Raw genomic sequence first — 55671 nt, 5'->3', positions numbered from 1 at the left:
CAGCAAGCACGTTCTCGACCTCCGCCGGGTAGACGTTGTATCCGCCGCGCACGTACATCTCCTTCTGGCGACCGAGCAGGCTGACGTGCCCGTCCTCCGACATCGAAGCGACGTCGCCCGTAGCGAGCCAGCCGTCGGCGAGGAATGTCGCGGCCGACTCGTCGGGCAGCTGCCAGTAGCCCGCCGCTACGCACCCGCCGCGGACCTGCAGCTCACCGGCCTCCCCCGGGCCGAGCGGGGTGTTCCGGTCGTCGACGATGCGGCCCTCGAAGTCGCCGGTCATGGTTCCGATACTGCGGCCGACCGTCTCCAGAGAGTCACCCAGGGGCGAGATGACGCAGGCGCCGGACGTCTCGGACATACCGTAGAGATTCGCGATTCGGACGCCGTCGAATCTCGCCGCGACCTGCTCGGCAAGCGCCGGTTCCAGGTTGGATCCGCCGACCACGCACAAGCGCACGCTCGACATGTCCACGCCTGCAACGGAGTCCGCGCCGAGCACCATCTTGTACATGGTCGGGACGCCGACGAACATCGTCACCCCGGTGCCGGCCATCACGTCGACCACCAGATCCGGATGGAACCTCGGCAACAGCGCGATCGCACCCCCGGTGACGAGGGTCGAGCCCAACGTGCAGGTCAACCCCCCGACGTGGTTGAACGGCATGACGCCGAGAATCACGTCCGCAGCCGACTGCTCGAACCGCTCCACCTGCGCGGCAGCCGAGGCGAGCAGGCTGGAGTGAGTGATGGTGGCACCCTTGGGCGTCCCGGTCGTTCCGGAGGTGTAGAGGATGACCGCCGGATCCGTGGGCCGGACGGACTCGGCGGCGCGGGCGAGCAACGCCGGCTCGGGCTCGGTAGCTGCGAGGTCCGCCCACCGTCGTCGGCCCGGGGCCTCGTCGCCACCGAGGAACACAACGTGCTCGACCGTCGGAATGTCGGGCCGAAGCTGGTCGAGGAAGGGTCCGAACTCGAATCCGTTCGACTCCACGTCGCAGATCAGGGCACGGGCCCCCGCCTGCGTGAGCATGTAGGTGAATTCACGCTCGCGGTAGACGACGTTGAGGGTGACCAACACCGCCCCGATCTTCGCCGCCGCGAGGTGCGCGACGATCCATTCCGGCGAGTTCGTCGCCGCGATGGCGATGCGGTCGCCGTGGCCGAGGCCCAGACGCAACCAACCGGTGGCGACGCGGTCCGACCGCTCGTCGATCTCTGCATAGCTGATCGCCTCGCCGCCGAAGTGGACGAACGTCGACTCGGGTGCTGTCGCGACCCGAGCAGCGAGCGTCGCGGGAATCGTATGCTCGTTGCCAATTCCTTTGTCCATCAAGAAATCCGATCCGTCGTCGGGACCGCGCCGGACGACCACCCGAGACGGGCGCCGTGATGGCGGTCACATCCAGCAAGCTTTCGCCACTGTAAGCGGACCCACCCAACGAAGCAAGCATGCCTGCTTGTTTCTTGGCCGCCACGAAACCGGCCTCGCCGAGTGCGACGAGGTAAGCCAACGAGCACCCTCGCGGGACGGCTCCGTCGGGGCAGGCTTCGCCGTATCCCCGACGCGGCCAGGCGGGAACGGATCGAATTCGGAGCCGCCGAAGGATGGCGCGCATGGTCTTGCGTGGCGCCTGGCTCGCAACGGCGGCCAGGAAATCACACGGTGCGCAACAGGAACTCGATCGTGATGCGCTCGAAGGCCTCCTTGGCTTCGATCATCACCCAGTGCCCACACTTCGGGAAGATGTGCAGCTCGGCGTCGGGGATGAGTCTCATCGGGATCATCGCCATGTCGGGCGGACACTGCCGGTCCTCACGACCCCAGGTCAGCAGCGTCGGGCACTGCACCTTGTGCATAGTCGACCAGTACGGCGGTACGTCCGACTGGGCCAGCATCCGCTGTTGCATTGCAAACGATTCCGACCCGTACATGGCGGCGAGCGTCTTGTGTGACGCCGGGTCTCCGGCCGTCTCCCACCGTTCCTCGATGCGCTCCTCGGTGATCACGGCCGGGTCGTGCACCATGCACCGCAGCCACCGCACCAGCTTCTGCCGGCTGGGGGCGTCCGCGAAGTCCTGCAGCAGCCGCGTGCCCTCACTCGGGTTCTGGCTGAAGATGTTCGGGCCGACGCCACCGATGGCGACGAGTTTGCTCACCCGCTGGGGGTGGCGCATCGCCACGTTGACGCCGACGACACCACCCATGGAATTGCCGATCATCGCGGCCGATTCGATGCCCAGCGCATCCATGAAACGGATCACCGACGATGCGGCGGTGAGCACGGGATGCCCGTCGACCGGATCGCTCACCCCGAATCCGGGGAACTCGATGATGTAGCAGTGGAAGTGCTCGGCGAACACGTCCAGGTTTCCTCGATAGTTGCGCCAACCGCTCACGCCGATTCCGGAGCCGTGCAGGAGCAGCAGCGGCGGACCGTCGCCGGCCTCGTGGTAGCGCAGCACCCCCTTGTCGGTGACGACTTCCCTCTTCGTCCCCTCGTATGTCACGTCCATTCGACCGAGACTAGAACACGTTCCATTTCTCCCGTGCGGGATTCGGCATTGTCGTCAGCGGGCAGCGGACGGGCGGAATGCCAGCACGATGACCAGAGTCGCCGCGGTGACGGCGACGCCGGTCCAGGCCGCGACGGTGTATCCGGACTCGCTCGGGAAGACCTGACCGGTGTAGGCGGCGAGGATCAACCCGCCGAGCGCACTGCCGATGGAAAACCCGACGCTGCGCACGACCTGGTTGACGCCCATCGCGCCGGCGGTCTCGGACTGCGGCGTGGCCGCGAGGATGGCCGCGGGCATCGCGGCCGAGAACGCACCGACACCGAGGCCGAGGACGCTGATCGCGACGACGGACTCGGCGAGGTGGTCCCGGGCGAGCGCGAACGTCACGAAGGCGACGAGGATGCCGCCGACGCTCCCGGCCAGCACAGCACGGGCGCTGAGCCGTCGACGCAGTGCCGGCATGAATCTGCCGGCGACGAACCCGAGCAGGGAGAACGGCACCAACACCAACCCGGATTGGAAGGTGCTCAGGCCGAACCCGTAGCCCGCCGCGGACGGAGTCTGGACGTAGCGGGTGATGAGGCTCAGCAGGAGGTACATGGCGACGCCGCCGACCAGCATCGACAGATTCGCCGCCGCCACCGCCGGATGCCGCAGCGCCCGGACGTCGACGAGCAGGTGGTCGGTGCGCAGTTCCAGGACCGTCCAGCCGGCGAGGAGGAGCAGCGACACCACGAGGATTCCGGCGGCGACCGCGGTGTGCCGGCGCCACAGATCGGTCTGGCTGATCACCAGGAGAAGCGGCAGCAGCGCAGCGGTGAGCAGCACCGCACCACGCACGTCCACCCGACTCCGGGGCCGAGGCGGGGCGACCGGCAGGACCAGCGTCGCCGCGACCAACGCCGCCGCCGCGACGACGAGCCCCAGCGCGTAGGCGGCTCGGATGCCCGCCCAGTCGGTGAGCAGCCCGGCGAGCGGGTAGCCCACCCCGATACCGGCGGTGGACGCGACCGACAACAGCCCGATCGTCCCGGCCGATCGCTCCTCGGACAGGTGGTCGCGGGCCGTGGCCATCGTCAGCGCCGTGAGCCCCAGCCCGACCCCCTGGGCCGCGCGCCCGATCAACAGGACCGGGAACGGCACCGGCAACACCGTCAGCGCGCTACCCGCGGCGACGACCGCCAACGTGGTGATCACGACGGCGCGACGACGCGGTCCCGACCCGAGCCGGCTCAGCACCGGCGTGGTCACCGCGCCGGACAGCAGGGCGATGGTCAGTGTCCATTGCGCCGCAGCGAGCGAAACCCCGTAACCGGCGGCGACCGCGGTGATGAGCGGGGCGCCGAGGCTCCCGACGACGGCGACCACGAGACCGATGAACACCAGCGTCGCCACCAGAAACGGCGGCTCCCGCCTGGCCTGCGCGGACGCCGGCTCGCTCTCGCTCCGCGTCGACATCACCAGCGCAGCGTATCGGCCGTCGATCGGGCGACCGTTGCGCCGCATCGTCTGTCGGTAGCTGCCACTAGGTTTGTCGCATGACGACGCTGCGTGAGCTCGCCCTGCTACGGCTGGTCGCACAGAGGATCGCGGGCCCCGGGTTCGGTTCGGCGACGGAGACCGTGCGCTGGCTGACCGCGGCGCAGGCGCAGGACTATCCCGGCGCGGTGACCTCGATCGCGTTGCGGTCCGGGCCGCAGGGCCGCGCGTCGCTGATCGCGGCGTTGAACGCCGGTGAGGTCGTCCGATCGTGGCCGATGCGCGGAACCCTGCACTTCGTGGCGGCGGAGGATCTGTCGTGGATGCTTGCACTCACCGGACGGCGGATGCTGTCCGGGATGGGCGCCCGGCACCGCGGGCTGGGAATCGACGATGCTGCGGTGGGGCGAGCCCGGGAGACCGCGCACGCGGCGCTGCGGGACGGCGGCTTGGACCGCCGAGAACTGCTGCAGGAGTGGGAGCGGGCCGGCATCGAGACCGCCGACCAACGCGGCCAGCACCTCCTGTGGACGCTGGCCGTGACCGGGGTGGTGTGCCTGGGACCGGTCCGTGACGGGCGCCAGCTGGTGGTGCCGGCGGACACGTGGATCCGGGAGCGCCGCGAGCTCGACGGCGACGAGGCCCTCGGCGAGTGGGCGCTGCGCTACTTCCGCAGTCACGGCCCGGCCACACTCGACGACTTCGTGTGGTGGACGAAACTGACTGTCCGGCAGGCAAGAACGGGGCTGACGCTGGCGGCCGAGCACCTCGACCGAGTCCAGGTGGACGGCGTCGACTACCTCTTCGACCCTGCGACCCCGGACCTCCTCGCGGCACAGCGACGGAACGCGCGCGGGGTGTTCCTGCTCCCCGGATTCGACGAGTTCATCCTCGGCTACCGGGACCGTAGCGCGGCGGTGGATCCGGAATTCGAGAACCATCTTCACCCCGGCGGCAACGGAATGTTCACTCCCACCATCGTCGACGGCGGCCGGGTGGTCGGCACCTGGAAGCGAAAGGGGCGCGGCGCCGCCGCGGACATCCACGCGACGCCGTTCACCGAGTTCACTCAGCGCACGGAGAAGGCCATCCCGCGGGCCTTTGCGGCGCTCGTGTGACGTCGGCCCGACCGCTACAGGCGCTCGTCGACTTCCTCGACGGCCGGTGCGTCACTGCCGCGTTCGTCTTCCTCGCCACCGACCCCCAGGTCGTCGTGCGGGCTCAGCGCCACGAGCAGCATGTAGACGAGCGTCGCCGCGAGTGGCTGCACGATGAGGACCATCGGTGTCGACAGGCCCGGGGCCGCCGCGATGATCGATCCGACGGTCGGGTCATCGGCCTTCGGGAATCGCAGCCGCGCGACACCCATTCCCGCCAGCGCGGCCACACCCGCGCCCAGTGTGGAGCCCAGCACCAGCGCGGCGGCCGCACCGGGGCCGCGCGACCGCCGCATTCCCCACACGACGACCGCCGACAACACCCCCAGCACGAGGCCGATGCCGGCGAAGATCGCGATCGAGTCGAAGCGGTGCAGACTCTCGGTCGTGAGCACGACGCCCCGGTTCTGAGCGACGACGAGCATCCGCTCCGCCGGCGCGAGAAACGCCCAGACGACCCCGGCCGGTACACCGAGGATCGCCAGGAACACGACGATCCTCGGGACGGCTCGGGGCCGGGGGCGTTGGGGTGTCGTCACACCACCGGACGTTACCTGCGGCCCAGTTCGGCCGAGTCGAGGACACCGTGGCGAGAGCACTTGGCCCACCAACCGTCAGGGCTGACCTGCACGATCATCCGGCGTCCGCACTGTTCGCAGAAGCGCGACGGCTCGAGCCCCAGCTGCGCCGCCGTGGGCACCGCGTCGTCGACGCCGACGACGATCCGGTGCCCGGTAAACGGGTTGTAGCGCTCGTCGGCCCCGACGGCCTCGCTCACGGCGTCAGAGGGTCGCATTGAGCGCCTTGATCGGCATCTCGAGATCGACCAGCAGATCCAGGTCGCTCTCGGCGGGCCGCCCCAGCGTGGTCAGGTAGTTGCCGACGATGACGGCGTTGATGCCGCCGAGCATGCCCTGCTTGGCACCGAGGTCGCCGAGCGTGATCTCGCGTCCACCGGCGAAGCGCAGGATCGTGCGAGGCAGAGCGAGGCGGAAGGCCGCCACCGACTTGAGCGCCTCGCTGGCGGGCAGCACGTCGAGATCACCGAACGGCGTGCCGGGGCGCGGGTTGAAGAAGTTCAGCGGCACCTCGTCGGGTTCGAGGGCCGCGAGGTTGGCCGCAAACTCGGCGCGCTGCTCGACGCTTTCCCCCATGCCGAGGATGCCGCCGCAGCACACCTCCATGCCGGCCTCCCGGACCATCCGCAGCGTGTCCCACCGCTCCTCCCACGTGTGGGTGGTGACGACGTTCGGGAAGTACGACTCGGCGGTCTCGAGGTTGTGGTTGTAGCGGTGCACGCCCATCGCGGCGAGCTGGTCGACCTGTTCCTGGGTGAGCATGCCGAGCGAGCACGCGATCTGGATGTCGACCTCGTTGCGGATCGCCTCGATGCCGGCCGCGACCTGAGCGAGGAGCTTCTCGTCGGGGCCGCGCACGGCGGCGACGATGCAGAACTCGGTGGCACCGGTCTTGGCGGTCTGCTTGGCCGCCTCGACCAGGCTCGGGATGTCCAGCCAGGCCGCCCGGACCGGCGACTGGAACAGTCCCGACTGCGAGCAGAAGTGGCAGTCCTCGGGGCAGCCGCCGGTCTTGAGGCTGATGATGCCCTCGACCTCGACCTCCGGGCCGCACCACTTCATCCGGACGTCGTGCGCGAGGGCGAGCAGCTCCTCGAGCCGGTCGTCGCCGAGCCGCAGCACCTCGAGCACCTGCTCCTGCTTCAACGCCTCGCCGCGCTCGAGCACCTGGTCACGGGCGATCGCGAGAATGTCGGGGGCCTGGGTCACTGCAACTCCTCGGGTGCGAACAGTCCCGACACCCGGGACCGGACGGATACAGCAACGAGCTCGGTGCCGGACTTGAACACCGTACAAGTTGAACGGCGTTCACGTTAGAGCCGTGTTCGATTAGTGTCAAAGGAGGCGGCCGCCGCGCAAGCGCGGTGCCGGACTCGATCCCAACCGGAGGAGCAGGTCAGTGCAGCTACGACGCGGCGACGTCCTCGACGGCGCCATGGCGATCCTCGACGAGTACGGGCTCGCCGACCTCACGATGCGCCGTCTCGCGACCTCCCTCGGGGTCCAGCCGGGCGCCCTGTACTGGCACTTCCCGAACAAGCAGACCCTCCTCGGCGCGATGGCCGACCGCATCCTCGAGGGCGTCGACGCCCCGGTGTCCTCCGAACGGTGGGACGACGGCATCGCCGAACTCGCGCAACGGCTGCGGACGGCGCTGCTGTCGCATCGGGACGGCGCCGAGCTGGTCGCCGCGACCTACGCCTCGCGCATGACGTCGAATCTCGCCCGCGAGAGCTTCGTCGGCGCCGGGATCCGCGCGGGACTCCCCCGCCCCTACGCCGAGCTCGCGGCGTACACCCTGCTGTACTTCGTGCTCGGTCACACCGTCGACGAGCAGTCCCGCGCCCAGATGGAGGCGATGGGCGCGCTCACCCGGGCGCCCGCGTCGCCCGACACCGAGACCGCCGCCGACCTCGGCTCCGACGACGATCTCCTCGACGGCGACCCGCAGGTGCGGTTCGACTTCGGCCTGGCGCTGTTCATCGACGGCGTGCGCGCCCGGTTGGGCGAGCCCGCCACGCGGAGCTGATCCGCCGACCGAGCGGCCGCCATCGAGGATGACAGCAATGTCGATGACGTTGTCCCGCAACGTGTTCACGAGTCCTCGCCTGCGACCGGGGCGGCCGCGAAGAACATCGCGATCGCGCAGGCACCGGGGTCCACGACCCCGCGGGCGTGCTCGCCGACGTAGCTGGCCCTCCCACGCCTTGCGACCAGTTCGCGGGTCGACTCGGCGCCCTCGGCGGCGGCGACACGGGCCGCGGCGAGGGCGACGCAGACGTCATCCGATGTCGCCGCGGATGCGAGAAGCGCCCCGGCAGCGGGCACCATCGCATCCACCATCGTCTTGTCCCCCACATCCGCCTTCCCGAGGCGTCGAACGGCCTGAGTGGCGGTGTCGACCGCCGCCGCGAGATCACCCGCGGACACGCCCTCGCCCGGCACGGCGGCGATCCGCCCGAACCAGAGCCCGAGGAGCGGGCCGCTGGTTCCGCCCGTGCCGAGGAAGGCGTCCGAGACCCGGCTGAACACGGCGCCGGGTCGCTCGGGCGGCCGGGCTTCGAGCTCGGCCAGCGCGGCCCGCACCGCCGACCGCAGATTGAATCCGAAGTCGCCGTCGCCGACTTGTCGATCCAGTTCGGTGAGCGTGTCGACCTGCGCCTCGACGTCGGCGGCGAATCGCATGATCCAGGTCCGGGTCGGTTCGAGCTGCAGGGTGGTCATCTGCTCCTCCAAGTTTCGAGCCACTGCCGCGGTCACCACGTCAGTGCCGGTGTGCGTACGGGGTCGTCCCACAGCTCGACGAGGTCGTCCGACGCGCGCACGAGGGTGATCGACAGACCGTGCATGTCGAACGACGTCACGAGCGATCCCGACAGCAGTCGGACATGCGCGATTCCGCGCTTGTCCAGTGCCCGGGCGAGTTCGCGCGTGGCGATGGCGAGTTCGAGCGCATGCGTGGCGCCGAGGCCGTTGACGATCGCGATGACGTTGTCGCCCTTGCCGACCCGGCCACCGTCGACGAGCCCTTCGACGAGATCGTCGACGAGCACGGCCACCGGGACCAGGGGGCGGGTGCCGCGTCCACGTTCACCGTGGATGCCGACGCCGAACTCGATCTCGTTGTCCGCCAGATCGAACGACGGCCGGGTGTGTCCGGGGGGTGTGCCCGCACGCAGCGCGACACTGAGCGTGGACGACGACGCGACGACCCGCCGACCCAGCTCGGCGACAGCGCGCAGTGTCCAGCCGCGTTCGGCGGCGGCGCCGCAGATCTTCTCGACCGCGAGCACGGCCGCGGTGCCCCGGCGCCCGGGGCCGTCGTCCGCCACACCCTCGGTGGCGAGGTCGTCGTCGACCACGACAATCTCGGTGGCGCGCTCACCAGTGAGCAGTTCCGCCGCGATCGAGAAGTTGAGCATGTCGCCGGTGTAGTTCTTGACGATCAGCAGCGCCCCGTGGCCTGTCTCGACGGCCTCGACCGCCTCTCGGACCTGTAGCGCCGTGGGGCTGGAGAAGACCGCGCCCGGCACGGCGGCGTCGAGCATGCCGATGCCGACGAACTGTGTGTGCAACGGTTCGTGGCCGGCACCGCCGCCGGAGACCAGCGCCACCTTCTCCCGGCGTCGACCGGCCCGCACGACATAGGTGGGGTCGGTGTGACAGACGATCGTGTCCGGGTACAGCAACTGCATGCCCTCGAGCGCCTCCCGGGTGACGTCCTCGGGTTCGTTGACGAAGTGTCGGGTGGTCATGAGTGCTCCTCCGTGCTCATCACAGGTTTGCACGCGCTCCGGCGCGATGTGCGAGACGAATCCCCTGACTGCGGATCGGACACGGCGTAGCGATGCAGAGGAATCGGCTGCGGGATCGCGGCTTTCGCCGGGGTCCCGCGCCTCCACTTCGAGCCAGGTCAGGGTCGTCGGGTCGTCAACTCCACGACACCTCCCTTCGTCGCCGAGTACGCCGCTCTGTCCTGGCTGCCACGCAGACCCGAGACCGACGAGGTCGACTTCGAGCGTATGCCGGAAGACGTCCGGCGTCGTGGCGCGAAGCGGCGCCGATTCAGTCTCGTGGACGACCTCCCGGTTCCAGTGGGACCTGCGACGGTGGCGGTCATCCAGTCGAATCGTCTGCACCGCAGCGACTCCCCTGCAATACTCCCGGCGAACAGTCGCTCGTAGGCGGGCCCGTCCCGCGAAGGGAGACCCTCGATGGCCGATGCACTTCGCCCCGGACGCCGTGCCGTCCTGCGAGCCCTCGCCGCGAGCCCATTGCTGCTGCTGGTTCCCGCCCCGCTCGCCACGGCCCAGTCGACATCGAGCCTCGGTAGCGCCGACCTCGCGGCCGGCAGCTTCGGCCGTGGCGACCTCGACACCGCGTCCGCTCCCGATTGGATGCGGCGCATCCCCGACGCGACGTCCCTGGCCGCACTGTCCCTGCCGGGCACCCACGACACCATGGCGCACAATTCGTCGATCCCGACGCTCACGCAGGACTTCGACCTCGCCACCCAACTGCGGTCCGGAGTGCGGGCCCTCGACATCCGCACCCGGCACTTCCGGGACGTGTTCCCGATCCACCACGGCCCCGAGTACCTGCGCGCCAACTTCACCGACGTCGTCCGCATCGTCAGCGACTTCCTGCGCACCAGCCCGAGCGAGACCGTGCTGATGCGCCTGAAGAAGGAGCACACGGAAGAGGAGATCACCCGGTCGTACGAGGCCACCCTGAACTGGTACATCCGCGACAACCCCGACACCCGAGACCTGCTGGCCGAGCACCTGTGGACGCCGCCCACCGGCTACCAGGGACAGGTCCCCGCGCTCGGCGACACCCGCGGCAGGATCGTCGTGTTGCAGGACTTCACCGCCAGCGCCCTCTACGGCCCTCGGTGGGCCGGCCCGTACATGGACGTCCAGGACGACTTCGAGCTGCCCGGACTCGCAGCGGTCCCGATCAAGTGGGACAAGGCCCGAACGCAGTTCGAGCGGGCGGGCGTGGGAGATCCGCAGACGCTGTTCGTCAACCACCTGAGCGCGACCGGCGAGAGTCCGGCGGCGATGGCGACGGGGACCGTGCCGATCACCGTCGCGAAGGGCGCTCCGGGCACGGTCGGGATGCTCGCCCGCGCGGAGAACTACCTCCGCACCACCGGGACCGGGCACGCTGGCGTCGTGATGGCGGACTTCCCCACCGCCGCACTGGTCGCGGCGCTCGTCGCCCGCAACCTCGACTGACGCGTACCGAAGGAGTGAGCATCGTGCCCGACATCCTGCTGCTGTCCGGGAGCTTGCGCGGCAAGTCGAGCAACTCCGCCCTGCTACGTACCGCCAACTCCCTCATGCCGGACGGATTCCGCGGTGTGTCGTACGAGGGCATGACAGAACTTCCCCACTTCAACCCGGACGAGGACCGCGATCCGCTCCCGCCGGCGGTGTCCGACCTGCGTCAGCGGATCGCGGCCGCTGCGGGCCTGCTGATCTGCACTCCCGAATACGCTGGGGCACTGCCCGGCTCGTTCAAGAACCTGCTCGACTGGACTGTCGGCGGAATCGAGATCGGCGACAAGCCGACCGCATGGATCAACGTCTCGGCCAGCGCGACCAGGGCAGCGAACGCCCACACGTCGCTCCGCCTGGTGCTGAACTACACCGGAGCATCGATCGTCGAGGAGGCGTGCGTCCACCTCCCCGTGACGTCTTCGATGATCAACGACGACGGCGTCATCACCGATGTCGTCGTTCGCAACGCCATCGCCGCCGCCCTCGCTGCTCTGGCAGGGCGCGCGGACTCACCGCAAGCCGGCCTCTACCAGAGATGATCCTCCGCCGTAGCGAAATCCATCCGGGTCAACGGGCCATTTCGGGAGTCCACGACGGGCGCACCGCCAGTCGCCGGCGGTCCGGTCACCATGCCACCCTGTCGATGACGAGAGACCGGGCGCCAAGGCGGTCGTTCCGCAGCCCGAACTGTGACAGGGTGGCCAGACAGGGTCGCGGGCCGGACGACGGTTCCCCTGCCTCCGGAACGAGCCGCGCCGACGGGATCTCAGCCCTCGGAGGAGCCAGGCCATGAACTCCACCAACGATCGATACCGCCTCGCCGACAAGATGGTGCGTCGGATAGGTTACGGCGCCATGCAGTTGGCCGGCCCCGGGGTATTCGGACCGCCACGAAATCGCGATGAAGCGCTCGCCGTACTCCGGGCAGCGGTCGACGCCGGCGTCGACCACATCGACACGGCCCAGTACTACGGCCCCGCAGTGGTCAACGAGCTGATCCGGGAAGCGCTGTTCCCCTACCCCGACGGCCTGGCGTTGGTCAGCAAGGTCGGCGGCCGACGAGACAAGAGCGGTGCCTTCCTGCTCCACGACGAGCCGGATCAGCTCCGCGCGAGCATCGAAGAGAACCTCCAGTCACTCGGCGCTGAGCAGCTCACCGCTGTCAACCTGCGTCTGCTCGACGGCGCCCCGGCCGGTCAACGGTTCGTCGACCAGGTCGGCACCCTGGCAACCGCACTGCAGGACGGACTGATCGCCGGCGTCGGGATCAGCAACGTCACCCGCGAACACCTGATCCGTGCACTCGAAGTCACCGACATCGTGTGCGTGCAGAACGCATACAGCCTGGCCGACCAGCGATCGAAACCAGTTCTCGACGAGTGCACCGCCCGCAACATCGCCTTCGTTCCGTTCGGCCCGCTCGGCTACCCGAGGGAGGTGCACGATTCGGTGCTCACGAACCCTGTCGTCACCGACATCGCGGTCGGCCACGGCGCGACGCCGACTCAGGTGGCCCTCGCCTGGCTTCTGAGTCTCGCCGGCAACGTGCTGCTGATCCCCGGCACCAGCAGCCGCGCCCACCTCGCGGAGAACCTCGGCGCCGCGTCGCTGCGACTCAGCGACGACGAGGTCACGCGCCTCACCACCGCATTTCACCGGCCGTGACACGTCGGCGCGTCGACCGATCTCAGCCGGCCCGCCCTCACGACGAAGCGAGGATGCCATGACAGACATCACCATCGAGACACCCAACGGAGACATCGACGCCCTGCTGGAGGTCCCGACAGGAGACGGATCCTGGCCGGGCATCGTCGTCATCCACGACGGTTTCGGACTGCGTGAACCTCACCGCGAGATCGCACGTCAGATGGCGGAGCACGGATACCTCGCCGTCGTCCCGAATCTCTTCGCCCGTGGCGGCGTGCTTCGCTGCATGCGAGGGGTTTTCAGGGACCTCATGGCATACGAAGGCCAAGCGTTCGAGGACATCGAGGCGGCAAGGGAACTGCTGGCCGATCGTCCCGACTGCACCGGCGCGATCGGCATCGCCGGATTCTGCATCGGCGGCGGGTTCGCACTCGTGGCCTCCACGAAGGGCTTCGGCGCCTCAGCGCCCTTCTACCCGCCGCCGCTGCACAGCAGGTACGCCGAGATCGTCGACGGCGCCTGCCCCATCGTCGCCAGCTTCGGCCGACGCGACCCCATGAACCGACGCAGCGGCCCGATCCTCGAGAAAGTGCTGACAGAAGAGGGCATCCCCCACGACGTGAAGACCTACCCCCACGCCGGCCACAGCTTCGCCGACCGGGCACCCCTCCAGGCGCTCGCCCGCATCGCGGGATTCGGCCAGAACGAAGAAGCCACCGCGGACGCGTGGCGCAGGGTTTACGCGTTCTTCGACCAGCACCTGCAGACCAACACACCGCCAAGCGCCGACTCCTGACGGCAGACGAAACCGCAGTCTCCGGCGCGGATGCCGATCCGCGTGTAGCCCACTACGAATCGGCATCGTGGAACACCCCGTTCTCGGGCGATATCCGTGTGGACGCGGTCTGGCGCGCGCGAACCCTAGAATTGACTTGTGTCCAGCGGAGCATCCTCCGGTCGGATGTCGGCTCCCGGGAACCCCGCACCGGGATGGATGGTCAGTGCAACGCGATCACGTTGGGTGCCCCGAGCCGCGATCGTGGCCGCTGGAGCACTGCCGCTCTTGTCGATGCCCGAGCCCGATCTCGGCGTGCTCGCCTGGGTGTCCCTGGTGCCGGTGGTGTTGCTGGTGCGCCCCTCGGTGACGATGCGCGAGGCCGGACTGCGCGGCTGGCTGGCCGGCGTCGGGTTTCTCGCGGGCACGCAGTACTGGGTGGCGCCGAACCTGCTCTGGTTCTTCCCTCTCGTCGTTGGTGTGCTCGCACTGCTGTGGGCGGGGTGGGGCGTGCTCGTGTGGGACGCGTTGCGGGCGCCACTCACCGGTCGGCGAGCGGCGGCGGCCGCGGTCGCCGTGCCGGCAGGGTGGGTGCTGGTCGAGGCAGTCCGGTCGTGGCAGTGGCTCGGTGGTCCGTGGCCACTGCTCGGTACCACCCAGTGGCAGCACCCGGGGGTGCTCGGGCTCGCCGCGCTGGGCGGGGTGTGGCTGGTCAGCTTCGCGATCGTGGCGTCGAATGTCGGGGTCGCCCTGTGTGTCGTCGGCGGCGCGGCGGCCCGCGTGGTCGGGGCGGTGACCGTGGCGGTAGCAGTCGCGTCGGGTCCGCTCTGGTCCGCATGCCGACCCGCGGCGCCGCCGTCCGACGTCGCGACCCTGGCGCTCGTACAGCCTGGGATCGTGCACGGCGACATGCTCGCGTTCGAGGAGCAGCTGTCCCGAGGGATCCGCGCGCCCGTCGATCTCATCGTGTGGGGCGAGAGCAGCGTCGACGCCGACCCCGTCTCCGATCCCGCGTTGGGCGCCCGGCTCAGCGCGTTGGCCACGGCGACCGGGGCGGACCTCTTGGTCAACGTCGACGCACCGGCCCGCAAGGCCGGTGCGATCTCGAAGACCTCCGTCCTGATCGACGATCACGGAGTCCACGACACCTATCGGAAGACCCGGCTGGTCCCGTTCGGCGAATACGTCCCGTTCCGCGACCAACTCGGCTGGCTCAGCCACGTCACCTCGGCAGCGGCGCAGAACCGGCAACCCGGCGACCGGTTGGTCGTGATGAATGCCCGCGGCCTCAGTGTCGGACCACTGATCTCCTTCGAGGAGACCTTTCCGGACATGGCCCGAACGCAGGCGCGGGCGGGGGCGGACCTGCTGGTGTACCAGACCTCCACTGCCACCTTCCAGGGAAGCTGGGCTCCCGCGCAGCTGGCGTCGTTCGGGGCGCTGAGGGCCGCAGAGAGCGGGCGCCCGGTCGTCGCGGCCGCTCTGACCGGCGAGTCGGCCGCTTTCGACGCACGCGGACACCTCCTCGGGTCGATGCCCGCCGACGAGCACGGCGTTCTGCTCGTCGAAGTGCCCATTCACGCGGACGACACGCTCTACGACCGCCTCGGCAACTACGTGCCCGGCATCTGCGCCGCCGTCGTGGCTGGATATGTGGCCGGCGCGGTCGTCCGGCGACGGACATCCCCGCCGGGCGCGGAGAAACCGGCAGGCACAGGGACCCCGGCCCGACCCATCGATCGCGGGGACCACCGGTGAGCGCTCCCCGGAATCATCTGCGAGGGATCACCACCCACCGACACCGCTGACCGTGCCGCCCTGGTCCTCCGACCAGTCCGACAGGTACGAGCTCATGACGCGGCAGCGATACTCCTGGAACTCGCCGAAACCGGCTCCGAGCGCGCTCGCCAGCTCTTCCGGACTGTCCACCCAGGTCGTCCCCTCGGGATCGGGCAGCGCCTCATCCCCATGGTTCCGCGCGGGTACCACGTACATGGGATCGCCCTGAGGATTGACCACCATGAGGCGTCCGGCAACGCACAGTCCGTAGATGAACTCACATTCCGCCGCCGTGAGCGTCGCATGGTCGATGCCGCCGCTGAGCGGACCGTCCTGATCCAACGGATCGAGATACAGATCGCTCCACGCTCCATCGAACGCAAGCACGGCACCGTCGTCGTCCACGAGCGAGCGATGCTCCACTCTCAGCCCACGAACGCGCAAGAACTCGGCGATCCCCTCGCGATCAGGATCCACGAGCTCACCTCCGTCGATCCTGTAGAAGCCGAGCGAGAAGCCCAATTCACTTTCCTTCCAAGCAAGCCCATCACGGCCAGGCCACGGTCGTACCACCCGCATCAGCGGTCGGCGGGGCCGTCGGCCTCGAGTTCCGACCTGGTCCGTGAGCGCGGCGCGAGCAGAAGCGTGCAGAGGAATGCGATGGCCGCGAATCCGACTGCGACACCGCAGATCGCACCGGAGCCGATCGCTCCGGACTCGAGCACCACCCAGATCCAGAACGCGGCCACGAGCAGGAACACGCCGGCGGCCGAGCTGGTCGCGAACCGCACCCGCCAGCACCGTTCACTTCGTGTCGGCCAGTGCCGGGTCGACTCGATCGCGAGATGACCCGCGACGACCGAGACTGCGCCGACGACCATTCCGAAGATCGCACCGACGACCACCCCGGCCCCCACGAGCGAAACCACGGTGTTCGCGTCGCCGGCGATGATCAGTACCCCGCCGGACGTGGCGCCCAGGCCCGTCGCGGTGCCCAATTCTCGTGCTTCCCACCCCATGAGCCCCAGCCAACCACACGACTCGTTCCCGGCGAATGTCCCTGGCGCGGGTTACCCGCCGCCGCGACGGTCGGAGACCACCAGGCAGATCATCTTGTCGGCCGCCACCTGGTCGGCCGCGTCCACCTCGCCCGCCTCGAGCAGCGCCCGCTCGCGCGCGTCGAGCGCCCGGATCGCCGTGGCCAGTTCCTCCGGTTCCATTGCCCAGGCCGCCGCATGCACGGGCGAGGACGTCATCCTGCGATAACTTCGCCATTCCTGCCAGGCGAATCCCAGCAGCAAGAGGACCGTCAGGACGATCGGGATCGCCGCCAGCACCACGAGCCACGTCGGCGGGGCAACAATCTCGCCGGAGTACTCCCCGGTGTACTCGCCGAGACCCATATCACACATCCCCCAACGCCGTTCGGTTCGAAATATCGATGGTAAGACTTCGCCCGATCGGTCATGCAGCGTCTCCCACTCGATGGGCATGAGGGGTGTGACCTGTCCCGCATGGAGCTACCGTCCGAATCGGCAGTGGGACAGACCCACCCGACCGTGGAGGCAGACATGGCACTTCCCCTCATCGGCCGCTCCGCCCTCGTCATCGGCGGAGCCGGCGGCATCGGTGGCGCCGGCGCCCGTGCGCTTCTGGCCGCGGGGGCGTCCGTGACGATCATGAGCCGCGACGAGACACGGATCTCGACGTTCGCGGCGCAACTGAAACAGGACGCACCCGAGGGCGCCCGAGTCGATCACATCGTCGGCGATTCGCTCGTCGAGGCGGATGTCGTGGCCGCCGTCGAGCACGCTCGGCACGACCACGGGCTCGACATCTGCGTCAGCACGGTCGGACGCGGCAGCACTATTCCGCTGCTGCTCAACAACCCCGACGACTTCACCGCGGAGCTGCGCACCAACATCACCAGTGCGTTCGTTGCCATCAAGGCCTGCGTCCCGGCGATGGCCGAGAACGGCGGCGGGTCGATGGTCTTCACGTCGTCGGTGATCGCGGCACAGTCCTTCCCGTACATGAGCGGCTACTGTGCCGGCAAGGCCGGGCTGGAAGCCCTCGTCCGCACGGCTGCAGACGAATTCGGCCATCTCGGGATCCGGATCAACTGCATCCGGCCGGGGCTGGTCGCCTCGCCCGACAACCCGAAGGTCGCGGCCAGTTTCTCCGGTGAGCGGGCGGCGGCCTTCCTCGAGCAGACGCCGCTGCGGCGCCTCGGGGTCCCCGACGACATCGCAGGCGCGATCCGCTACCTCGCGGGTCCGGAATCGTCGTGGGTGACCGGCACCGCGATCACGGTCGACGGCGGCGCCCACATGCGACGCGCACCCGACATCCACCAGCGACTGCGCGACGAACAGGGGGATCGGGTGGTCGACGAACTGCTCCAGGGCCGGATTCCCACCGCGCCGGCGTGCCCGGATACTCCCCAGCCGGCACATGCGTAACCGACGTCACACCGGTCTCTGCGGAATAGACCCCGTACACGCGATGTTGTGATGTCCGGATCGGTGCGTTCCGTGTCCCCCGGGCTCAACCCTTTGCCTTCGCAGAGTTCCGTCCGGCTGGAGCTGCGTTGCGCCTTTCGCCGTGAGGCGACCGAACGCACCGGTCCACCCTTCGTGCCCGCGACAGCTGCTTCCACGCGCCGGGGCACCCTGATCGAGCCAGCTTCTGCCGTCCGACGATGACGCATGGATGCCGTCCGGAGTAGGAAGATAGTACGAGCGAGACGGCGACGAATCGTTGCCGCATCTCCCGACCGTCGGCGGTGAGTCTGCAAGGCCGGTCACCACTGCCGGAAGCCGACCCCTAGTGGGGAGGAGTACACCGGTGTTGTCCCGCCGCGTCTCCGACGACTGGGCCCCGATCCTGGACCAGGAGCGACTCGTCGATCCCGAGCTCGAGCCGCTCACGGTGCGCGGGATCGTCGCCTCCACCCCTGGCAAGCTCGCGTTCATCGGAGTGGTGCTGATCGCGCTCACGCTCGCCGCGGGTGCCCTCACTTCCGTGGCGATCATCGCCCGCGAACAGAGGATCGACACCCTCCACACGGAAACCGCACCCCGCACCCATTCCGCACAGGAGCTCTACAGTTCCCTGTCGATCGCAGACGCTGCGGCCACAGCCGGGTTCCTGTCCGGAAGGGTGGAACCGGCAACGGTCAGGGATCGCTACAACCAGGCGATCGGCGAGGCCGCCACCGCGCTCGTCTCGACGACGAACGGCGCCTCGGCGAGCGACGCGCAGGCGTCCGAGTTGCCGGCAGAGCTGTCCAGAAACCTGGCGATCTACACGGCGATCGTCGCAACCGCTGATGCGAACAGCCGCGTCGGAAACCCGATCGGGGTCTCGTACCTCAACGAGTCGTCCGCGCTGATGCACGACACCATGCTTCCCGCGGCCGAGCAGCTGTACACGCAACATGCTGACGCCCAAGCCGAGACGCAACGACACCTCTCCCAGCCGCCTCGCGCCGCGTTGGCGCTGTGCGTGGTGGCGTTGATCGCGCTGATCGTGGCGCAGCGCTACCTGGCGAAGCGCAGCCATCGCCGGGTCAACCCGGGCATGATCGCGGCAACGGTATTGATGGCGCTGCTGGCGATTTGGCTGTCGATCGCGGGACTGGTCTCGGTCAACGCCAGCGCGTACGACACCGAATCGGCCCAAACGATGGACGCGCTCGTGCGGGCACGAATTCTGGCTCAGCAGGCCCGCGCCGACGAGACGCTGGCGTTGCTCCGGCGCGATACGGACGTCCAGAGCGAGCAGGAATACGCCCAGCACATCGAGGACCTTTCGCGGATGCTCGACGAACTGGACAGCCAGCCGGTACCGACCGCTGCGGCCGATACGGCCGTGAGCGACGCCGTGGCCGCACTCGACGGCTGGGAAAGAGCCCACCAGGACATCCGCAACCGACTCGACGCCGGCGACTATGTCGGTGCGGTAACGGTTGCCATCGACGGCGGGCCGCAAGATGCCCCGGCGCAGTTCACCCGCCTCGACGACGCATTGCGCGGCGGTATCGGAGACCTCCGAGAGGAGGCCAGCGGGTACACCTCGCGGTCGTGGTCGTCGCTGAGCCAGCTGGACATTGGCGGTGCGACTCTCGGCGTGCTGGCCGGATTCGCGATCGGCGCCGGCGTGTGGCCCCGGCTGAGCGAGTACCGGTGACCGGGCGCGTACAAAGGAGAGGGAAGGCCACGGTACAGGTCACGCAGTGAACAGAACACGAGGATCCGCGGGTACGGCGCGGCGACCGACAGGGCGTCGCTGGGTGATGCTCGTCTGCCTGGCCGGCGCGAGCGCCCTGACCGGATGCACGTCCATCCAGACACCACCGCTCACCCCTGTCGGCAACTACACCGAGTACCCCCTGCCGAGCGGAGCCGCGATCGCGCCGCCGGCGACGACGACGGTCCCGGGGGTCGCGGACTGCGACGCCACTGCCAGCCTTCGCCCCAACCCGCCGGGCGAAAACCCTGCGGGACCCAAGGTGTCCGAGATCCAGGCGCGGGGACGGGTGATCGTCGGAGTCGACCAGCGCAACTATCTCTTCAGCAGCCGGGATCCCGTGACCGGCGCCATCGAGGGCTTCGACGTGGACATCGCCCACGAGGTAGCCCGCGATCTGCTCGGCGACCCGACGAAGGTCGAGTTCCGACTGGTCAACCCCACTGACCGCATCCAGGCGGTGCAGAACTCCACCGTCGACATGTTCATCATGTCCACGACGATGACCTGCGCCAGGGCCTCGCAGGTCGCCTTCTCGGCCGAGTATTTCCGCGCGGGTCAACGGCTGCTCGTGCCGCAGTACTCCGGGATCCGCGCACCCGCGGACCTCGCGGGCAAGCGGGTGTGTTCGGTGCCCGACACTCCGGCGATGTACGCCGTGCAGCGGCAGATACCAAACGTCCAGGTAGTCACCGTGCCCGACTGGGACGACTGCCTGGTCGCCCTCCAGCAAGGGCAGGTGGACGCGGTCAGCACCGACGACGCCCTCCTGCTCGGCATGGCGGTGCAGGATCCGAACATGAAAATCGTCGGTCCGGTGATGGAAGTCGCGCCGTATGGGATCGGCATCAACAAGAACGACGACGACCTGGTCCGCGCCGTCAACGGCACCCTCGAACGTATCGGCAGGGACGGAACCTGGACGAACATCTACAACAGTTGGCTCGCCGGTCTCGGGCCGTCGCCCGGCGCCCCCGTGCCTCATTACCAGGACTGACCGGATGACTCAGCCCACGGAACGGGATGCCGACGACGCGACGACCCACGGAACCGAACCCACCGACACGGCCGCGACCGCCGACGACACCACCACCACCGGCGTGACGCGCGCGGCGCCGCCCGCGGGTAGGTCGAGCCGCGCCGCACGCCGGAGGGCGCGCGTGACCTCCGGTCGCCGGCTCATCGGCGAGGGACTGGTCGAGATCCCGGTCATCGCCCCGCTCGACCCCTTCTCTGCGATGCTGAGCGAACCGGTGGTCGCCGAGAGCAGGCGGTACTGCACGAAGTGCCGCAAACCGGTGGGCCGCGCGCAGGCGAACGAGCCCGCGCCGACCGATGGTGTGTGCGCCGTTTGCGGCACCGCCTTCTCGTTCCATCCCCAACTCGAGCCCGGCGAACTGGTGGCGGGGCAGTACGAGGTGCAGGGCTGCATCGCCCACGGTGGCGTCGGCTGGATCTATGTCGCCGTCGACCGGAACGTGGACGATCGGTGGGTGGTCCTCAAGGGGCTGCTGCATGCGGGCGATCCCGAAGCCCAGGCGGTGACGATCGCCGAACGGCGGTTCCTCGCCGAGGTGACCCATCCGAGCATCGTCAAGATCCTCAACTTCGTCGAGCAGCCCGGTTCGGACGGCCGCCCGATCGGATACATCGTGATGGAGTACGTCGGGGGCACCACGCTGAAGGATCTGCTTCGCACGACCTCGGGTCGGTCGGCGCCGAGGTCGGCACCGAGAAGGATGCTCCCGCTCGATCAAACCCTCGGCTACATCCTCGAGGTACTACCGGCGCTGAGCTACCTGCACTCGATCGGGCTGATCTACAACGATCTGAAGCCCGAGAACATCATGCTCAGCGAGGGACAGGTCAAACTGATCGACCTGGGTGCGGTCGCCGCGATCGAGGACACCGGATTCATCTACGGGACTCCGGGCTTCCAGGCTCCCGAGATCATCGCCACCGGTCCGACCGTGGCAACCGACATCTACACTGTCGGACGCACCCTCGCCTCACTCACTGTGAATTTGCCGTCGAAGCACGGCCGCCTCCTCGACAGCCTGCCCGACCCGGCCGACGAACCGCTGTTCCGACAGTACCCGGCGTACTACCGGCTACTGAGGAGAGCGACGAATCGTGACCCCACGCAACGCTTCTCATCGATCGATGAGCTGTCGACGCAGTTGACCGCGCTCCTCCGCGAGATCTCGTCCGCACAGTCCGGGCAACCACGACCAGGACTGTCTCAGCAGTTCAGTCCACCTCGGGGCAGCTTCGGCACCGATATGGCAATCCGACCGACCGATGTGTTCGTCGACGGCAGGCCCCACGACACGCACCCGGACGCGCTCGCACTGAAGCAGTCCTTGCCCGTTCCACTGGCAGACCCAACCGACCCGGGAGCCGGGCTGCTCACAGCAGCGATGCACGCCACTCCACGCGAACTCCTCGCTACCCTCCGCGTCGCGCGTGAACGAAGCGCTGCAGCTCCGCACGGTCGACTCGAGGGCAGCCTGGAACTGCCGCTGATGGAGGTGCGCGCACACCTCGATCTCGGCGATACGCAACATGCCGCCGACCTGCTCGACGCGCTTGCGGAGAAGCACCGGCACGGCTGGCGGATCAGCTGGTACCGGGGGCTGTGCGATCTGCTTCGCGGCGAATTCGAGGCGGCGTTCCTCCGATTCGACAGCGTGCTCTCCGCACTGCCCGGCGAGTCGGCACCCAAGCTGGCGCTTGCCGGGACCGCGGAACTGATCCTGGACCGGTGTGACGACGAGAGTCCGGCCACCGACTCCGGTGGAGCCTGCGCGCAGTGGCGGGCAATTGCCGAGCGCTACTACCGGACGGTGTGGCTGACGGACCACAGTCTGGTCAGTGCAGCGTTCGGCCTGGCTCGCCAACTCGAGGCCCGACATGATCGCCCGGCCGCAGTGCACATCCTCGACCAGGTGCCGTCGAGCTCACGACACTTCGGGGAGGCCCGGTTGACGACCGTGCTGGTCCTCGTCGGCGGTCGGCCTGTGGCCGAGATCAGCGAATCCGACCTGCGAGAGGCGGCCGATCGTATCCAACGGTTCCCAGAGACGGAACCACGGGCGATCCAGATGCACGCCCTGGTCCTCGGCGTAGCGGTCGATTGGCTCGAGTCCGGTCGGTCGGCGGCGCCGGAGCCGATCCTGGGCGCCGAATTCACCGCGCTCGGCCTGCGAGCCGGCGCCGAGGAGGCGCTTCGAACGCTGGCCCGCAACACCGCTACCCGCACGCACCGCTACACCCTCGTCGATCTCGCGAACACGATCCGGCCCAAGACCTGGATGTAGCGGCTGTTCACACCGCGACCGCTCGTCACGGTCGGTGGATCGGCCGCATTCCGGGTGACGTGGGGATCTCGCAGCGCACAATGGGGAGCGGACGACGACGATCGGGAGCCGAGGGTGGCGTGATGATCGGAAAACTGGTGGGCCGGGCAGCACTGGTGCTCGCGGTGGCGGTCACGAGTGTGGGCGTCGCCTCCCCGCACACCTTCGCGTCTCCCACCGATACCGCGCCAGGGATGATCGTCGAGACCAGCGCTCTCGATCGGTCGGCGTGGATTCCCGGGGCCGCCAGCGGAATCCACGTCACCTACTGGACCACCGGCCCGCTCTCCCGACCGGCGCTGAGCACCGGCGCGGTTTTCCTGCCGCCCGGCGAACCCCCGCCCGGCGGCTGGCCGGTGGTCTCGTGGGCGCACGGCACCGTGGGACTGGCCGACCGCTGTTCTCCCACCGTCACCGGCAGGATCGGCGGCCCCTATCTCGAACACTGGCTCTCGCAGGGCTACGCGATCGTCGCGACCGACTACCTCGAACTCGGGTCCACGGGTCTGCATCCGTACCTGGACGGTCCGTCGGAGGCGCACAGCGTCGTCGATATCGTCCGCGCGGCCCACGCCGTCGACCCGGAACTGTCCCCACGCTGGGTGGTAGTGGGCCAGTCCCAGGGCGGACAGGCGGCCATGGTCACCGCGTCCCTCGCCACCAAGTACGCACCGGAACTGGACTACCGCGGCGGAGTGGCGACCGGAGCACCGTCGAACCTGGAGAACCTCGCACCGCTGGTGCGCCCCGGCTTCCCTCGTCTCCCCCTCACCGGCACGACGGTCTTCGTCTCCTACATCCTCGCCGGATTGCGCGCCACCCGACCGGATCTCGACATCGACAGCTACCTCACCGACATCGGCCGCGCCGCGGTCAGGGCCGCCGAGTCGGAGTGCTACGAGCAGATGGCACCGCAGTTGCAGAACGTGTCGGTCGGCGACCTCGTCGTTCGTCCTGTGGACGATCCGGCAGTGCAGGTCGTGCTCCGCGACACGCTCGGGGTGCCCACGGTCGGCTACGACCGCCCGGTGTTCCTCGGACAGGGCCTGACCGACGAGATTGTGCCCGCCCCGCTGGCACTGAAGCTGGCTGCGGACCTGGCGGCCAACCACCAGCCCGTCACGTTCCGCACGTATCCCACCGGACACCTGGACACGATGCGGGCCTCGTTGCCGGAGACGACGGCGTTCGTGCGCGGCCTGTTCGGCCCGTGATGTCGGCTGAAGATCGCGTACCTTGTGGGACGTGCCGTGGTTCCTGGTGTCACTGCTTCTGCTGCTCACTGTGGGTGGGTATCTGGCGCTCGGCGTACTGACCGCGATCGGCCAACGTCGACGCAGTGCCGGCCTACTCGTCGTGTCCGGCGCCGTCCTGCTCTTCCCGGTCTATTGGGTGGTCTGGTACGTGCACGACACCTGGCCGCCGACCAGACGATCCGCCGATACCTAGCGCCCCGAACCATCCTGGGAGGCACACCGATTCATTCCGGTTCGTCAGTCCACGGCGGCGAGATACTCGCTGTAGAACAGTGCAAGGCCCACAGCCGAGGCGATCGCGGCGAGCAACCAGAACCTGATGATCACCACCGTTTCGGGCCACCCGCCGAGCTCGAAATGGTGGTGGATCGGGGCCATCCGGAAGACACGGCTCCGGGACGAGCGGAACACCGCAACCTGAATCAGTACCGATGCCGCCTCTGCGACGAACAACGCACCGAGCCCGACGGCGAGCAACTCGGTCCTGGTCGTGATGGACAGTCCGGCCAGCAGACCGCCCAGTGCGAGTGAACCGGTATCACCCATGAAGATCTTGGCCGGCGCCGCGTTCCACCACAGGAATCCGACGCATGCGGCCGCACCCGCTGCGCAGATCAAGGCCAGATCGAGTGGGTCCCGCACGCCGTAACAGCCCGCGCCAGGAGCGGTTTCGCACGCATTGCGGTACTGCCAGAAGGTGATGATCACGTAGCTTCCGAGCGCCAACCCCATCGAGCCGGCCGCGAGACCGTCCAACCCGTCGGTCAGATTGACCGCGTTCGACCAGGCGACCACCACTACGCAGGTGAACACGACGAAGACGACCGCCCCCATCGCGATCGTGGTGTCCCGAATGAACGACAGGTCGGTGCTGCCCGGTGTCAGTCCGGTGCTGCCGCGGAAGCGGATCGCGAGCACCGCGAAGATCACCGCAGCGGAGATCTGCCCGATGTACTTTCCGGTTGCCTTCAGGCCCAGGTTCCGTTGCTTCCGAATCTTGATGTAGTCGTCGAGGAAGCCGACGCCGGCCAGTGCGGTCGTCAGGCCGAGGACCAGCAGTCCCGAGGCTGACGGACCGTCGGCTCGATACCCGATTCCGATCAGATGCGATCCCAGATACCCCGCCCACAGCCCGCACAGGATCGCGACACCACCCATCGTCGGGGTGCCACGCTTGGACTGATGACTGGCCGGTCCCTCAACCCTGATCTCCTGGCCGAATCCCTGCCTCGAGAATGCTTTGATCAGAAGCGGTGTCAACAGAATGGACACCGCCAGTGCAATTCCGGCAGCAAAGAGAATCTGCCTCATCTTCCCCCCAGGTTCCTATCTTCCCTCTTCGCCCACATTCGAATCGTCGAGAGCGCCATTCCCCGCGAGCTGGGTAAGCACCACACAGCAACACCGAACGCGCAGACGCGCTTGTGCTCTGGCTCGAGCACTACAACACTCGACGACGCTACAGCGCACTCGGAGGACGACCACCGATCAGCCCAACCTCCATCAGTTGCCCAACGCACTGACCGCGGACACATTGCGTGTGGCCCATCAGGCTTGGACATCGGATCCGTGGCCGTTCCACAGCAGCCTGCTCCAACATCGGTAACGTTTGCGATCGATTGCCGCTACCACCACGACCATCCAGAGGCCTGCCTGCTGCTGTGTCGACCGTCCCCCCGGAATGTCCGGCGCCATGCACTCACTGCGATCGCCCAGGCCGCCAACGACAGAAGGTCAGCGACCGTCAGGCCGTGATCCGGGGTGAAGGTCCATAGGACGCCAACTTCCAACGGCCCATTCACGAAAACCCAGACGGCAGCGACGAACACCAGGGCAGCAGCGGCGGGACGACCAGGCTTCGCCAGGCACCACACGGAAAGGCTGATCAGGACGATCATGGTGAGGATCGGAAAGAAGAGCTCGACCATCGGACATCCTTGCGTTTCTGCGGCGGCTGCGCACCATTCTGCCTTCCGGCTGTACGGCGCCACCGCGCTTCCAGCGACTGTCCGAGCAGCGAACTCTCATGTGGACCGTCATCCGGCCGACAGCGCCGCGGTTCGCACGGCGCGATCACTCACTGCCAGTTGCGGTTCCGGCGGGCCATTCCGATACGCACAGCACGACGCTCGGATCCCGGGCGATGAGGCTGGTCGTGGCGCCGCGACGTCATGCGATTTCACGGCGCCGTCGCGGCGGAACGACACCGAGCCACCCACGCTTACATCCCCTGTCGTGCCCGCCGACGAAGGACACGGGCTGAACTGGCCGGGGCCTTGGGAGCCGCTGCCGCAAGGCATGGTGAGTGTCTGGGACCTGTTGCAGAACCATCTCGACAACAGCGCACTGAAACGGCGCAGCATGCAGTGCGGAGATGGCGCAGAATATTGGACCGTGACGACTGTGGATGAAGTAGCGCCCAACGTGTTCCGTGCGTCCGGGACGGACGTGAACGTAGTGATACTGCGAGACGGTGACGCCCTGACGCTGATCGACGGCGGCTATCCCGGCGACGTCGGAGCAGTCGAGAGCGCAATCCACTCACTCGGCCGACGTCCCGAGGATGTGCAGGGCATGCTGCTCACCCATGCGCACATCGACCACATGGGCGCGATCGTCGCCTTCCACCAGCGGCACGGAACCCCTGTGTTCACGGACCCGGCCGAGGTCGCCCACGCGCGACGGGACTACCTCGAGCAGGCCACCGGCAAGGACTTCATCCCGATGGTGCACAAGCACGGCGTGCTGCCGTGGTTGCTGCGCATCGCCCGTGCCGGGGCCACCCGATCGCTCTCGGTCGGCGACGCCCGGGCCTTCGCGTCGGACGGGCCCCTCGATCTGCCCGGTGCACCGGTCCCGGTGGCCACCCACGGCCACACGTCGGGGCACTCGGCGTATCACCTGCCGCAGCACGGCGTGGTCGTCACCGGAGATGCACTGATCACCGCGCATCCGTTGTCGAAACACCGTGGCCCGCAGCTACTCCCGCCGGTCTTCGACCACGGGAAACAGGACACCCTGACGGCGCTCGACCATCTCGCCGCACTCGAGGCCGACACTATCGTCCCGGGACACGGACCGGCGGTGTTCATGCCTATCGCCGCGGCCGTCGGGCAAGCTCGCGAGCGAGCCCACTGAGCCGCGAACAGCTGTCACGTCACGCGGGTTGCGAGTCGCCGCTGACGCACACCGAACTGAGGACATGACGGTAGGTCGACAGCCCATACGTGTTCGGCGCGTTGATCAGCGGGAACGGCGACGGGATCCAGTCGAACGGGTTGACCGCCGCGCCGGCTCCGCCCGACCCCGCCACCCACGCGGCGGACAGCGCGTCGGTGCCTGCGGTGTAGCCGATCTCCATGACCTGCGTGGTCAACGCGTACCCGAAGTACGCGGCCGTCAACGCATCGCCGATCTTCACCGCGCCGAGCGGCTGAGCCTCGGCGAGGTTCGCGCCGGCGAAACCGTCGTGGACCAGAGCGACCAGCGCCTCCGTCGCCGCACCCCCGACGGTGGGGACCATGCCGAGCGCTGTCGAGAGCAGCGTCTCGATCGTGGAGAAGTCGTCCGGGTTCGCGGGGATCAACCCCGAGGGAACCATCGTGTTCTCCATGATCCACGCCAGCCGCGCCTGCTGGTCCTCGACCTGCCGGACGTTGTCGGGATCGGGGCTCGTCGCGCGCAGGTAGGTGCCGGTCCGCGCCAACACGTCAGCGAGGGTCAGTTCGGTGGCGGGCGGGCAGTCCGCGCCGGCGATCGAGACGCCCGCGGCGATCTCCTTGACGAACGCGGGGGCCTCGAATCCGAGGTCGACCTCCCGATCCGGCCGGCCCGCCGCGTCGATCGCGTCGTCGTCCGCCCACACCAGGCAGCTGCGCTCGAGCTGGCTCTGCGCGGCGTCGTAGATGAGCGCGAATCCCTTCGCGCCCAGCTTGAGCGGGAGGCTGATGAGCATCCCGGCACTCACCGGGCCGAGGCTGACCATCGAGGGAATCATCCCGGCGATGATGTTCGCGGGGACCAGGGCCGTCGTGTAGATGAGGAAGTACGCGGTCTCGACGGCCTGCCCGAGGGTGAGGTTCTCGGCGCGGATGACGGCCGACTCCTGGCCGTTCTTGACGTTCATCAACTGGGTGACGAGGTATCGGGTGATCGGGTCGCCGTACTTGTTGATGCCCGCGTCCGGATCCGACGACTGCGTCGCCGCGGGGTTGGAGACCGCGAGAGTGCTGATGCCCGTGGCGTTCAGGCGTCGGTGCCCCTCAGCGCGGATCTCGTCGTAGTTGTCGAGGAAGGGTTGCGGCAGAATCGGTTTCGACGCCTGCAGCACGGCATCGAAGATGGCACCCATCGTCGCCTGGTTCGAGCCCACGCAGGTCGTGTCGCCGGCCGGAGCGGAGGTGTCCGGCGCGGCATAGGCGGTCGCCGTGCCGCCGACCAGTACCGCGGCCAGTGCCGCGGCGATCGTGCTCGAGAGAATCCCGCTTCGGCGTCGTGTCCGCCCCATGCCGTGTCCCCAACCCGTCTTCGTGATGATCGCGTCACGAGCGCGGCGCCCGTGGGTGCCGTGTCGCCGGTCCGGCGACGGGCCGTGGCCCGAGCACCGCCTAGCATCCAAGCCAAACGTGGACGATCGTACAACTCAGGTGCCCGGATCACGGCGATTGTTCACGCAGGATTCACGTCACCCCACCCAGCGGCCCTCCGGGGCACGTCACAGCCGCTCGATGATGGTCGCGTTCGCCAGTCCCCCCGCCTCGCACATCACTTGCAGGCCGTAGCGGCCATCGATCTGTTCGAGCGCGTTGACCAGACTGGTGGCGAGGCGGGCGCCGGACGCTCCGAGCGGGTGGCCGATCGCGATCGCGCCGCCGTTGATGTTGACCTTGCCCAGGTGGGCCCCGGTCTCGGCCTGCCACGCGAGCACCACCGAGGCGAACGCCTCGTTCACCTCGAAGGCGTCGATCTCGGACAGGGTGAGGCCGGCGCGGTCGAGAACCTTGCGCGTCGCCGGGATGATGCCGGTCAGCATCAGGATGGGGTCGTCTCCGACAACCGCGAACGAGTGCACACGGGCCCGCGGTCGCAGCCCGAGCCGGGCCGCCGCTTCCTCGCTGGTGACCAGCACCGCGGCGGAGCCGTCGTTGACCGGCGAGCTGTTGCCCGCTGTCACCTTCCAGTCCACGTCCTGGTAGCGCGCGGCCCAATCCTCGCTGTAGAAGGCCGGGCGGAGGCCGGCGAGGACGTCGACCGTGGTGCCGGGTCGAATCGTCTCGTCGGTTCGCAGGTCGTTCACATAGGTGACCTGGCTGTCGAGCAGGCCGTCCTTCCAGGCACGCACCGCGCGCTCGTGCGACATCGCCGAGTACTCGTCGAGCTGGGCGCGCGAGAGGTTCCACTTGCGCGCGATCAGTTCGGCGCTGATGCCCTGGGGCACCAGACCGTCGACGTACCGAGCCTTCACTCGGGGGCCGAAGAAGTCCTTACCGACGAACTGGCTGCCGATCGGGATCCGACTCATCGACTCGACACCCGAGGCGACCGCTACGTCGTAGGCACCCGCGATCACACCCTGGGCGGCGAAGTGCAGCGCCTGCTGGCTGCTTCCGCACTGTCGGTCCACCGTCACGCCGGGCACCGTCTCCGGGTAGCCGGCGGCCAGAAGAGCCCACCGGGCGGTGTTGCCAGACTGCTCTCCGATCTGGCCCACGGCGCCGCTGATGACGTCGTCGATGGTGGCGGGTTCGATTCCGGTGCGTTCGACGATCGCGCGCAGCGCCGCCGCATGCAGATCCACCGGATGGATCTCGGCGTACGCACCGCCGGGCTTCCCCTTGGCGAGTGGAGTACGAACGGCGTCGACGATGACTGCTGAGTTCATGACAGTTCTCCCTTTCAGTTGGCCGCGATCGTCAGTTGGCCGCGATCGCCCCGGTGGTGTCGGTCGACAGGTTCGAACGCGCCCGTTGGGTGACTTCGTCGACGAGGGCCTCGTCGGAGCCTGCGGCCAGTGCGTCGAGGATCCCGGTGACGATGACGCGTGGATCCGACTTCGGGACGTCGAGACCGGCGGTCATCGGCGTGTCGGCGTAGCCCAGGTGGGCACCGAGCACCTGGGTGCCCTGGTCGGCGAGTTCGAGCCGCAACGCGTTGGTCAGTCCCCAGAACGCCGCCTTGGACGGGCTGTATGCGCCGGGGATCGCCAGCCAACTCAGCACCGAGTGCATGTTCACGATCGCGCCGCCTCCCGCTGCCGCCAGTGTGGGCGCGAAGGCGCGGGTCACCTGCAGCGGGCCGAACAGATTGGTCTCGAACGTGTCCCTGATCTCCGCGATCGGCGACGCCAGCAGCGACTGGGCCCCGACCTCGCCCGCATTGTTGACGAGCACGGTCACGTCCGACGCCTTCTCGGCGGCCGCACGAATCGAGCCCGGGTCGGTCACGTCCAACCGGACCGGCACTACCCGGTCGTCGGTCCAGTCCAGATCCCGCCGAGCCGCGCCGTACACCTTCGTCGCTCCCCGCTCCAGGAACTGCCGCACGAATTCACGCCCGAGTCCGCCGCCCGCGCCGGTGACAAGTGCCACGCTTCCATCGATCTGCATCAGCTACTCCCAACCTGGATCGGATTGTTGAAGCCAGCAATTCCACGCTACGCCCTGACTTCAGTTCATTAAAGTCAGCCTGCTTGTGCGGTGAACCACATGCGACTCCGTGCGCCGTTGGACGACAGGTCGTCCTGGCGCCTGCCACCGCGGCCACGCACCTGCGCGCCCTCACCGACGCCGGCCTGATCGCGCGCCGGCCCTACCGAGACGGAGGGGTGCGCACCCGCGACGAGTACGTCCTGACGCCGGCCGGTATCGACCTGATCCCGGTCGTCATCGGCCTGTTCGAGTGGGGCACCAAGCACGCGGAGGGCACCGACGAACTCGAGTTCGCTCACATCGGCTGCGGTGAGCCCGTGGCACTGCGCGTGTCGTGCACCGCAGCCCACGATCTCGGTGCCGACGAGATCGAGGTACGACTCGAGGAGCGGGAACGAGCCTGAAATCACCACTGTCAGCGCTTCGGTCATGATCGTCTCCTCGGGGCACCTCACGAGTCGGCCGTTCGGCTCCGTCGCCGGGACTGCCGATCACACGAGGTGGGCCGGGCCCAAGTACTCGTGTATCGACCGCACGCAGCTCGCGCCGTCGCCGACGGCTGCCGCGACGCGCTTCATGGATCCCGCCCGCACGTCACCGACCGCGAACACACCGGGCTCGCTGGTCTCGAAAGGCAGCGGTCCACGACCGAGCGCCTCCCATTCTTCGCCCACCGGGCCGGGACCGATCGCAGCGTCGGTGAGGATGAAGCCCGCGGCGTCGAGTCGAATGTCCTTTAGCCACGACGTCGCCGGCTCGGCGCCGATGAAGCAGAAGAGCCCGCAGCAGCGTGCGGTGTGACTGCGTCCGGTCGAGTTGTCGGTGACGGTGATGTCCTCGAGGCTGGTCTGCCCGTCGAGTGCCGTGACCTCCGAATCGAGGTGAACCTGAATAGCGGGGTCCGCCTCGATCCGGCGCGCGAGATACGCCGACATCCCGGCGTAGAGGTTGTCCGAGCGGATGATCATGGCCACGGCGCAGCCACGACCGGACAGAAACAGAGCTGCCTGACCGGCCGAGTTGGCACCGCCGACGACGGCCACGGGTCGGCCGGCGCACAGCCGCGCCTCGATCTCCGTGGCCGCGTAGAAGATTCCTCGGCCTTCGAACTCCTCCCATCGGGGTAGATCCAGGGTTCGGTAGCGTGCCCCGGTGGCAACTACCACGGTGCGCGCGTGCGCGACCGCGCCGTCGGAGAGGGCGAGTTCGAAGACGGATTCCGACGGTCGTACCGATACGACGGTGCAGGGACTCGATATCCGAGCGCCGAACTTCTGTGCCTGAATCATCGCGCGGCCTGTCAGGTCCGCTCCGCTGACCCCCGACGCGAATCCGAGATAGTTCTCGATTCGCGAACTCGCGCTCGCCTGCCCTCCGACACCGACCGCGTCGAAAACCATGGTGCGCAATCCCTCCGACGCGCCGTACACGGCCGCGGCGAGTCCGGCCGGTCCGGCGCCGACGACAACCATGTCGAGGACCTCGTCGTGGCCGGTGAAGTCGTCCGGAGACGAGACCAACCCGAGGGCCTGGGCGAGGAGCGCGGGTGTCGCATTCCGGATCGTGCCGGAGGGTGTGACCGCGGCCGGCAGATGATCGGGCTCCAGTTCGTGCACTCCGGCCAGTGCAAGTCCGGCGGCGGTGTCCACGTCGAACCAACTGTGGGCGATATGCGAGCGGGCCGCCCACGTGCGCAGGGCGAGTGACGCCGGTGACAACGGGCTACCGAGCAGACGGACGCTCAGCGCGCCCTCGCCCGACTGCAGTTCTGTGTGGCGGGCCAGGAATGCACGCAGAACGACATCGGAGAGTTCGCCGTCCTGCGCCATCAACCTCCGGAAGTCCGGCGGATCGATGCGGATGACCTCGCCGCCTTCGACGACGCGCATGCTCAGGTAGGCGGCTTGCCCGGTCAGCAGGTTCAGTTCACCGAGGAACCGCCGCGGCCCGCACCGAGCAACGACCGCCTCGGGCTGATCGTCGTAGGCGTCCCGCACGATCTCCACCGTCGCGCTGACCAGGACGACGAAGTCGTCGCTCGCTTGGCCCGCACTCGACACGAGGTCCCCTCGACGGACGGCCGCAAGGGTGCCATAGGCGCGGACCCGCTCCATCTGGGGCTCGGTCAGCGTGGGAAACGCCGCCAGATAGCGCTCCCGGTACGCCTTCTCGACGTCGCCTGGTCCCCCTTCCATGGCGTCAACTCCTTCCACACAACCTGCTGCGGGCAACATCGTGCGACGAGCCATCTCTGCCCGTACATCACCCAAACACGTGATGTACTGGTACGGAACCGCGCGGCAGACTTCGAATCCGAGTCGTCATCGACGAACGCCTCGACAGGCATGACGGCCCCCAGGTCTCCCCAGCGGAGAGCCATCCACCGGACGGATCGAAGCTCCGCCGTCTGATGCGGAAGGTGCGGATCGACTGCAGCTCCACGGGGGTGGTCAGGCAATGAGCGAAACACACGTCATCGTTCTCCCCGGCGGCGGATACGCCGAGTACAGCGAGCACGAGGCCGAACCGGTGGCGCAATGGCTGCGGCAGAACGGCGTGAGCGCCAGCGTGTTCCGTTACCCACTGCACCAGCGGCACCCGGCACCCCTCGTCGCCCTGCGCGGTGAGATCGCGCGCCGCCGTGCGGCCGGCGCGCTGCGGATCGGGCTGTTGGGCTTCTCCGCCGGCGGTCATCTGGCCGGGCTTGCCGCTCTCTCTTCCGGGGCGACGCCAGACCAGTGGGTTCAGTTCGCGATCCTCGGCTACCCCATCACCTCGATGGAGACGGAAACCTACCGTCCGTCACGCATGATTCTGCTCGGCCCCGACGCGTCCGACGAGCTGCGTCGAGCAACCTCACTGGACGCGCTCGTGACGCCCGAGGCGCCGCCGTTCTTCCTCTGGCACACCGCCGAAGACACCTACGTACCCCCGGAACACACCTACCTGCTGGCGATGTCGTTGGCACGCAACACTATTCCACATACAGTGCACGTCTTTCCGCACGGGCCGCACAGCCTGGGGCTCGCCGAAGGAGCGGACGGGGCGCAGGCCTGGACCGACTTGTCCCTGCAGTGGCTGCGCGAGCAAACGCGGCAGTCGAGCGGGGATGCCTGACCCGTTACCCTCTCGCCGAACCGGGCCACCGTTGCACGGGACGCGGTCAGAGATCCGGTGAATTCCGCGCGGCTCACAGCGCCACACTCACTGCACCAACCAGGATCATCGCGGCGCCCACGAAGCGGCCACCCACGTCACCGAATGGGATCGTCTTCTCCAACAGGACGAAGACGGCGATCGCCGCGATCCACAGGAGGTTCATCACGCCGCCGACGAACAGCAATCCCATCACGATCCAGCAACAGCCCACGCAGTATGCGCCAAGCCTCAGTCCCATGCGGAAGGCGCCCACGTTGCCCGTGCGCCAGTAGCGGGACAGGACATGCGCTGGGTCCCGGCAGTTCCTGAGACAAGCATCCTTGAACGGGGTGAACTGGTAGATGCCGGCCGCGATCAGCAGCGCGGCTCCGAACACGGCGCTGTCGGACACCATCATCGGGGACAGCAGCGCGGCCTGATCAAGAGCATGTTGGGCGACGGTGGCCACGAGACTGAACAGCGTCCACATCGCGATGTAGCCGGCGACGAAGACGAACGTCGGGGCCAGCGGGTTCCGCTGGGCCGCGGCCTTCCGGGCGACTGCGGCGTACAGGAGGGTCATCGGCGCCGAGGTGGGAACCATCATGGCGATCATCATCACGACCCACATCACCAGTCTCAGGCCGAACTCGGTTGCAGTCCACGGCTGCACCCCGGCCATGGCGTCCGTCATCGACGCCATCGAACGACCGCCCGCGTCCGCCGACCCAGTTGTCGTTCGTCGCGCTGTCACCACGACGTAAACCCATGCGGCGGCTGTGATTACGCCCAGACCGGCCAATACGGTCAGACGGTCTCGGTGATGCCGGACCCGCGACGTGGTCAGCGGACGACTCCGTCCTGGTTCATGTGCAGAACGTTGAACTGGCCGTAGCTGTCCTTCAGGTCGAGCACGATTCCCGCCCGGGCTGTGGTGTTGCCGTTGCCCATCTCTGCGTAGATGTAGTGGATCCCCTCCGGCGTATTGATGCGCGTCCTCGCCGGCTCGCCGCTGAATGGATGGATGATCGGCGTCCCGTGCGACTCGACCAGCCCTTCGATCGTGAGACTGGCCCTTCGCGCATCGACATCGATCGACAGTTCGACCGGTGCGTACAGCGTGTCCAGCACTGTCGACATCGTGCTGTTGTACACGAAGAAGTGCGTCGCTCCGGGGGTGGTCGACTCGCCGTGGAGGATCCTCCGCAGGGCCTCTCGCTGAGTCGGATCCGCGCGTTCGTCGATGATCACCTGCTGCGTGCCGTTGCCCTCGGCTACCTCGCCTGGCCAGTGCATGAGCTCCGCCCAGTCCAGGCCGTCGAGTTTCGTGTCGTTGAAGTTCCCTTCGTCGATGTGGCCGCACATCACCGTCTCGCAGTACCCCTGAGTCGACTTCGCGCCGAACTGGCACGGGCAGCCCCAGGCACAGTTGCAGTTCGTGAATTCCGTACCGCGGATCATCCATCGATCAGCCACCGGATTCATCCCGTTTCTCACATGTTCTGCACTGCCACAAGGACCTTAACGATCACCGCGCCCACTTCCGGGCGCGCCCAGATGCCGGGCTGGGTCGGCGATCTCGGCGGCTTGCAGGGCACCGGGATTGTCGGCCGAGGCGCCCGTCCAATCGTTCGCGAAATCCTCGGACTGGTTGCCTTATTCCCTGGAAATACTACCGTGGTAGACGTGCCCAGAGCAGTGCAGTTCGATTCGTACGGCGGCGTCGACGTCCTCGAGGTGCGCGATGTCCCCCGCCCTGTTCCGGAGGCCGGTGAGGTTCTGGTCGAGGTCCGGGCAGCCGGCATCAATATCAGTGAGGCAGCGATCCGCTCAGGTGCCGTTCGGGACATCTTCCCTGCGACGTTTCCGTCCGGCCAGGGCAGCGACCTGGCCGGGGTGGTTACTGAACTAGGTTCCGGTGTCAGCGATTTCGCTGTCGGAGACGAGGTGATGGGATTCTCCATGCGCCGGTCCAGCCACGCCGAATACGTGACGGTGCCGGCAAACCAGTTGGCTACCAAGCCGCCGGAGGTTTCCTGGGAGGTGGCCGGCTCGCTGTTCGTCGCGGGTGCTACCGCCTACGGCGCGGTGCTGGCAATGCGCCTGGTACCGGGCGAGACGGTAGCGATCGCGGGCGCGGCCGGCGGCGTGGGTTCCATCGCCGTTCAACTCGCCCGACGAGCTGGGGCCACGGTCCTCGGAATCGCCGGGCCGTCCAACGATGCCTGGCTCGCCGACCAGGGCGCGATCCCGGTCAACTATGGTGACGACCTGCCCGCGAGGCTGCGCGCCGCAGCGCCGTCCGGGCGCATCGACGCCCTGCTGGACTTCTTCGGTGGTGGATATGTCGCCATGGCGGTCCAGGACCTCGACGTGCCCACTGACAGGGTCGACACGATCGCCGACTTCGCCGCCGTGGAGCAGTTCGGGGTGTTGTCGGCAGGTGGCGCGGATGCCTCGACTGCGGCGGTGGTCGCCGAACTGGCCGATCTCGTCGCACGCGGCGAGCTGCAGGTGCCGATCGCCGGGGTCTTCGCCCTCGATGATGTGCGGGACGCGTTCCGACAGGTCGAACGGCGACACACCCGCGGCAAGTTGGTGCTGCGACCATGAGCGACGCCCCCACCGGATACTCCATCCCCTCCGATTCCCCACCGGCCGGAAGGACACCCGATGAGCCCCACGGACAGCACCGCCCCGATCGCGGTCGTCGGCGCGACCGGTCAGCAGGGCGGAGCGACAGTCGACGCGCTGCTCGACCACGGTCTGCCGGTCCGCGCGATCACTCGCACCGTCGATAGCGCCGCGGCTCGAGCGCTGACCGAGCGGAACGTCGCCGTTGTCGCCGCCGACCTGGACGCCCCAGAGTCCGTGCGCGTCGCTTTCGAGGGCGTAGCGGCCGCCTTCGCGATGACGAACTTCACCGCGACGCGCGGCGTCGAAGGCGAGATCGCGCACGGCCGCGCAATCCTGGACGCCGCGCAGGCTGCGGCGCTGCCGTTCCTGGTCTTCAGCTCGGTCGGTGGCGCCGAACGAAATACCGGCGTCCCGCACTTCGAGAGCAAGGGGCGGATCGAGGAATTCCTGATCGCCGCCGTTCCGGTGAACATCATCCGGCCGACATTCTTCATGGAGAACCTGCCTGGGGTGATCGCCCGCGACGGCGCCAGCCTGATCGTCCGCCTTCCGATGCCGGGAGATGTTCCACTGCAGATGATTTCGGTGCGAGACATCGGCAAGGCGGCCACGGCCCTCCTTACGCGACGGGAGCCGGGTACGGCGCCCGTCGAGATCGCCGGAGACGAGGTGACGGGCGAGCGGATCGCCCAACTGGTCGCACAGCGTTTCGGCGTGCCCGCCGCCTTCGTCGAAGTACCGCTGGACGTCCTCGGTCCGAACGACGACCTCCTGAGCATGTTCCGCTGGTTCGCGATCGCACCGTCCTTTCGGGCCGACTTCGACCGGACCCGCGCGCTGGTCCCCGACGTCGAGAACCTGCAGCAATGGTTGGCGCGGCAACGAGACCTCGGCTGAGCAACCTCGCGTCGAACTGCGACGCCCGAAGTCGGAGCGTCCAAGGTGGACGATATCGACTACCTCGATGAAAGGGACTCACCATGACCAAACTCCCTGCGGACCTCATGCGAGTCAACCTTCTCGAAGTGTTCAACGAACCCGACACGGCCCGACGGGCCGAGGTCATCGCAGCGAACTACGCCGAAAATGTCGTGTGGCACGAAGCGGACGGGATCATTCGCGGGCGCAAGGACTTCGAACGGCGCGCGGAAGAGCTTCGCGCCGAAAACCCGGACTGGGTCTTCCGACCCGCAGGCGACGCGGTGGATCTCGACGACATCGGCCACCTCGGCTTCGAGTACGGGCCCGCCGGCTCCCAACCGGCGGTAACCGGCATGGACATCGCTCACACCAAGGACGGCGTCATCATCGAGCTCTACACCATCGTCACCGCGATCCAGCCGCCATCCCCATCTTGATCGCCGAAATCTAGCGTGATCGGCAAGCGCGATCAGCGGGTCGAGTTCGCGGCGGTGCCGACAGTTGCCTGCCGCTCGGTGCAGTAGACAGCGCCGTGAACGGACGGCGCTCACCCCTGTCGGCGTTGTCGTGCTGTACTCGAGGCCTCGATCGAATCTCAATCCTGTTTGAGGACATGCAGTCCCGACAGCGGACCTCCGTTGACATCCATGAGCTGGCCGCCTTCGTGTAGCGGTCCGACGTCGACTGAAGCGAAGCCGAACTCGTCGAGAATCGAGCGGATCGTCGCCTTGGCGTCGACGTCGTCACCGGCGTAGAAGACGACTTGGCGGCCGGCCTCATGACGGGGGTCGGGTTCAATGTAACTGGCGTGGAGCGTGTTGAACGCTTTGACGACCCGCGCGCCGGGGGCGTGTGCGGCGACGATTTCACTGCCGGTCTTGTCGCCGATATCGACGGGAACCACTCCGCCATCGACGAAGTCCAGCGTGTTGGTCACGTCGACCAGAATGCGATCGTTCCAGTGCGGAAGTGCGTCGAGGACATCGCCTACGACCTTCCAGTGTGCGGCGAGAAAGACGATGTCCGCCTGCGCCGCCTCGGCGACCGTACCGGCCGAGGCCGGCGGACCTATCTCCGCGATCACCTCGGCAAGGGACTGCGGTCCTCGACTATTGGACAGTGTGATGGGGTAGCCGGCCTTGACGACGTGACGGGCGATTGCTTGTCCGATGGTGCCTGCGCCGATAGTGCCGAAACGCATGATACTCCTCCGAATCTCCCTTGCCATTAACGATTTTCATCCACCAAATGGAACTCGGCGACAACGCGGCTGTTGAACTCCGTGAGGCCGCTGGGACCGAAGTTGGTCATTGGACGTCCCCCAGTGTCGATGTGGTGGGTGTCGATGTGGTGGGTGTCGCCGATCCGAACGCGACGGTCCGACCCGGAGCCGGTACCCGCGCTAATTTGAGATTTCAAGTCAAGGCGATTGTCCCCGCACTAGAAGTTTCAAGTCAACTGCGGCGTGACGCGAAGATCTCGCGGTTCGGCTACAGCACGCTTGCGAGGCTGGGACGCGCGTCGGAAACCGTTCTCGTCCAGCTCATCCCGATCGTTGAGCAGCCGCCCTGGCAAGATTAGCTGCGACGTGCGACCGCCACGCGTGGACGGCCACCCGTCCCTCGATCGAGCTGATCAGCCGGTCGAATCGAGATGCTCGGCGGTCAAATGACCCATGACAATGTCCGCGATATCTCCGAGCACCTCGAGCTGCTCAGGCGTGAGCAGGTCGACGAAACAATGACGCACACCGGCCAGGTGCAGGGGCGCCGCTTCTTCGATGGCTGCCATGCCTTCATCCGTGAGTACGACGTCGAAGCCGCGTGCGTCGCCGTCGCAGGGAGCGCGGCGGACGGTGCCGCGGGCTTCCATTCGGGCGATTTGATGGGAGAGCCGGCTGCGTTCCCACCCCAGTGCACGACCCAGATCGCGCGACCGAATCCGTCGCTCGGGCGCCTCGGACACGGCGACAAGAACGGTGTAGTCGGCTTCGGTGAGTCCGTATTCCCGAGTCAGTTGCCGCGCCAGGTGCGCGCTCAAGTCGGCATGCATGTAGCGAAGGCCCCGCCAGGCCCGATCCTCTCGCTCGTCCAACCACCGCGTCGCCATGCCCCCATCCTAGAGTTTGTTGACACGTCATCAAATGAGCGTAGGTTTGGGGACAGTGAACAGGCTTGACGGGGATGTTCGGCCACAGCATCTGAGCTGAACCCCAATTCCATTCCGACCAGGAGTGATTCGCCATGACCAGGATCGGCATCATCCTCGGCAGCACCCGACCCAACCGCGTAAGCGAGCAGGTCGCCCGATGGGTCCACCGCATCGCCTCCGAACGCGACGAAGCCGAATTCGAGCTCGTCGACCTGCGCGATCATCCGCTTCCCCACCTGGACGAACCCATGCCCCCGGCACTCGGCCAGTACCAGCACGACCACACCAGGGAGTGGGCGGCCACGATCGCATCATTCGACGGGTTCGTCATTGTCTCCCCCGAGTACAACCACGGCATCCCCGGCGTGCTCAAGAACGCCTTCGACTACCTGTACGCAGAATGGAACAACAAGGCCGTCGGGCTGGTCACCACAGGCGGACTCGGCGGCGCCCGCGCCGCCGAGAACCTGCGACTACTCGCGGGAGAACTGCAGATGGCAGACGTACGCCAGCAGGTCACCTTGTCGCTGTCGGCCGACTTCGAGCACTACACCACCTTCGCCCCCGGCGACCACCAGGTCACGGCCCTGAGAACCATGCTCGATCAACTCATCGCATGGAGTGCCGCACTGGCCCCGCTCCGCGTCGCGGCGTCCGCGGCATGAGCAGAATGGTCGCACCCGCGGCGGTCGCGTCGAGCCGAACGCACCAGCGCGGTGAGGGTTCTCAGCACCGAACCTAACGGTCCGCCCGATGTCGAGGCAGACTCAAGTGCTTCGGCTTCCGCTCTGCGCGAACGCCGGTATCGCCCGCACCGGCGCGGGCGTTCGATACTCGTATGAGTGAGGATTTGGAGCCACTGGACGCGTTCTCCGAGGCCGTGATCCATGTCGCTCAGCGGGTGCTCCCGAGCGTCGTCAGCCTGCGTGTCCAGACCCGACGGGGCACCGGGGGCGGCAGCGGGTCGGTGTTGACCCCCGACGGTTACATCCTGACCAGCGCCCACGTCGTCGACGGGGCGAGGCAGGCCGAAGTGACCTTCTCGGACGGCGGCGAGGTGATGGCGGATGTCACCGGCCGGGATACGCTTTCCGACCTGGCGGTCCTGCGGGCGAGGGGCGACGTGCCGGCGGCCGTGACCCGTGGAGATGCTGCCCAGCTCCAGGTCGGGCAGCTGGTCGTTGCCGTCGGAAGTCCACTCGGCCTAGCCGGCAGCGTGACCGCCGGCGTCGTCTCCGCTCTGGGTCGGTCGCTGCCGACGCGGTCGGGCCGGGTCATCGACGAGGTCATCCAGACCGATGCAGCCCTGAACCCCGGCAACAGCGGCGGTGCGCTTGCCGACAGCACCGGTCGCCTGGTCGGAGTGAACACCGCCGTCGCCGGGGTCGGCGTCGGGCTTGCTGTGCCCATCAACACGACGACCGAGCGGATCATCGCCTCCCTGATGCGGACGGGACGCGTTCGCCGCGGCTGGCTCGGGATCGCCGGAATGCAGGTGCCCCTGCCGCCAGCGCTCGCCGCCAAGCTGGGACGCAAGCGCGGCGTCCAGGTCGCTCAGGTCGTGGCCGGGAGTGCCGCCGCGACGGCGGGACTGTGCAAAGGCGACATCCTCGTGGCGATCGAAGGGCGTCCCGTCGCGACCGCGACCGACATCCAGGCGCACATGGTCGAAGGCACCATCGGCCGGCGCGTCGAGGTCACGGTGTGGCGCAACGGCGCGCTGGTCGACGCCGTAGCCGTCCCGCGAGAACTCGCCGACGAGCCGTAGCCCGAGTCCGACGGAACGGACTCGGGCTCCAGCGTTCGTCGGTCTCAGGCCGGTCCGGCCGAAATGCTCGCCGCCGCCTTGCGGATCAGGTCGGCGACCGCCTTCGGCTGTGACACGTAGATCGCGTGGCTGCCTGGCGTCTCGGCCACGGTTGCACCCATGCGTTCGGCCATCGCGGTTTGCGCGCCGGGCGGGATCATCCGGTCGTCGGTCACGTGCAGGTACCAGCTCGGCTTGACGCGCCAGGCGGCCTCGGTGACGGTGCCGCCGAGGGCGTCCAGTCCCCATGGCACCTGCGAGTCAGCCATGAAGGCGGCTTCCTCTGGCGCGACGTCGCCCGCGAACGAATCGTGGAACCTCGCCCGATCGAGGTAGAGGTTCCCGTCGACCGGCGGCAGGATAGGCGGCTGCGGGCCGTCCGCCGGGAACGTGCCGATGAGCGTGTTCACCGACTCACCCTGGTCGGGCGCGAAGGCGGTGACATAGACGAGCGAGGCGACCTTCTCGTGGGTGCCGGCCTCGGTGATCACGGCGCCGCCGTACGAGTGGCCCACGAGCACGACGGGGCCGTCGATGGTGTCGAGCACATCGCGAGTGATCGCGGCGTCGTCGGTCAGCGACTTCGTGGGATTCTGCACGATGCGCACGTCCAAGCCGTTGGCCTTCAGCTCGTCGTAGACCCCGCGCCATCCTGACCCGTCGACGAACCCTCCGTGGACGAGGACGATCGTGGCACTCATGGTGACTCCTTCTCGGTCGGTGGACACGAGCGAATCTATTGGGCGCCTTCAGCTCGAGCATCCGTCAGATGACGTACATCAGTGCAGGAGTTCCGAGCGATGGTCGAGGGCGTCGCGGAGCGCGCCGCGCGACTCTATCCCGAGCTTGGGAAACACCCGCGACAAATGGGTCGACACCGTGCGTGGAGACAGGAACAACTGGGCTGCGATCTGCTTGTTCGTCAGGCCGGTGGCGGCGAGGCGCGCGACGGCGGCCTCCTGGGGTGTCAGCGGGTCGGCGCCGGGCTCACCCCCGCCCGACGCCCGCAATTCCCTCAGGGTTCGTTCGACCCAGGGGTGCGCACGCAGTCGGCGGAAACCGTCCAGCGCCGCGGCGAGCTGAAGGCGCGCCTCGGCCGTGGCCTGGGCGCGCCGGAGTTGCTCGCCGTAGACCAGATGCACACGAGCGCGGTCGAAGACCCATCGTTCGCTTCCCTCGATCGCAAGCGCGGCGGAGAAGCGCTCGCGCCACTGTTCGGGATCGGCAAGTGCGCCGGCAGCGTTCACGAGCAGGTCCAGTCGCGGCGAACGGGCCCCGAGTTCGGCCGCGTCGACGGCTCGCAGATGCGCGGCGGCCTCCTCAGTGCGGCCCGATCGGATTGCCGACTCGACCAAGTCGAAGACGAGCCACACCGCGTGTGGAACGAACGGCTGCAGGGCGCCGACGGGGCTGACCGAGGCCGCGTGCCGATAAGCCGACTCGAACCGCCCATGCGGCAGCTCGAGCATGCAGCGGATATGCGATGCGTACGCCGCGAGCGCGTAGAGGCGACGAGGCGCCGCCCAGAGCAGCAACTGTTCGGCGGCGCGGTCGGCCGCAACTTCATGCCCTCTCGCGGCGTCGACCAGCGCGCGCAGGAAACGTCCGGGAGCCGCGGTGAGCGTGTACCCGAGCTCGTCGCACAGGCGCAGGCCGTCGTCGGTGACCTGCTCGAGCTCGTCCCACCTGCCGGCGAAGTAGGCATCGTTCCCGATCAGGAACAGCGCCTCGATCTGCTTTGCGGCGGCCCCGCCGCGGCGACCGTCCTCGACGACCCGCCAGAGCGGCTCGAGCGCGAACTGCACACGGTCGAGATAGGCCCCGGCGGTCGCTACCCGCGTGATCTGCACCGGGTTCGACGTGAAGCGCAGCGCGTCGATCGCGGCATCGAGGCGGTCGAGCACGGCGGCGTCGGCGCGAGCGGGGTCGGTGAAGGCGCGGTCGAGCAACGCGAGCGCCTCGTGCGGCTCCGGCACGATCCTGTCGAGCTGGCGTCGTGAGGCGACCGAGAACTCGGACCTTCCTGCATAGAACCCGACGGACATCAGGGTGAACAGCGCTTCGACGATCGCTTCGTCCGTGGCATCGAGGCTGCCGGGCAGAGCGTCGAGCGCCGCGATCAGCAGCCGCTGTGCGCTCGATGCGTCGCCCTCGCTGTTGAGAAGGTGGAAGGCCGCCGCGATCACGTGGGACAGCGACGGGGCGTCACTCGGGGCGGGGCGTGCGTCTGCGAGCAACCGCGGGCTCTCTTGGAGCTCACCAGTGACGAGGGACCCGAGATAGGCGGCACGGGCCACCCGGCGCGCGTGGTCCTCGCGCCGAGGGCTCAGCTCGGCGGCACGGAGCATCGCTGCAGTGGCGCGCGCACTGTTGCCGGCCTCCAGCAGGTCGTCCGAGACTTGTTCGAGCAGGCGCGCCACCTCTTCATCCGGGGCCGATGCCGATTGCCCGAGATGCCAGGCACGGCGTGACGGGTCGTCGGCGAAGGCGTGCGCGAGGATGGCGTGCGCCCGGCGCCGCTCCTCGCTCGTCGAGAGTTCGAACACCGCCGAGCGGATCAACGGGTGGCGAAACTCCATGCGGCCCGACCGGGGATTCAAGCGCACGAGGCCGGCCTTTTCGGCCGGAGGCAGGTCGATTCGCCCTTCCTGAGTCGGCACGCAGTTCTCGATCGTCAGACTGTTCTCGGCACCGGCGAGCACCACGAACAGCAGCATCTCCCGTGTACCCGGCGGAAGATTCCGCAGACGCTGCGCATACAACGACGTGAGCCGGTCGGTGAGAGGGAGCGGGTCGCGCAGCGGTCGGGGGTCACCCTCGAGTGCCGCGGGTAGATCGAGCAACGCCAATGGGTTGCCTGCCGCATCGGCGCGAATCCGCCCGCGCACATTCGCGGGCAGCGCAGGAAAGCGATCGGCCAGCAGCGCGTCGGCGCTCTCGTCCGAGAGCGGCGCGAGTATGTGCGCGTCGAACCCACTGCGTACGAACACGTTCTCGATCTCCGATCGCGCGGCGACGAGGATTCGGATGTCGACCTCACGAATCCGCCGCGCGAGGTAGGTCAAGGCCATCGCACTCGCGAGATCAAGCCACGCAACGTCATCGACGACGAACAACAAGGGAGTCGCCCTCGCGGCATGGCTTGCGAGCGCGAGGGTGGCGGCGCCTGCGATCAACTGACCGGGAGGTGACCCGGCCTCGAGCCCGCAGATCACCGCGATCGCCCGCCGATGCACCTCGTCGAGCGACGGCAGCCGGCCGAGTAGTGGATGCAGAACCTGATTGAGCGCACCGTAAGTCAGCTTGGCCTCGTACTCGAGTGCCGTCGCTCGCAACACCGTTCGTCCGGCCTTCTCAGCGAGATCGGCGGCCACGTCGAGCAGCGCTGTCTTACCCACTCCCGGCTCGCCACTCAGGACGAGTACCGGCGACGCGAACCGCGCGTCGCCACCGACGAAGTCGGCAATGAGGTCGATCTCGCCGTCCCGTCCGAACAGCATTCCGCACCGTCCTACCTGACCCGGCACTCCCGGGTTCGCCCAGCGACATCAATACGTCCCTATCAGCACCCACAAGCACGAGTTCGACCGGATGCTGCTGCCGGGCAACATGTCCTGCCCCACCTGATCGGAACGAGCCGACTGCACGCCGAACACCTGCACTCGCGCCGTCTTCCACCGCACCGGAAGCTGGGCGGAATCGGCGCGGCGGCCACCGTCGAGCGAATCACCCCGGCGGCGACCTTCCCACTGTACGAACCATTTTCCGCCCACGTGGCGGTTTCGGGACGGGAAGGCGACTGCGGGAAATGTTCTCCCGTTCGTCAGATGCTGTTCACCGTGACGTGGTCGACTCCTGCAGTGGCGAACACCAAAGAGGAAGCCGCACTGCGTGAGGCGGCGCACGCTATCAAGCGGGACTACCCACGCCTGTCCGACAGCGAAGTAGACGCAATGATCGCGCGAGCGCTCGAGGATTTCCACGACCGGCCGATCCGGGAGTTCGTCCCATTGTTCGTCGAACGCCGGATCCGCTCTCGGTTGTCCGAATCGGACTGACGCAGCGGGCGTTGGTGATTGGTGCCCGCACCCCCGACCACGGGGTAGGTCACCATGGCAGCGGACCCGCCGCGGAGAAGTAACCGCCCGTAGGACCGTCCGGCCCCACCTGGGCCATACGCACGATGATCTCGGCTCCCTCTTCGACCGTTTGGGTACCGGTGTGGCGGTTGAGGTCGGTGGCTGTGAAGCCCGGATCGACCGAATTGACCCTTATCGACGGAAATGCCTTCGCATACTGGACGGTGAGCATGTTGAGCGCGGTTTTCGATGCGGGGTAGGCGACGCCGGCGTAGGCGTACTCGGGTCGGTCGACGGAGGTGAGATCCGCCGCGCCGAGAAGGCCACCGTCCGGCGTCCGTTCCTCGATACCCGCGCAGTTGACGAGGACGTCGAGGCCCCCGGCCGCATCGATCGTTCGTGCCGCGGCGTCGACGGATGCGTCGTCCGTGACATCGATCTGGATTGCTCGGACACCGAGTTCGGTTGCGGCGGCCTGGCCGCGTACGTCGTTGCGGCTGCCGATGTACACGGTGTGGCCGGCGGCGGCGAGTTGACGGGCGGTCTCGAATCCGAGGCCCTTGTTCGCTCCGGTGATGAGTGTTGTCGGCATGTCTTCACACTCCACCTGCTCACCGGTGCATACCAGTGTCGGTCGGCTCTTTCCCGGACCATTGGAGGAGGAATCGCAGCGGGTCGTGTGGCGGCGTGTCGGGTTCGGCGGTGTAGGCGACCAGCAGTTGGTCCGGGTGGGTGTCGACGGAGAATTGCTGGACCTCGAGTTCGAGCGGGCCGACGATGGGATGCCGGCGCATTCAAGTTCGGGTCGTGCGGGTCTCTGCCCGCCTCCATCCGCAGAACGGCGACACAGTCGCGGGCGGCCCGTGGCCAGTCCGCGTACAACGCCCGAAACGCCTCATCGAGGAAGGTGAGCCTGATGAGGTTGCGTTCGGCTGGGGGTATCGCACCGAAGTCGGCCAGAAGGGACACGGCGCCGCGGTTCCACGCCAGAACATCCATGCGACGCCGCAACACCATCGCGGGAACGTCGGGCATCGTGTCCATCAGCTGCTGCAATTGCGGTGCGACGGGCGAGCGATTCCGCCGCCGGACGGCAGCCGACGGGACTTCGTCGGCACCGTGAACAGGTACTTGCGCTCGTCGGGGGCCAACTGTAGGGCGTCCGCCAGCGCGTCGAGGACGGGGCGGGAGACCCGGCGAGTACGACCCTGCTCCAGCCGGACTATGTAGTCGACGCTGACGTGCGTGAGCTGGGCCAACTCCTCGCGGCGCAGGCCGGGCACCCGACGTGGACGACGCGAGCGTGGAGATGCGGCCTTCGAACCCCGACAGCGCCGCCGGGCCTGACCTCCTGGCCCGCCACCCTGCGCGAACGGAGATCACCGTCGTGAAATCGAACGTCACGTTCCCCAGTGCCGGACTGCAGCTTGCCGGCCATCTGTACACACCCGACGACGGCGCGGCTCCGCACCCTGCAATCGTCGTCGGCCATCCGGGAAGCGGCGTGAAGGAGCAGGCCGCCGGCCTGTACGCCCGCCGCCTCTCCGAGGCAGGATTCGTCACCCTCGCATTCGATGCCGCCTATCAAGGCGAAAGCTAAGGCACGCCGCGTGGCCTCGAGGACCCCGCACACCGGGTCGAGGACATCAAGGCCGCGGTCTCGTTCCTCACCACCCACAGCGACGTCGACCCCGACCGCATTGGGGCATTGGGCATCTGCGCCTCCGGCGGATACGCGATCACTGCGGCAGCGACCGACCACCGCGTCAGAGCCGTCGCAACCGTCAGCGCCGTCGACATCGGCCGTCAGTTCCGAATGGGTGCTGACGGCACGCAGGATCCGAACATCATCCGAGACCTGCTCGACAACGCAGCGGCGGCGCGCTCCGCGGAGGCGCGCGGCGAGAGTTCGCCAGGCTTGTCCCTCTTCCCCGATTCCGCCGAGCAGGCACTCGCCCTGGGCGGCCGGCACGGGTTGGAGGGATTCGAGTACTACCGCACCGACCGTGCCCGGCACCCTCGATCGGCGCGGACCTTCACCTGGCCGAGCATCGACAAGATCGCCTCGTTCGACGCCTTCGGAGTCGTCGACCTGATCGCGCCACGCCCGCTGCTGATGGTCGTCGGGCACGAAGCCGTCACAGCGTGGATGAGCATCGCGGCGTTCCAGAATGCCCAGTACCCCAAGGAACTCCACTGGATCGAGGGCGCGAGCCACAACGACCTCTACGACATCGAACAGTACGTGCGGCCCGCCGTCGAGCAGTTGACCACCTTCTTCAGCCATCGCCTACGTCAGTTGAGCTCGACACCGGCACCGATGGCCGCCCGGTGACTCCGCGTACGACCGGGCTTGCGCCGATGGATCTCGCTAACGCCCACTCCCCTGCTAACCGTCCCGCCGTTCACTTTTCGAACGAATCACTGTGCTGTCATGCATCGTTCAGCGCGGCCAGCAGTCGCGACGGGGCGAATCGCCGGTCAGGGTCGAGGGCAGCGCTGATACGGGCGAGACGCTGCATCCCCGAATGGTCCAGCCCGTCAGCGTCCGCGCCACGGCCGTCGGCGAACGACGCCGCGGAGCGTCCGATGTCGGCCGCGATCGAAGCGGCGCGCACTTTGGACAACCCGTCCTCGGTGCGCGAGCGTGAGGCGACGTCGTTAGCGGTACCCACCGCGTGCAGCAGGAAAGGTCCGGGTACCGCGGTTGTCGCCCCGTCGCGGGTGTGTGCGTTGTTGTCCAGGTTGCGCAGCTCGACCATTGCTACCGGCGAGTCGGCTGCAGCTGCGGTGTCCAACACGTCAGCTGTCACGGCCGGCGCGCTGGGCCCAAGCCATCGGCCGATACCCAGCGCGGGGATCGGATTGGGTGGGTCGAGGTGAATCTGGGCAAGCCGAGCCGCGTCGGCGGGCGCCCAGCTGCTGTCCACCACAGGCGCCGGCGCAATCGACAGGGCGCGCAGCAGCGGGATCGCCGTGTCGGGACCTTGCGGTGAGGCGAAAGCCAGATGCACGGTCGGCACACCTTGCAGCGCCAGGGGAAACGTTGGCGCACCCGGCGGTGTGTGCAGCACGCTGATACTTGTCGACAGCGCATCACCGATCTGCCCCAGAGCACTCACCCACGCATCGACGACGGGCACAAGCGCGTCGATGCTCCATAAGCGATAACCGGCCCACAGATGCTGGGGCGCCACGAGTTCAACGGTCAGAGCGATCGCCAATCCGACCCCACCCCCGCCCCGGAACGCCCACAACGCCTCGCGATCGACGGCGTCGACGGCGTCCTCAGCCGCCCGTCGTATCTGCCCGTGGCCGTCGACGTAGTCGACAGCCAGGAGCGCCGAGCTGGCCAGCCCATACGGGCGGGTCAAGAATCCGACTCCACCCCCGAACGTGTAGCCGGCGACGGCGACCGTGGTCGAGGACCCGGCCAGTCCAAGCAGCCCATCGCGTTCGGCGACCGCGTTGACCGCCGACCACGTCGAGCCCGCACCGATGTGGGCGACGCGCGCGTGCGCGTCGATCTGCACCGCGTTCAATCCGGAGGTGTCTACCAGCACCCGATCGGATTCGATCGGAGCACCCGCGCCGTGCCCGCTGGCCTGTACTGCGACCCCCAGATCGCGCTGGGCGGCCCACTGAACGGCTTGGGCGACCTCCTCGGCACTGCCCGGGTGAGCCACCATCGCCGGACGTTGCACCACCGTGGCGTTGTGCGGGTTGGTCGCGGCCCGGTATGCGGCGCTCCCCGGCGGGGACAATAGATCGGCTCTCATCTCGGTCATTTCGTTCTGTCCAATGTGGCGGGTTGGTGATGTCGGTGAATGCCGCGGCCACGTTTCCTCCGCCTCAGGACACGAGCAGGAGCGCAGACGTGATGAGCATGACGGCGGCGGTGAGGCCGTGTACTCCCCAAGCGATGGACTTCGAGCCACCATTGCGGAGCACAATGGTTGCGTCGCCGAGCGGAATGATCGTGGCGGCCAGCATCACCCAGCCGACGAGGTGGGTCGCGCCCGCGACCATCAGGATGATGACGAACAGCCCCGTTGCAATGTCGCGCACGCCCTTTACGCTCAAGTAGGCGCCAACGGACGGCTGGTCGAGATCCGGCAGCACACCGTAGGCGGCGGCGGCGACGCGCGGCGCGACGAGGAAGCGCGCGCCGATGAAGATGATGCCCGCGGCGAGGAGTCCAGCGAGCGTGTAGCCGACGATGGTGACGGTCACGTCGAACACCCCTGGGATTTCGTCAATGAATGGGCGAGAATGACGTCGGGTCGAGCAGCATCGACTGAACGTCGACGATCTCGTCGGTATCGAATCCAGCCATGTCGGAGGCGAATTCTGGGCTGGCCATGACCTGCCGCGTCACTTGTTCGGGATCGGCGCCCGGTGGGTAGTCGATCAGCGCGACGAGTCGACTCGCGCCGCCGCTTCGCTCTGTCCACACACCGTGCGTGGTGACCCCGAACTTCGTGAAAGTCGCCACGTGGCGGGCCCAGTGAACCTTCGCATACTGCTGCAGAGCTTCAGTCGATCGCAGAGTGTAGATCCTGAGCTGAAACATCGAATGCCGTGCTCCTTCAGTTGATGTCGGCTGGTGTGGATCTGCGGGCGCAGCGTGTCAGATCATCAGCACCACGCATAGGGCAGCCGGTGCCAGACCCCGAAGCAACGCACGAGCGCCGGTAACGCTGCCCCATTTCGCTTGCAGCACCTGCACATTCGGCAGCATATTCCCGGCGTCGACGGCCGCTGCCAGTTGTCGATCGGTTGGGACGCTCACCTGCGCGTAGAGCACAATCCAGACCAACAGCGGGACCAGCGCGGCGCCCGCAGCGATCGCCTGTACCCAGTGCGCGGCCACCGTGGCCAGCACCGCACTTGTCCCGGTTGCCAGAACCCCGAGCAAACCCGGGCACGGGCATCCGCCGGTCTCGATATCGATGCACGCTTCCGGTCACTACGACCAGGGCACGGTCGTCGACCAACGCCACAGCCGGTCGCAGCACAATCGCGCGGGACACGTCGGCGCAGTAGACCACCGCGGTACCCGGCACGGCGATCAGTGCGGCGGCACGGGTGATGAGGTCCGAGCCCATGTTGTAGCTCCCGTCAGTCGCTACTGCTAGCAACGCTAACCCACGTTTCAGACCTGTCAACAGCAGTGCTGGCGTAGCCAACTGTGTCATCAAGGGGTATGACCTTTGAGGATCGCCGTGAATGTGAGAGGTCCGCCCGCCGACAACTGATCCGCAGAACGGCCCGCAAGGCGGACGACCACGAACTTCGCTACTTCTCCACGAGACAGAGGTAGACCGAAAACAGCTGATACCTGCGACTCTCATCGGTCAGATCCACGCCACTGACAGCTGAGGATCACAGCTGAAGGACCTCACTGTCGAGGAGCCGCACTAACGTCGACATCCCACCCACCTTGGTCGTCCCAGCTCAAACATCAACGAAGTGCAGCGGACTCAGCGGCCGGCGCGAGGAACATCGTGCACATGTACGTCACCGCCGACCACACCGCCGAGATCCCCAGGAACCACCCTCCGACCGATGAGAGCACCTGCCCGGGCGTCGTCGAAGCCAGCACGCTCCAGACGAAGACCACCGCGACCAGCAGGAACACAGCAGCAGCCGAACAGGTCGCGAACCTATGCCGCCAACAGCGCGCCGACCGGGGCGGCCACACCTGCGCCGACCGCACCGCGAGAGCGCCGCCCACCACCGACACCGAACCGACCACAACCCCGACGAACCCACCCACCACCAACGCCACCAACGTCAACCCCCCAATGCCCGCGGGCACACACCATGCAGCGGCCGCTGCAACTCCGACTCCGGCCGCAATACCGATCTCCCGCGTCGCCCACCCCATACCTGCAGCTAAACACAGCCGCAGCACACTGGATGCACGGAACGTCTGGACCCGGCGGACTCCACGCAGGTGGCCGCTGGCCTGAGCTCGGGCGATGAGTTCGAGGAAACCGTCGTAGGCCTCGGCTCGGCGGGCCTCTAGACGTTTGGCGGTCGGGAAGGTCATGGTGAGGACGTCGGCGAAGCCTCGGTCGGCGGCCTGCATTGCGCACACCGCCTCGACGTAGCCGACGAAGCCCTGCCACGGATCCGGACCGGCCAGCGCGACGGCGACCGCTGCGGCGTAGGCGTCCATCCGGCGGATGACGTCCGCGCCGATCAGCATCAACAAGCCCGAGGGCAGATCCGTCGAGTCGTAGGACGCGGCCTCGCCATGCCCCGACAGCCACCGCTTCGGCAGCTCGATCCATCCGGTCCCGGGACGGTCCTCCGCGCCGCTGGCCAACCAGCGGTCCTGCCAGGTGTCCCCGGGAAACGATGACAGCCAGCGCAGCAGCTTGGCCACCCCGCGCCGTCGGCCGGCGTTCGTGGCGGCTGCCACGGCCACGAACGGTGCCGTGGTCAGCCGTTGCTGAACGTGCTCCGCAGGCGCCGCGGTGTGGGGACACCAGCCTTCCGCCGATCGACGAGGAAACCGATTGCGCAGCTGACTGTTCCGGGCCCGCTGTTCTGCGGCGACGGCAGTGGCGGCCGGCAGCGGCTTGCGTGTGAAGTGTTTGACGAAGGTGGTCACAGCATCCTCCCGAACAGCACACTCAACGCCTGCGGGTCATAGCCCGGTGACGGCGGCGGAGGCACCAGTTTCTCGCGCTGTTCCGCGATGCGCGCGTGAAGGGCCAGCACCCCGGCGATCACCTCATCCTTGTCGGGGGTCAGGTAGATCTCGGTCGTAGACAGGTGCGCGTGACCCAGGACGAGCTGCACGTCGCTCAGCATCAGCTGCGGGTCGCGAGCTATCCTGGCCGCGGCGCTGTGCCGCAGATCGTGCAAAGTCCAGTCAGATCCAACTGCGGCGTTGGCTCGCGCGAACATCCTGTGCGCCGCAGGGTAATTCAACGGTCGCCGAGGTCGGCGCAGCGTCCACCACACCGGCTGGGTGCGACCTCGGGGAACCTCGCCGTGCATCTCTTCCTGATGCAAGCGCAGCCACACGAACGCATCCGCCGACTCCGGAACCGGCTGTTTCGCACGAGTCCCCTTGCGCACCAAGGTGATCAACTGCTGACCCGGATCGATGTCGCACTGCTGCACCCCCGAAGGTCCGACGCCCGCACTCCGGTCGAGATCCAGAACGCGACCAATGCCCGGTCTTGGTTAGAGGGCAGTGCCGCGAACAGCTCGTTGAACCGCTGGTCGGGAATCGCTCGGGGGACCCGGCGCGGAACCTTCGGCCGGTAACGTCCCACCCGCTCGCGCGCCCACCGTCCATCGGGTTGTGGTGTGCGTGCGCCCGACGCGACCGGCGGGATTGAGCGAGCGGAAACGGGTTCAGGATCGGGCCGGTGCCCTCGTCTCGGTGGAAGTCGTAGAAGCTGCGCAACACAGTCTCGCTGTGCGTCACGGTGGCCGGCGCATAACGGTCGCCCAGTGCCGGCTTGCCGGTGATCGGATTCGGCGCGCCCGCGATCACATTCGTCGGTCCGGTGCTGCCGGACCTCGTGGCCTGCCGCCGGTGCTTGATCGTCAGTTGGATCCAGCAACCGAAGTCGCGGGCCTCCCGCCTGGTCGCCCGATCCCAGCCGACATCTACCGCGAGTAGGAACCGTCACCACCGCAAGAGGTCCATGTCACACGAGCGCAACGTCGACGCCGACCGCCCGGAGGCCGGCAGCTCCTGCAGGAACACCGCCACCGGCTCGACCACCGCGCCGCCAGCGTCCGGCAGGTGATACGGCACCGTCTGCTCGCCGGTGGCCACCAACCGACCGACGCAGGGCACTGCGAGGCTTGTGAGGTCGCGTCCGCTCTCTTCCGATTCGACCACGTGGGCAAGCTACCGACGTAGCTCAAACCCCGAGCATTCCGACCTGCCCTAACCCAGAGTTAGTTCAGTCAACGGTGCATCCGCTGTTCGATGCTCCGAGTCGACCCGAAAATGATCACCCGGCTCACCGACATCGAAACCGATCTGCTCCAGCGACGCGACCGCGCACACGACGAAGGCTGGCTCGGCGAAATCGAAGGCATCGATCTCACCCTGGCCTTCCTCCGCAGCAAACGCGACGAGACAAGCCGCCTGTCGGCCCGGGCCACCGCACTTGGCACCCCTACCCTTCGACCAACCGGCCAGGCCTCTTCTGAATGAGCGGTGAGTCGCATCAGCGGGGAGCATTCATGGTGATGACTTCCTCGCAGTAGGGGCGTTGTCAGCTTCCGAACGGGAGGGTGGTGCTGCCGGTCCCGGGCTGGGGTGCGGTGGCGTTGACGGGCAGGGACAGAACCTGCCGGTGTCCCGAGTCGGCGATGTAGACGCGGTCGCCGTCGAGGTCGATGCCGGTCAGTCCGCGGAAGCCGCTGAACGGCAGGGTTACCGGGGTCGAGGTGCCGGCAGGCACTTTGCGGACCGTGCCGCCCGGTGGGGGCTTGCCGAGGGAGCCGAAATCGCCGTCGTACATGTTCGATTCGTCGACGTAGTACACATCACCGTCGCGGGCGACCAGGCTTGCGATGTTGCTCTCGCCCCGGTAGGGCAGGACGGTCGATTCCGGCGCTCCGGCAGGGAGTGTGAACAACCGCTTGGAATACATGTCGGTGGCGTAGACGTCACCGCCATCGACCGCGATCTCGACCGGCCCGCCGTCGAGGCCACGGAACGGTAGCTCGGTCGGGATCGACGCCCCCGCGGGCAGCTCGAGGACTCGCTGGTTGAACGTGTCTGCGACGTAGACGTTGCCGTCCTCGACCGCGATGCCCAACGGCTGATGCAACCCAGCGAACGGTAGAACCGTCGGCGTCGAGTGTCCGGCCTCGAGGAGGAGGACCCGGTCCTGGTCGAGGACGTACACGTTGCCGTTCTCGACTGCAATGCCCCAAACGTCGGTGAGCTCGCCCAGCGGCAGAACAGAAGGTGCGAAGGCGCCGGCGGGAAGAACGAGAACTTCCTTGGCGGTATCACTGTTGTTCGCCACGTATACGGCACCGTTGTCGGCGGCGACACGGACGAGGTAGTCGGCCGTCGGAAACGCGAATGCCGTCTGCCCCGGTACTGGCACGCCAACGTCGAGAAGGAAGGACTGGACGGCCATGCCGGCATCGGCGAGCGGCTCCGCCGCCGCCGCACCCGCCGATCCCATCTCCACGACGACCACCGCGGCTGCGACGCCGACGGCGCACTTCTTCACAACAGCCATGCTTCCCCCTCGGCCGAATGGACCACCCCTGGTGTGCGTGACGCTAACCGCATGAGCGACCTGCACATCGCCAATGTCGTTGTGCGGGCGTCGATTGTTACCGGCCGTTGACCGATCGGCGCGCGCTCAGCGGCTGTGGTTGACCGCTGGACACCGTGGCCAGCCCACTGTCATTCCGTTTCGCCGGCCCCGCCGATGCGTTCCACCGCTCGTGCGATTTCCTCGTCCGGGGCTTGTCCGGTGTAGGTCTGGTCGGGAAAGACGAAGCGCCGCATTGCCCACCACCGGAAGGCGGTCGCCATGAGCGTTCCGATGATGGAGCCGCTGACGAAGTCGGAGACGTTATCGACGACGAGCGACACGTGGGGCACCCTCAGGTCGAAGACGTATCTCGCAATCCCGAGCGGGATCTGGTTGATTGCGACCCCGATTCCGGCCACGGTGAAGTACAGGGCGGCTTCGTGATGTCGCGGGCGGCGTCCGCGCTCGGCGAAGGACCATTCTCGGTTCAGGACGTACGACAGGATCGTGGCGACGAGGACCGCGAGCACGTTGGCGGTGATGGGCTTGTCGGTGAGCACTGTCCACTTCAACCCGAAGTACAGGACCACGGTCGCCACGAACGTGATGGCCCCGACGACGAGGAATTTGACCATCTCGGCACGCTCGAGCAGTCGAGTGAGCCAACGATTCGGGATGTGACCGACGATCCGTTCCGAGAATTGCATCCGGAGGGCACCTTTCGCGGTAGTCGTACAGCAAGGGCAGATCGATCGCCTGTGGATATCGGCCGTTATGGGGATCGGATAGTCGTTCCACGGGATGGCCCGCAATCACGCGCCGCTCCGGGTCTTCCCGCCCGGATTGGATCAGCTGCCGCACGGGATGTCGATACGTCCTGTGCTGGGGCCGGGCGTGCGCGTGTCGACAGGAAGCGCGAGGGCACGCTTGTTCTGGTGGTCGGTG

The 55671-nt window shown here is 67.7% G+C and carries 61 protein-coding genes and 1 pseudogene (2 of these 62 running past the window's edge); 26 read left to right on the top strand and 36 right to left on the bottom strand.

Annotated elements, in window-relative coordinates:
* The 3 genes from ABI214_RS00625 to ABI214_RS00615 all read right to left on the bottom strand — a co-directional run.
* Window positions 1-1333, bottom strand: partial view of a class I adenylate-forming enzyme family protein gene (locus tag ABI214_RS00625; RefSeq protein WP_348605286.1) — the 5' portion only. The gene continues 239 nt to the left of window position 1, outside the view; only the first 1333 of its 1572 coding nucleotides appear in the window; its start codon is at window positions 1331-1333; its stop codon lies beyond the left edge, outside the window.
* A gap of 326 nt (window positions 1334-1659) precedes the next feature.
* Window positions 1660-2517: an alpha/beta fold hydrolase gene (locus tag ABI214_RS00620; protein ID WP_348605285.1), complete on the bottom strand. Its 858-nt coding sequence runs from the start codon at window positions 2515-2517 to the stop codon at window positions 1660-1662.
* A 54-nt stretch (window positions 2518-2571) separates the two neighbouring features.
* Window positions 2572-4026 carry an MFS transporter gene (locus ABI214_RS00615; RefSeq protein ID WP_348605284.1) on the bottom strand — a complete coding sequence of 485 codons (1455 nt, stop codon included), beginning with the start codon at window positions 4024-4026 and terminating at the stop codon, window positions 2572-2574.
* A gap of 32 nt (window positions 4027-4058) precedes the next feature.
* Here ABI214_RS00615 and ABI214_RS00610 point away from each other — a divergent pair, with 32 nt between their 5' ends.
* Window positions 4059-5117 (top strand): winged helix DNA-binding domain-containing protein, encoded by a 1059-nt coding sequence (locus ABI214_RS00610; RefSeq protein WP_348605283.1) that lies wholly within the window; start codon window positions 4059-4061, stop codon window positions 5115-5117.
* Between the two features lie 14 nt (window positions 5118-5131).
* Here the strand turns inward: ABI214_RS00610 and ABI214_RS00605 are convergent, their stop codons facing one another.
* Genes ABI214_RS00605 through bioB form a run of 3 tightly spaced genes read right to left on the bottom strand, consistent with a single transcriptional unit; the run spans window position 5132 to window position 6943 of the window.
* Entirely contained in the window at window positions 5132-5695 is a 564-nt protein-coding gene (locus ABI214_RS00605) for a DUF2567 domain-containing protein (RefSeq protein ID WP_348605282.1), read from the bottom strand.
* A gap of 11 nt (window positions 5696-5706) precedes the next feature.
* A complete protein-coding gene (locus ABI214_RS00600; protein WP_348605281.1) occupies window positions 5707-5952 on the bottom strand; it encodes a hypothetical protein in 246 nt (81 codons plus the stop codon).
* Window positions 5939-6943, bottom strand: a complete 1005-nt coding sequence (bioB, locus tag ABI214_RS00595) for a biotin synthase BioB (protein WP_348605280.1) — start codon at window positions 6941-6943, stop codon at window positions 5939-5941. The genes ABI214_RS00600 and bioB overlap by 14 nt, the downstream gene beginning before the upstream one ends.
* Window positions 6944-7133: 190 nt before the next feature.
* Between bioB and ABI214_RS00590 the strand changes: the two genes are divergently transcribed.
* Window positions 7134-7763 (top strand): TetR/AcrR family transcriptional regulator C-terminal domain-containing protein, encoded by a 630-nt coding sequence (locus tag ABI214_RS00590; RefSeq protein ID WP_348605279.1) that lies wholly within the window; start codon window positions 7134-7136, stop codon window positions 7761-7763.
* A gap of 65 nt (window positions 7764-7828) precedes the next feature.
* Here ABI214_RS00590 and dhaL read toward each other — a convergent pair whose 3' ends face one another.
* Window positions 7829-8458, bottom strand: coding sequence for a dihydroxyacetone kinase subunit DhaL (gene dhaL, locus ABI214_RS00585; protein WP_348605278.1), 630 nt, complete (start codon window positions 8456-8458; stop codon window positions 7829-7831).
* A gap of 32 nt (window positions 8459-8490) precedes the next feature.
* Entirely contained in the window at window positions 8491-9489 is a 999-nt protein-coding gene (locus ABI214_RS00580; RefSeq protein WP_348605277.1) for a dihydroxyacetone kinase subunit DhaK, read from the bottom strand.
* A gap of 459 nt (window positions 9490-9948) precedes the next feature.
* Between ABI214_RS00580 and ABI214_RS00575 the strand changes: the two genes are divergently transcribed.
* The 5 genes from ABI214_RS00575 (at window position 9949) to lnt (ending at window position 15199) form a co-directional block, all read left to right on the top strand.
* Entirely contained in the window at window positions 9949-10974 is a 1026-nt protein-coding gene (locus ABI214_RS00575) for a phosphatidylinositol-specific phospholipase C (protein ID WP_348605276.1), read from the top strand.
* Between the two features lie 23 nt (window positions 10975-10997).
* Window positions 10998-11558 carry an NADPH-dependent FMN reductase gene (locus ABI214_RS00570; protein WP_348605275.1) on the top strand — a complete coding sequence of 187 codons (561 nt, stop codon included), beginning with the start codon at window positions 10998-11000 and terminating at the stop codon, window positions 11556-11558.
* 250 nt (window positions 11559-11808) lie between these two features.
* Complete coding sequence (locus ABI214_RS00565; RefSeq protein WP_348605274.1) at window positions 11809-12684, top strand: oxidoreductase; 876 nt, start codon at window positions 11809-11811, stop codon at window positions 12682-12684.
* 58 nt (window positions 12685-12742) lie between these two features.
* The gene (locus ABI214_RS00560; RefSeq protein WP_348605273.1) at window positions 12743-13462 is read left to right on the top strand and encodes a dienelactone hydrolase family protein; all 720 of its coding nucleotides are present in this window, start codon (window positions 12743-12745) and stop codon (window positions 13460-13462) included.
* A 165-nt stretch (window positions 13463-13627) separates the two neighbouring features.
* Complete coding sequence (lnt, locus tag ABI214_RS00555) at window positions 13628-15199, top strand: apolipoprotein N-acyltransferase (RefSeq protein ID WP_348605272.1); 1572 nt, start codon at window positions 13628-13630, stop codon at window positions 15197-15199.
* Between the two features lie 27 nt (window positions 15200-15226).
* Here lnt and ABI214_RS00550 read toward each other — a convergent pair whose 3' ends face one another.
* From ABI214_RS00550 to ABI214_RS00540, 3 genes are read right to left on the bottom strand one after another with little or no spacing between them, the layout of a single operon-like run.
* Window positions 15227-15742 (bottom strand): hypothetical protein, encoded by a 516-nt coding sequence (locus ABI214_RS00550; RefSeq protein WP_348605271.1) that lies wholly within the window; start codon window positions 15740-15742, stop codon window positions 15227-15229.
* A 56-nt stretch (window positions 15743-15798) separates the two neighbouring features.
* A complete protein-coding gene (locus ABI214_RS00545; protein WP_348605270.1) occupies window positions 15799-16239 on the bottom strand; it encodes a hypothetical protein in 441 nt (146 codons plus the stop codon).
* A 51-nt stretch (window positions 16240-16290) separates the two neighbouring features.
* Window positions 16291-16632 (bottom strand): hypothetical protein, encoded by a 342-nt coding sequence (locus ABI214_RS00540; RefSeq protein WP_348605268.1) that lies wholly within the window; start codon window positions 16630-16632, stop codon window positions 16291-16293.
* A 159-nt stretch (window positions 16633-16791) separates the two neighbouring features.
* Between ABI214_RS00540 and ABI214_RS00535 the strand changes: the two genes are divergently transcribed.
* The 6 genes from ABI214_RS00535 (at window position 16792) to ABI214_RS00510 (ending at window position 24279) form a co-directional block, all read left to right on the top strand.
* On the top strand, window positions 16792-17682 hold the full coding sequence (locus ABI214_RS00535) for an SDR family NAD(P)-dependent oxidoreductase (protein WP_348605266.1): 891 nt from the start codon (window positions 16792-16794) through the stop codon (window positions 17680-17682).
* 385 nt (window positions 17683-18067) lie between these two features.
* A complete protein-coding gene (locus tag ABI214_RS00530; protein WP_348605265.1) occupies window positions 18068-19411 on the top strand; it encodes a hypothetical protein in 1344 nt (447 codons plus the stop codon).
* A gap of 106 nt (window positions 19412-19517) precedes the next feature.
* The gene (locus tag ABI214_RS00525; RefSeq protein WP_408587480.1) at window positions 19518-20468 is read left to right on the top strand and encodes a glutamate ABC transporter substrate-binding protein; all 951 of its coding nucleotides are present in this window, start codon (window positions 19518-19520) and stop codon (window positions 20466-20468) included.
* Window positions 20469-20472: 4 nt separating this feature from the next.
* Window positions 20473-22791, top strand: coding sequence for a serine/threonine-protein kinase (locus ABI214_RS00520; RefSeq protein WP_348605263.1), 2319 nt, complete (start codon window positions 20473-20475; stop codon window positions 22789-22791).
* Between the two features lie 122 nt (window positions 22792-22913).
* Window positions 22914-24044, top strand: coding sequence for a lipase family protein (locus tag ABI214_RS00515; protein WP_348605262.1), 1131 nt, complete (start codon window positions 22914-22916; stop codon window positions 24042-24044).
* 31 nt (window positions 24045-24075) lie between these two features.
* Window positions 24076-24279: a hypothetical protein gene (locus tag ABI214_RS00510; protein ID WP_348605261.1), complete on the top strand. Its 204-nt coding sequence runs from the start codon at window positions 24076-24078 to the stop codon at window positions 24277-24279.
* Between the two features lie 44 nt (window positions 24280-24323).
* Here ABI214_RS00510 and mraY read toward each other — a convergent pair whose 3' ends face one another.
* Entirely contained in the window at window positions 24324-25397 is a 1074-nt protein-coding gene (gene mraY, locus ABI214_RS00505) for a phospho-N-acetylmuramoyl-pentapeptide-transferase (protein WP_348605260.1), read from the bottom strand.
* Window positions 25398-25711: 314 nt separating this feature from the next.
* Window positions 25712-26014: a hypothetical protein gene (locus ABI214_RS00495; protein ID WP_348605259.1), complete on the bottom strand. Its 303-nt coding sequence runs from the start codon at window positions 26012-26014 to the stop codon at window positions 25712-25714.
* 466 nt (window positions 26015-26480) lie between these two features.
* Between ABI214_RS00495 and ABI214_RS00490 the strand changes: the two genes are divergently transcribed.
* Window positions 26481-27224, top strand: coding sequence for an MBL fold metallo-hydrolase (locus tag ABI214_RS00490; RefSeq protein ID WP_348605258.1), 744 nt, complete (start codon window positions 26481-26483; stop codon window positions 27222-27224).
* A 19-nt stretch (window positions 27225-27243) separates the two neighbouring features.
* Here the strand turns inward: ABI214_RS00490 and ABI214_RS00485 are convergent, their stop codons facing one another.
* The 3 genes from ABI214_RS00485 to ABI214_RS00475 all read right to left on the bottom strand — a co-directional run bounded on the left by ABI214_RS00485 (window position 27244) and on the right by ABI214_RS00475 (window position 30691).
* A complete protein-coding gene (locus tag ABI214_RS00485) occupies window positions 27244-28593 on the bottom strand; it encodes a hypothetical protein (RefSeq protein WP_348605257.1) in 1350 nt (449 codons plus the stop codon).
* Window positions 28594-28800: 207 nt separating this feature from the next.
* Window positions 28801-29967: a thiolase family protein gene (locus ABI214_RS00480; RefSeq protein WP_348605256.1), complete on the bottom strand. Its 1167-nt coding sequence runs from the start codon at window positions 29965-29967 to the stop codon at window positions 28801-28803.
* A 31-nt stretch (window positions 29968-29998) separates the two neighbouring features.
* Window positions 29999-30691: an SDR family oxidoreductase gene (locus ABI214_RS00475; protein ID WP_348605255.1), complete on the bottom strand. Its 693-nt coding sequence runs from the start codon at window positions 30689-30691 to the stop codon at window positions 29999-30001.
* Between the two features lie 83 nt (window positions 30692-30774).
* On the opposite strand from ABI214_RS00475, the gene ABI214_RS00470 reads away from it, so the two are divergent.
* Entirely contained in the window at window positions 30775-31137 is a 363-nt protein-coding gene (locus ABI214_RS00470) for a winged helix-turn-helix transcriptional regulator (RefSeq protein ID WP_348605254.1), read from the top strand.
* An 87-nt stretch (window positions 31138-31224) separates the two neighbouring features.
* Here ABI214_RS00470 and ABI214_RS00465 read toward each other — a convergent pair whose 3' ends face one another.
* The gene (locus tag ABI214_RS00465) at window positions 31225-32928 is read right to left on the bottom strand and encodes an FAD-dependent oxidoreductase (RefSeq protein WP_348605253.1); all 1704 of its coding nucleotides are present in this window, start codon (window positions 32926-32928) and stop codon (window positions 31225-31227) included.
* Between the two features lie 262 nt (window positions 32929-33190).
* Between ABI214_RS00465 and ABI214_RS00460 the strand changes: the two genes are divergently transcribed.
* The gene (locus ABI214_RS00460; protein WP_348605252.1) at window positions 33191-33850 is read left to right on the top strand and encodes an alpha/beta hydrolase; all 660 of its coding nucleotides are present in this window, start codon (window positions 33191-33193) and stop codon (window positions 33848-33850) included.
* A 73-nt stretch (window positions 33851-33923) separates the two neighbouring features.
* On the opposite strand, the gene ABI214_RS00455 is transcribed toward ABI214_RS00460, so the two are convergent.
* Entirely contained in the window at window positions 33924-34673 is a 750-nt protein-coding gene (locus ABI214_RS00455; RefSeq protein ID WP_348605251.1) for a DUF2182 domain-containing protein, read from the bottom strand.
* Window positions 34674-34714: 41 nt separating this feature from the next.
* The gene (locus ABI214_RS00450; RefSeq protein WP_348605250.1) at window positions 34715-35347 is read right to left on the bottom strand and encodes a DUF1326 domain-containing protein; all 633 of its coding nucleotides are present in this window, start codon (window positions 35345-35347) and stop codon (window positions 34715-34717) included.
* A 210-nt stretch (window positions 35348-35557) separates the two neighbouring features.
* Here ABI214_RS00450 and ABI214_RS00445 point away from each other — a divergent pair, with 210 nt between their 5' ends.
* The 3 genes from ABI214_RS00445 to ABI214_RS00435 all read left to right on the top strand — a co-directional run bounded on the left by ABI214_RS00445 (window position 35558) and on the right by ABI214_RS00435 (window position 37866).
* A complete protein-coding gene (locus tag ABI214_RS00445; protein ID WP_348612055.1) occupies window positions 35558-36484 on the top strand; it encodes an NADP-dependent oxidoreductase in 927 nt (308 codons plus the stop codon).
* Window positions 36485-36544: 60 nt separating this feature from the next.
* Window positions 36545-37405: an NmrA/HSCARG family protein gene (locus tag ABI214_RS00440; protein ID WP_348605249.1), complete on the top strand. Its 861-nt coding sequence runs from the start codon at window positions 36545-36547 to the stop codon at window positions 37403-37405.
* 128 nt (window positions 37406-37533) lie between these two features.
* Window positions 37534-37866: a nuclear transport factor 2 family protein gene (locus tag ABI214_RS00435; protein ID WP_348605248.1), complete on the top strand. Its 333-nt coding sequence runs from the start codon at window positions 37534-37536 to the stop codon at window positions 37864-37866.
* A gap of 158 nt (window positions 37867-38024) precedes the next feature.
* Here the strand turns inward: ABI214_RS00435 and ABI214_RS00430 are convergent, their stop codons facing one another.
* Window positions 38025-38630 (bottom strand): NADPH-dependent F420 reductase, encoded by a 606-nt coding sequence (locus ABI214_RS00430; RefSeq protein ID WP_348605247.1) that lies wholly within the window; start codon window positions 38628-38630, stop codon window positions 38025-38027.
* A 47-nt stretch (window positions 38631-38677) separates the two neighbouring features.
* Here ABI214_RS00430 and ABI214_RS00425 point away from each other — a divergent pair, with 47 nt between their 5' ends.
* Window positions 38678-39010: a hypothetical protein gene (locus tag ABI214_RS00425; protein ID WP_348605246.1), complete on the top strand. Its 333-nt coding sequence runs from the start codon at window positions 38678-38680 to the stop codon at window positions 39008-39010.
* A gap of 54 nt (window positions 39011-39064) precedes the next feature.
* Here ABI214_RS00425 and ABI214_RS00420 read toward each other — a convergent pair whose 3' ends face one another.
* Window positions 39065-39538 carry a MarR family winged helix-turn-helix transcriptional regulator gene (locus ABI214_RS00420; RefSeq protein ID WP_348605245.1) on the bottom strand — a complete coding sequence of 158 codons (474 nt, stop codon included), beginning with the start codon at window positions 39536-39538 and terminating at the stop codon, window positions 39065-39067.
* Window positions 39539-39672: 134 nt separating this feature from the next.
* On the opposite strand from ABI214_RS00420, the gene ABI214_RS00415 reads away from it, so the two are divergent.
* Together ABI214_RS00415 and ABI214_RS00410 are read left to right on the top strand one after the other, a co-directional pair.
* A complete protein-coding gene (locus ABI214_RS00415; protein WP_348605244.1) occupies window positions 39673-40245 on the top strand; it encodes an NADPH-dependent FMN reductase in 573 nt (190 codons plus the stop codon).
* Between the two features lie 173 nt (window positions 40246-40418).
* The gene (locus tag ABI214_RS00410) at window positions 40419-41348 is read left to right on the top strand and encodes a S1C family serine protease (RefSeq protein WP_348605243.1); all 930 of its coding nucleotides are present in this window, start codon (window positions 40419-40421) and stop codon (window positions 41346-41348) included.
* A 44-nt stretch (window positions 41349-41392) separates the two neighbouring features.
* Here the strand turns inward: ABI214_RS00410 and ABI214_RS00405 are convergent, their stop codons facing one another.
* Together ABI214_RS00405 and ABI214_RS00400 are read right to left on the bottom strand one after the other, a co-directional pair.
* The gene (locus tag ABI214_RS00405; RefSeq protein ID WP_348605242.1) at window positions 41393-42088 is read right to left on the bottom strand and encodes an alpha/beta fold hydrolase; all 696 of its coding nucleotides are present in this window, start codon (window positions 42086-42088) and stop codon (window positions 41393-41395) included.
* Window positions 42089-42166: 78 nt separating this feature from the next.
* Window positions 42167-44887, bottom strand: a complete 2721-nt coding sequence (locus ABI214_RS00400; protein WP_348605241.1) for an AAA family ATPase — start codon at window positions 44885-44887, stop codon at window positions 42167-42169.
* Between the two features lie 360 nt (window positions 44888-45247).
* On the opposite strand from ABI214_RS00400, the gene ABI214_RS00395 reads away from it, so the two are divergent.
* Window positions 45248-45445, top strand: a complete 198-nt coding sequence (locus ABI214_RS00395; protein WP_348605240.1) for a three-helix bundle dimerization domain-containing protein — start codon at window positions 45248-45250, stop codon at window positions 45443-45445.
* Between the two features lie 49 nt (window positions 45446-45494).
* Here the strand turns inward: ABI214_RS00395 and ABI214_RS00390 are convergent, their stop codons facing one another.
* From ABI214_RS00390 to ABI214_RS00380, 3 genes and pseudogenes are all read right to left on the bottom strand, one after another.
* A complete protein-coding gene (locus ABI214_RS00390; protein WP_348605239.1) occupies window positions 45495-46058 on the bottom strand; it encodes an SDR family NAD(P)-dependent oxidoreductase in 564 nt (187 codons plus the stop codon).
* Window positions 46059-46077: 19 nt separating this feature from the next.
* Window positions 46078-46483: pseudogene (locus ABI214_RS25420) on the bottom strand (hypothetical protein).
* Between the two features lie 26 nt (window positions 46484-46509).
* Window positions 46510-46749: a helix-turn-helix domain-containing protein gene (locus ABI214_RS00380; RefSeq protein WP_348605237.1), complete on the bottom strand. Its 240-nt coding sequence runs from the start codon at window positions 46747-46749 to the stop codon at window positions 46510-46512.
* A gap of 5 nt (window positions 46750-46754) precedes the next feature.
* Here ABI214_RS00380 and ABI214_RS00375 point away from each other — a divergent pair, with 5 nt between their 5' ends.
* Both ABI214_RS00375 and ABI214_RS00370 read left to right on the top strand, forming a co-directional pair.
* Window positions 46755-47066 carry an alpha/beta hydrolase gene (locus ABI214_RS00375; RefSeq protein ID WP_348605236.1) on the top strand — a complete coding sequence of 104 codons (312 nt, stop codon included), beginning with the start codon at window positions 46755-46757 and terminating at the stop codon, window positions 47064-47066.
* 45 nt (window positions 47067-47111) lie between these two features.
* A complete protein-coding gene (locus ABI214_RS00370) occupies window positions 47112-47801 on the top strand; it encodes an alpha/beta hydrolase (RefSeq protein WP_348612052.1) in 690 nt (229 codons plus the stop codon).
* A gap of 97 nt (window positions 47802-47898) precedes the next feature.
* On the opposite strand, the gene ABI214_RS00365 is transcribed toward ABI214_RS00370, so the two are convergent.
* From ABI214_RS00365 to ABI214_RS00335, 7 genes are all read right to left on the bottom strand, one after another.
* A complete protein-coding gene (locus tag ABI214_RS00365) occupies window positions 47899-49254 on the bottom strand; it encodes an FAD-binding oxidoreductase (protein WP_348605235.1) in 1356 nt (451 codons plus the stop codon).
* 64 nt (window positions 49255-49318) lie between these two features.
* Window positions 49319-49699, bottom strand: coding sequence for a DUF4267 domain-containing protein (locus tag ABI214_RS00360; RefSeq protein WP_348605234.1), 381 nt, complete (start codon window positions 49697-49699; stop codon window positions 49319-49321).
* Between the two features lie 22 nt (window positions 49700-49721).
* Window positions 49722-50039: an NIPSNAP family protein gene (locus tag ABI214_RS00355; RefSeq protein WP_348605233.1), complete on the bottom strand. Its 318-nt coding sequence runs from the start codon at window positions 50037-50039 to the stop codon at window positions 49722-49724.
* Window positions 50040-50096: 57 nt separating this feature from the next.
* Complete coding sequence (locus ABI214_RS25415) at window positions 50097-50351, bottom strand: hypothetical protein (protein ID WP_408587415.1); 255 nt, start codon at window positions 50349-50351, stop codon at window positions 50097-50099.
* 579 nt (window positions 50352-50930) lie between these two features.
* Window positions 50931-51896 carry a hypothetical protein gene (locus tag ABI214_RS00345; RefSeq protein ID WP_348605232.1) on the bottom strand — a complete coding sequence of 322 codons (966 nt, stop codon included), beginning with the start codon at window positions 51894-51896 and terminating at the stop codon, window positions 50931-50933.
* A 188-nt stretch (window positions 51897-52084) separates the two neighbouring features.
* Window positions 52085-52606, bottom strand: coding sequence for a site-specific integrase (locus ABI214_RS00340; RefSeq protein ID WP_348605231.1), 522 nt, complete (start codon window positions 52604-52606; stop codon window positions 52085-52087).
* 514 nt (window positions 52607-53120) lie between these two features.
* Entirely contained in the window at window positions 53121-53339 is a 219-nt protein-coding gene (locus ABI214_RS00335) for a hypothetical protein (RefSeq protein ID WP_348605230.1), read from the bottom strand.
* Window positions 53340-53450: 111 nt separating this feature from the next.
* On the opposite strand from ABI214_RS00335, the gene ABI214_RS00330 reads away from it, so the two are divergent.
* Window positions 53451-53660, top strand: a complete 210-nt coding sequence (locus ABI214_RS00330; protein WP_348605229.1) for a hypothetical protein — start codon at window positions 53451-53453, stop codon at window positions 53658-53660.
* A gap of 61 nt (window positions 53661-53721) precedes the next feature.
* Here the strand turns inward: ABI214_RS00330 and ABI214_RS00325 are convergent, their stop codons facing one another.
* From ABI214_RS00325 to ABI214_RS00315, 3 genes are all read right to left on the bottom strand, one after another.
* A complete protein-coding gene (locus ABI214_RS00325) occupies window positions 53722-54705 on the bottom strand; it encodes a hypothetical protein (protein WP_348605227.1) in 984 nt (327 codons plus the stop codon).
* 170 nt (window positions 54706-54875) lie between these two features.
* The gene (locus tag ABI214_RS00320; protein ID WP_348605226.1) at window positions 54876-55433 is read right to left on the bottom strand and encodes a GtrA family protein; all 558 of its coding nucleotides are present in this window, start codon (window positions 55431-55433) and stop codon (window positions 54876-54878) included.
* Between the two features lie 141 nt (window positions 55434-55574).
* On the bottom strand, window positions 55575-55671 hold the 3' portion of the coding sequence (locus ABI214_RS00315) for a hypothetical protein (protein ID WP_348605225.1). It continues 65 nt past the right edge of the window; the window shows 97 of its 162 coding nt (coding positions 66-162); its start codon lies beyond the right edge, outside the window — the gene reads right to left on this strand; it ends in the stop codon at window positions 55575-55577.

It is taken from the genome of Prescottella soli (assembly GCF_040024445.1).
GTDB classification, from domain to species: Bacteria; Actinomycetota; Actinomycetes; order Mycobacteriales; family Mycobacteriaceae; genus Prescottella; species Prescottella soli.
The sequence above is the reverse complement of the archived record's forward strand: the minus strand, read 5'-3'. Positions and strand labels throughout refer to the sequence as shown.

What these genes read in the sequence shown, in the direction of transcription:
- ABI214_RS00620 (WP_348605285.1), bottom strand. Translation starts at nt 2,517, where the DNA reads ATGGACGTGACATACGAGGGGACGAAGAGGGAAGTCGTCACCGACAAG.
- ABI214_RS00615 (WP_348605284.1), bottom strand. Translation starts at nt 4,026, where the DNA reads ATGCGGCGCAACGGTCGCCCGATCGACGGCCGATACGCTGCGCTGGTG.
- ABI214_RS00610 (WP_348605283.1), top strand. Translation starts at nt 4,059, where the DNA reads ATGACGACGCTGCGTGAGCTCGCCCTGCTACGGCTGGTCGCACAGAGG.
- ABI214_RS00600 (WP_348605281.1), bottom strand. Translation starts at nt 5,952, where the DNA reads ATGCGACCCTCTGACGCCGTGAGCGAGGCCGTCGGGGCCGACGAGCGC.
- dhaL (WP_348605278.1), bottom strand. Translation starts at nt 8,458, where the DNA reads ATGACCACCCTGCAGCTCGAACCGACCCGGACCTGGATCATGCGATTC.
- ABI214_RS00580 (WP_348605277.1), bottom strand. Translation starts at nt 9,489, where the DNA reads ATGACCACCCGACACTTCGTCAACGAACCCGAGGACGTCACCCGGGAG.
- ABI214_RS00575 (WP_348605276.1), top strand. Translation starts at nt 9,949, where the DNA reads ATGGCCGATGCACTTCGCCCCGGACGCCGTGCCGTCCTGCGAGCCCTC.
- ABI214_RS00565 (WP_348605274.1), top strand. Translation starts at nt 11,809, where the DNA reads ATGAACTCCACCAACGATCGATACCGCCTCGCCGACAAGATGGTGCGT.
- ABI214_RS00560 (WP_348605273.1), top strand. Translation starts at nt 12,743, where the DNA reads ATGACAGACATCACCATCGAGACACCCAACGGAGACATCGACGCCCTG.
- lnt (WP_348605272.1), top strand. Translation starts at nt 13,628, where the DNA reads ATGTCGGCTCCCGGGAACCCCGCACCGGGATGGATGGTCAGTGCAACG.
- ABI214_RS00545 (WP_348605270.1), bottom strand. Translation starts at nt 16,239, where the DNA reads ATGGGGTGGGAAGCACGAGAATTGGGCACCGCGACGGGCCTGGGCGCC.
- ABI214_RS00540 (WP_348605268.1), bottom strand. Translation starts at nt 16,632, where the DNA reads ATGTGTGATATGGGTCTCGGCGAGTACACCGGGGAGTACTCCGGCGAG.
- ABI214_RS00535 (WP_348605266.1), top strand. Translation starts at nt 16,792, where the DNA reads ATGGCACTTCCCCTCATCGGCCGCTCCGCCCTCGTCATCGGCGGAGCC.
- ABI214_RS00525 (WP_408587480.1), top strand. Translation starts at nt 19,518, where the DNA reads ATGCTCGTCTGCCTGGCCGGCGCGAGCGCCCTGACCGGATGCACGTCC.
- ABI214_RS00520 (WP_348605263.1), top strand. Translation starts at nt 20,473, where the DNA reads ATGACTCAGCCCACGGAACGGGATGCCGACGACGCGACGACCCACGGA.
- ABI214_RS00515 (WP_348605262.1), top strand. Translation starts at nt 22,914, where the DNA reads ATGATCGGAAAACTGGTGGGCCGGGCAGCACTGGTGCTCGCGGTGGCG.
- mraY (WP_348605260.1), bottom strand. Translation starts at nt 25,397, where the DNA reads ATGAGGCAGATTCTCTTTGCTGCCGGAATTGCACTGGCGGTGTCCATT.
- ABI214_RS00495 (WP_348605259.1), bottom strand. Translation starts at nt 26,014, where the DNA reads ATGGTCGAGCTCTTCTTTCCGATCCTCACCATGATCGTCCTGATCAGC.
- ABI214_RS00485 (WP_348605257.1), bottom strand. Translation starts at nt 28,593, where the DNA reads ATGGGGCGGACACGACGCCGAAGCGGGATTCTCTCGAGCACGATCGCC.
- ABI214_RS00480 (WP_348605256.1), bottom strand. Translation starts at nt 29,967, where the DNA reads ATGAACTCAGCAGTCATCGTCGACGCCGTTCGTACTCCACTCGCCAAG.
- ABI214_RS00475 (WP_348605255.1), bottom strand. Translation starts at nt 30,691, where the DNA reads ATGCAGATCGATGGAAGCGTGGCACTTGTCACCGGCGCGGGCGGCGGA.
- ABI214_RS00465 (WP_348605253.1), bottom strand. Translation starts at nt 32,928, where the DNA reads ATGGAAGGGGGACCAGGCGACGTCGAGAAGGCGTACCGGGAGCGCTAT.
- ABI214_RS00460 (WP_348605252.1), top strand. Translation starts at nt 33,191, where the DNA reads ATGAGCGAAACACACGTCATCGTTCTCCCCGGCGGCGGATACGCCGAG.
- ABI214_RS00440 (WP_348605249.1), top strand. Translation starts at nt 36,545, where the DNA reads ATGAGCCCCACGGACAGCACCGCCCCGATCGCGGTCGTCGGCGCGACC.
- ABI214_RS00430 (WP_348605247.1), bottom strand. Translation starts at nt 38,630, where the DNA reads ATGCGTTTCGGCACTATCGGCGCAGGCACCATCGGACAAGCAATCGCC.
- ABI214_RS00425 (WP_348605246.1), top strand. Translation starts at nt 38,678, where the DNA reads ATGGAACTCGGCGACAACGCGGCTGTTGAACTCCGTGAGGCCGCTGGG.
- ABI214_RS00420 (WP_348605245.1), bottom strand. Translation starts at nt 39,538, where the DNA reads ATGGCGACGCGGTGGTTGGACGAGCGAGAGGATCGGGCCTGGCGGGGC.
- ABI214_RS00415 (WP_348605244.1), top strand. Translation starts at nt 39,673, where the DNA reads ATGACCAGGATCGGCATCATCCTCGGCAGCACCCGACCCAACCGCGTA.
- ABI214_RS00410 (WP_348605243.1), top strand. Translation starts at nt 40,419, where the DNA reads ATGAGTGAGGATTTGGAGCCACTGGACGCGTTCTCCGAGGCCGTGATC.
- ABI214_RS00405 (WP_348605242.1), bottom strand. Translation starts at nt 42,088, where the DNA reads ATGAGTGCCACGATCGTCCTCGTCCACGGAGGGTTCGTCGACGGGTCA.
- ABI214_RS00400 (WP_348605241.1), bottom strand. Translation starts at nt 44,887, where the DNA reads ATGCTGTTCGGACGGGACGGCGAGATCGACCTCATTGCCGACTTCGTC.
- ABI214_RS00390 (WP_348605239.1), bottom strand. Translation starts at nt 46,058, where the DNA reads ATGCCGACAACACTCATCACCGGAGCGAACAAGGGCCTCGGATTCGAG.
- ABI214_RS00365 (WP_348605235.1), bottom strand. Translation starts at nt 49,254, where the DNA reads ATGACCGAGATGAGAGCCGATCTATTGTCCCCGCCGGGGAGCGCCGCA.
- ABI214_RS00355 (WP_348605233.1), bottom strand. Translation starts at nt 50,039, where the DNA reads ATGTTTCAGCTCAGGATCTACACTCTGCGATCGACTGAAGCTCTGCAG.
- ABI214_RS00330 (WP_348605229.1), top strand. Translation starts at nt 53,451, where the DNA reads ATGATCACCCGGCTCACCGACATCGAAACCGATCTGCTCCAGCGACGC.
- ABI214_RS00325 (WP_348605227.1), bottom strand. Translation starts at nt 54,705, where the DNA reads ATGGCTGTTGTGAAGAAGTGCGCCGTCGGCGTCGCAGCCGCGGTGGTC.
- ABI214_RS00320 (WP_348605226.1), bottom strand. Translation starts at nt 55,433, where the DNA reads ATGCAATTCTCGGAACGGATCGTCGGTCACATCCCGAATCGTTGGCTC.